This is a genomic window from Actinoallomurus sp. NPDC050550, from assembly GCF_040655075.1.
GTDB lineage: Bacteria > Actinomycetota > Actinomycetes > Streptosporangiales > Streptosporangiaceae > Actinoallomurus.
The window spans coordinates 112,709-170,379 of the sequence record NZ_JBFAJC010000011.1 but is presented as its reverse complement, the minus strand read 5'-3'; the positions used below and the strand labels follow the sequence as shown (position 1 = coordinate 170,379).

Genomic DNA, 57,671 nt, shown 5'->3' with positions numbered 1-57,671 from the left:
TCCGCCGCAGCGCAGCCTCCTCGATGATGGCCCAAACATGTAGCGGCCGCGTCGACGTTGTGATGCGCCTTTGCCTGGCCAGACGCGCTTCCACGCCGCGCTCGATGTCGTCTTCACCGGAGAACCATGTACGGAAGATGGCGCGCGCATAGTCCTCTGTCTGGAATAGACCGGGAACGAGCTGGGCCTCGTAGCCTCGGTAGGTGGTCGCCTCGGCCTCGAAGGCCAGATAGTCGATGAACCCCTTTTTGACGTAGTCGCCGTACTCCTGCCACCAGCCCTTCTTTCGAGCCTCTCGGGCGAGCTTGATGAGTTCAGCGCGCTTCTCGCCAGCAATGCCGTACGCCTCGCATAGCTCCATCACCTCGCCGGAGGTGATCCGCATCTTCGCGTTCTCCATCCGGCTGACCTTCGACTGCTCCCAGTCCAGGGTCCGGGCCGCCTGCTCGCCAGTCATCTTGGCCTGCTCCCGCAGGTGACGAAGCTCCCGAGCCAGCTGACGGCCACCGATCGTCGGCGTGTACGGCATCTCGTCCTCACATATTGTTCCGAAGCACTTGCGCTCAGTCATGATCTGAGCGACTGTAACCATACGACTACGGAGCGCTGCATGTGCCGGTTTCGAGGGACGGCCAGGAACATACGCGCTCCCGGTCGTGACCGTGCGGCTGTGCGCTTGAACCGGCGTGGCCGCACCGGCGAAGTGGACACCCAGGACCGCTCCGCCAAGCCGCGGCCCTGGTTCGCGTGGGGCGAGGGACACCCAGGGCCGCGGCTCCATTCACCACGAGCATGGAGGCTTCGTCATGGACGTCTACCCCGTCGGTTGCGAACTGGTCTGGCGACGAGCCTTCCCAGGCATCGCCGAACACGCTCACTCGGCCCGCGAATTCGTCGCCTTCCTCCTCGCCGATATGCCGGTCCTAGACGACGCTGTACTGGTGACCGGCGAGTTCGTGGCCAACGCCCTCCGTCACACGGCATCCGCCCGGCCTGACGGCCGATTCATCGTAGAAGTGCGCCGCCGCCCGGACAGCGCCACGATCGCCTTAACGGATCAGGGCGGCCCGAAGGAGCCGACGATCCCGAACGTCGATGACATGTCCGAATGCGGCCGCGGCCTCTACATGGTCCGGGCGCTCGCAAGCGAGCTGACCTGGTCGGGCAGCCATGCCGGCCGGACATTCACTGCCACCCTCAAGGATGGATCACGGTAATTTACACCAAGTGCATCAAAGGCAGAGCGAGAACGCCGAACTCCATATCACCCTTCGGGGCTGCCGTCAGCGACATCGCCATCCAGCCGCCTCGACACCGCATTAACCAGGACAAACAAGGATTAGACGCATTGGATTTCACCGACGGTCGTGTCGCCAGGATTCTCTGACTTCGAGATTTCTTCTGATCGCCACGTATCGAGACTCTGCAAACGTTGCTCAGTGGGAGGATCCCATCCGAATGCAGCAGAGATCACGTGCATGGCCAAACGAGGCGGTACGGCATTTCCGATCTGTTGACCCACATCACGTCCCGTCCATGGATAGTCGGCAGGAAACGTTTGAAGGAGGCCCGCTTCCTTAGAGGAGAAGCGACCAATTTCGTTACCGTCCTCAGCGAGGATGCGGTTACGGAAAATCTTCCCTGTCACGGTTGCTGACGGCTCCTGGCAGTTGCGATAGCCGCGAGCTTTGGGATTTCCACCAGTACCATAATTCGACATCACAATAAATGGATACGATCTATCAAGCGCATCCGCCATGGTCCGCCATGGTAGAAGTTCATCGTCTCCGGTACCCCGACCGACGCCCTTTCGGTACGCCTGATGTGTGGGTTGAGGAAGGATAACTCTTCCACCGCCCATACGTGCGATCAAAACAGCCCTCCTACGGGTCTGCGGAACGCCGTATTGCTCGGTGCGCAAAATACCGCAAGCCACTGAATAACCTTCATTTTCGAGAGCTTCTCGGTAGACTTTCCACACCGGGAGCACTGCCGGGACCTGCTCAAGAATGATCGCCTGATAAGGGCAGCGGCTGTCGATCGCTTCAAGAGCCCAGCGTAGGGGCTCCAATACCAGCCGCGTCCGCTCCTCGTCCATCTCGGAGAGATCCTGAGCGATCTCCTTGCGATCTTCTCGGGCGACCATACGTTTGGCGAATCTCAGTACCTCATCGAGCGCCCTGCGGCCAGCCCCATTACCGGCAACCGTGAAAGTCTGACATGGTGGGCCCCCTGCCAGCACATCCGCTTCGGAGAAGTCGGACGGTCCAAGCTCGCGGACATCACCTTTAACGGTGGACAGTCCGGCGGCAGAACGTGTTGCGCAGGCTCCGTCGTCCCATTCCACACCGACCGTCTTGACGTCGAGTTTCTCGGCTGCCACGTCAAGTCCGCCAGGACCGGCGAACAAGTCAACGATCTGGACCGGTTGCACTCGATCTCCAGGTGTGTCGTCTGGTCACATGCTGCCGCGAGCTGCTGCACTCGGTATCCCATGGGCAACAGACTGCTCTGAAGTCACAAAGCGTACCGTGAGCTACCGACTCATCTTTGGCGAGCCGCCCATTACAGCGTGCCGTCCCCCTAACCTGCGGCTCCTGGTCAATTTCAGCGGCTTCCGGAGTCCGTTGCAGCGAAGCTTGTCGTCTGTCTTCGATCAGGCCTGACGACGAACGTCGAGGCGCCGCCCACGGGGAGTGGCGCCGAGGTGGGTTAGGCATGGATTCGCACAACCCCACCGACGCGATAACTCACTAGCCGAGCGCTTCCGCGATCCGTCGACCGACGGCCTCCGCGACCGATGGCGGCAGGGTCTGGGCCACCTGCCGGTAGCGCGCCGTCTTGCCTCCGCTGAACACCCAGTCGCCGTGAAAGCCCTGAAGGAGGGCGACCTGATCGACGGTCAGTCTTGGAAGTCCCTCCCGACCGTGCTTACCGACTCCGTACCGCAACTCGAAGTCCGCGGCCGGAGGTTCGTTGGCCAGGCTGGTGCCGTTGATGCCGAGCTTCTCCCACGCCCTCTTGGCCCCGGAGGGCCCCAAGTCGGCGCCACCGTGGCTCTTCGAACCGCCGATGATGGTCGGTGCGATGGTGTTCGCCGCCGCAGCCCATGCGCCAGTGCCTTTCCATCCTCTGCTCGCCATCGAGTCGTGCAGTGCCTCCCCCACCGTCGGTGGATCCCCTACAGGCTCGGGCCACCGGAACCGTTCGAAGGCACCCGGTCGAAGGGCCACGAGCACACTGTGCGGTCGCCGCTGCGGCACGCCGAACTGCTCCGCGTGGAGAACCCTCCAGTGGAGCCGGTAACCGAGGTGCGTCAGTTCTTCGCGGACGAAGGTACGGGACGCCGAGAACTTCGGAGCGGTGAGGAGGGCCGCAACGTTCTCGATCAATATGGCGCGAGGACTGACTTCACTGGCGAGCCAGATGGCGACCTTGAGGAGGTCTCGCTCGTCGTCGGCACCGTGTTGTCTTCCCGCAACTGAGTACGGGCTGCAGGGAACGCCTCCAGACAGCAAATCGACGTCCAAGACCTCCGAGTGATCCGCTCCGGTGAAGGGACGCAGATCCTCCTGGCACACGTTCCAGTGGGGGCGGTTGGCCCTGAGCGTGGCGCACGTGTGAGCGTCATTGTCGATCAGCATGACGGGATCGAATCCCGCCCGCTCCAGGCCGAGCGCCTGGCCACCCGCACCGGCGCAGATCTCAAGGCTTGTGAGCCCGCCCTTACTCATTTCCACCTCTCAGCCGTTGATCCCGCCGATGGGCCTTGCCGTATCTTCGATCGGCCGGGACCCGTCACATCGACCGCGTCGGATTCTCTACGGTTGGACACGTGGGAGCCGCGAGACCGACCCGAGCGTCCAGTGCCGGCGTACGTAAGAGCATGCAGTCCAACAAAGGACGTGACACCAGGCCCGAACTCGCTCTTCGAAGGGCCGCCCACGCACTCGGCCTGCGGTACAGAGTTTCCGTCCGCCCGCTTCCTTCGGTCCGCCGTACCGCTGACCTGGTGTTCACCAGGGCAAAGATCGCGGTCTTCCTCGACGGCTGCTTCTGGCATGGCTGCCCCGAGCACCACACCGTGTCGAAGACGAACGCCGATTACTGGGCTGAGAAGGTCGTCCGTAACCGGGAACGCGACCTTGAGACTGATCGCCTGCTCGCCGAGGCTGGCTGGCGTGTGCTCCGTGTATGGGAGCATGAGGACCCGGCCGAGGCCGCCGTTCGTGTCGCGGAGTTGGTCCGGAGGCGGTCTCCTTCCTAAGCACCGCTTCATTCGCCGGCACCGCCGTCCTTGCCACGTATCGGCGCCTCGGCGAAGAGTCGCTCGAACAGGGAGACGAGGGTGCTCACCGCGCCGAGTGGAGCGCGGCCGTCATCCGGCCCGTCGGCAAGGGAGTCCAGCGGTATGAGGGCTCCCTCGATCTGCTCCATCCAGTCACGGTAGGCGTACGTGTCGGGCGGCGCGTCCTGGGCGATGACCTCGAACGCCAACGTGGTGGCGGCCGCGTTCACCGCCTGGGCGAGGGCGTTGACGTCTCGGCCCGTACGGACCGATCCGTCGGTCAGCATCCGAAGCATCGCCTGCGCGGTGGGGCGGTGGAGGATGATCTCCAGGCGCAGCGCGGTGTTCAACATGTCCTGGTTCCGGCAGGCCACAACGGCAGGCTGATAGTCGTACCCGTCCCGGAACAGCTCGGCTGCCCACCAGAGCCGGGAGAAGGCCTGGGAGTGGAAGGGCCCTGAAAAGCGATTCCGGTTCACCGTCGGGATCGGCTGCTTCTCCGTCGGCTTGCTTAGATGGCGCCAGAAAACGTAGTCCGGAGCCACCCGGAGAGCCAGGAAGTTCCACAGCCTACTGTCGGCCGCCTCACGCCTAGAGAGACGCAGTGTCGCATGCAGGACCGGAGCCAGCCACGCGTCGGCTTGAGTCCGGGAATCCTCGAAGCGCTTCATGGCCTCATCGAACAACTCGCGGACGGGCTCGGCCCCCCAACGCCTTTCGTCTCGGAGCGGCTCGGAGGCCCGGTCGATGGCCGCCTCTGGCAACGGTTCGCGTTCTTGGAGCATGGCGGTGGTCAGGTATCCAGCCGCGACCTCGTCCGGAAGCAGCGCGAGACGCTCAGGAATGCCGTTCACTCGTCCTCCTGCACCGTCTTGCGAACCGTACGGATGAAGCCACCGAGGTTCCGGGAGAGCTGTGCCTGTTTGGCCGCCGCGTGGAGTACACGTGGCTGGAGCTCCCCGCCACCATCTCCGGTCCGACGACGCGCCGCGATCTCCAGAATCGCATCGTCCGGCGAACGGTCGGAGAACACGTCCGGCAGCATCCGCCTGAGCGTGGTCTCCCGCCAGCCACCAGGCCACTCCGGACGGTCGCCGTCCACCTCGATCGCGTACGCCGCCGCGTTGAACAGCGCCGTCCACACATCGGTGGCGATCTGCGCCGCGATGGCGGCTCGCGCCGGCCGATCCGTCAGACGAGTGCCCTGGAGCAGAGCCTCGAGTCCTTCGAACCCGAGGTTGAGATACAGCACCGGTTCGTCACCGACCACTTCGACGGTCCAGGGATCCGTCCGGAAGGAATGCAGATGGGGGTTGCCCTGGTCTCCGAAGTCCGCCCAGACCGTCGTGATGCTCTTGTGCCTGACCGGGCTCCGCGCCTGCAGGTCGACAGTCCAGGAGTCTGGGGTCGAGCCGATCAGCCGACCTGTGACGCCGTCTACCGAGCCGACCACCTGAGCGGATAGCTCGGCCCGAGCCACATGCAGATCCCGATGAACGATGATCTCTCCCGCCCAGGTCCCGGGCTCCTCCTCGCGAAGAGGCGTTGAGGTCCGGACGTTGGTCCGCCGTTCGGAGAGCATGGCTATGCAGGAGACATCCGACCATGGGCCCGCATCGAGTTCATGTCGGGGTGTGGTCAAGCGTACGGACAACCGTGCCGTCTCCCAGTCGCTGCGTTCGACCTCATGCAGGGCGACCACTCGTTGCGCTCCGGAGATCATCGAGTACGGCAGGGAGACGTCGTCCAATCGCGCCTCACGGACCTCAAGTGCGACCTCCCCGACCAAGACCGGGTAGGGGACTATCCGCCTCATCGGGTCTTCTCCTTCACCCGGACCAGATCCACCTCGGCCACTGCCATATCCGCAGCGACCGGATGGCTGGCGACGGCGCTGACCCCCGTGAAGGACGCGACGCGGAAACCGGCGGGGAACCGTAGATGCCGTTCTTCGGTGACCTCGCAGTTGGTCTCGGCGGTGAGCTCCGCCCATTCCGCCTGCGGGCGCGGCCCCGACCTCGTCGCGAAGCGCAGCACCGGGGACATCACCCAGGGGTCCTCTCGTTCGGGGAGTCGTACTTCGACGCGGATCCTCCATGCGCCATCCGATCCGACTTCACCGGACGCGCTCCTGATGGTGGGGAAGCCCGGACTACGTACGGACGGCGGTGGATCCATGCGGAGCAGATCCTTCAACACCGTCGGCGTCTCATCGTTCTTGATCTCCGGCGGCCGGACGACGGCGCGTACCTGATCCTGCATCGCCCTTCGAAACTCTCGAAGCCGGGAGGCGGCACCCCGCGCGTATGTGGCGGTCAGGTCGTCCGTCTGCTTCCAATCGTTGTGATCGGGGGGTTCGGCGGCTCTGAGAAACTCTTCGGCGCGTACGGCGTCCTCCGTATCAGCGCCGGTGGCCCGGCCGGCGAGCAGGACCGCCTGGAAGGGTGGAGAACCGAGCGGAACGTCGCTCACCGCCCTCTCCACGATCACCATCCGACTGCTGCGCATACAAACCAATCGGTTCGGCCTTTCATCATCCGCCGCAGTCGGTGTGACGAGAAGGACCGCTTCATGGGCCGTGGGGGCCGCTCGGCCGGCGTCTTTCCGCGGTGGGACGGTGAGCGTCACGGTCGTACGTACGACGTCCTCCGGCGAGGTCAGCGCGTCGGCGGTATCGCCGTCCAGGAAGGCGCGCATCGCCCGGGACCGAGCGGGTTCATAGCGGTGAGGGTCGATTCGTTCCTCAGCGACCACTACCTTGCCGTCTCGCAGCGCCTCGACCGACGCTTCGAGCATGGGAACGGAATCCATTCCGGCGACCATGGACGCCCAGAAGCCGGCGGCCAGGCTTCGTACCATAACGGCGTGCATGCTCTCCAGGTCATGAGCCTCTACGACGGCGTCATGCGCACCCACGATAAGGAATGACGTCCCGGGGTCGTTGCTTCCGCGGGTGAGGTAGAGCTCGTCGACGGTGCGCTCGCCTGCCCACCAGGACCGCGTGGCCCCATCTCGTTGCGGGTCCGGCTCGCCCAACCAGGCCGGACCGGCATATTGGACGCCGTCGACCTCGCGCCACGGCAGATCGAGCCGACCGATCAGGCGCCGCTCCCGACGACCCTCGTGAGGTTCCGACAGCGTGCTGTGCATCATGACCAGACCGAACTGGCTGGCGGCCCAGAGGGTAGCCTTGCCGAGCCCGAACGATCCGCCGGCGCTGCCGCCCTTGTGGCTGTCGAGTTGGCGTCGGACGACCGCGGCGAACTTACCGTCGTCGTAGTCGGACCCGGTGAGTCCCGAGGCGTTGTAGTCGTCCACTCTCAACAGCAGGAGGCTCCCACGCTCGCGGAGCTCCCGGAGGCCGTTGGCCAACACCCGGCCGACCTTCTGTCTCTGATCCGCCGCCGCCTCGAAGTGCTTCTGGAGGTCGTTCCACCGGAGGGCGTCAAGGAAGCGGTGGAGCCGCTCGCCCGAGATCTCGTGAAGGATGTACCGCACCCGCACTGGTCGGTCGTTGTCGAGGCGCTCGTCGAGGCTGTTCTGCGTCGCCTCCCGGGCGAGAATCCGCAGATCCGACTCGAATGCGAAGGCTGCGGCGTTGCCGAACTCCCGGCCCCCGTCGGTGTGGGCGGGCCGGTGGTACCACTGGATGTTCCCGGACGAATCCGGGGCTTCGCTGCGCGTGACCGATGAGCCGGTCGCCAGACCGAGGATCTCTTCGATCGCCTGAATCTTGTCCATACGCGGCTCGGCTCGACCCGTGATCCAGGCCGAGACGGCTGCGCGTGTGACGTCGAGTCGAGCGGCGAGTTCCGCCTGGCTCATCTCCTTCCGACGTAGCTGCCGGCTCAGCCAAACCCCGAAGGCCTCGGGTTCCTCCACGTCGACCACCAGTCTCCATGATCGTCCACGCCCTCCAGGAGCGCCTTTGACAGTCGAGGATACGTATAACGAGCTTTGACAGCACCCGGAGGGGCTTCTCCCTATATATCGCTGTTGGCCTGCCCTGGCCAGTTTCCAGCCGCCTCCTGCCCCACCCCGGGACGCCGGGGAACCCAACGAGCGGCTTTTGCGTCTTACTTGTCCCGGTATGACACCGAGCGTCCGATTAGGCCAAGAAAAGTCTCGCGACCCCCTTGCGGAGTTCAGTGGGATCTGTGTAAATTCTCCCCACACCTCCAACCGAGGCGAAAGGGTTAAATCCCCTGAAACCGAGGGGAGAAGTGTATCCTTTCGCGCCTAGATGCCAGAAAGGGCGACAGCTCTCGACGTTTGCACTTGTTGTCTAATCCGCTCACAGGTGAAGTCCCTTACTGAGCCGTCAGGCTTTCTTTGCGCTTCTCACCGTGAACGACCTAGACGGTTTTATTCGTCATACCCATCGACACCCCGTGGCCACGTTCAGATCTGCGCCCGCTCAGGAGCTGGACGGACCCTTGATCCCCGACTAAGGAGTTGAGGAGTACGTGACCATCACCGGCGATGATCCACTCCCCAAGGAAGATCAGCCGTCCGTCCTCGATCTCGTCCTCGAACAATCCCGCCGTGTTCTGGACACCTACCGCATCGATCCGGGCCTCATCCAGGAGCACGCCAACGGCGAACGCCGCATCCACCAAGGCGGCTACGGAGATCGTCAGATCTACGAGCTCGTACAGAACGGCGCGGACGAACTGCGCGACGACCCCGGTGGCGAGATCGCCGTCATCCTTACCGACGCATACCTGTACTGCGCCAATCAGGGCATGGCGATCACACCGCAGGGCGTCGACACCATCCTCCGCATGGGCGTCTCTCGCAAGCGCGGTGGCCAGATCGGACGCTTCGGGGTGGGCGTTAAGTCCGTTCTCAGCGTCACGGACTCGCCACAGTTCTTCAGCAGAGAGGACGGCAAGAGCTTCGGGTTCGACCGGGAGTGGTCGGAGCAGCAGATCCGAGCGGCCCATCCCGGCTCCGAGGAGGTACCGGTTCTGCGGATGGCTCAGCCGATCGATCGCGACAAGACGATGGTGGCGGATCCGATACTCGCCGAACTCCTGAAGTGGGCGACCACCGTCGTCCGACTCCCTCTCAAACCCACCCACGTCGATCGACTCGGCCGGGATCTGCGGAACTTCCCCGCCCAGTTCTCCCTCTTCTCTCCCCACGTCGGAACGGTGACCCTCGAGGACCGCAGAAGTGGGCAGATCCTCAAGCGGCAGGTCTTCCAGAATCCGAACGGAGACCGGCGCAGCCTTCAGGTCGACACGGCTCCGGGCGCGACCAACACGGAGCACTGGCGGGTCTTCACGAGGACCTTCAGTCCCTCTCCGAAGGCCCTTCTCGAGGCCGGCGAACTGCACGACAGGCCGAAGATCGACGTCTCGTGGGCGGTGCCTGACAGATCCGGAAGGGACAACAGGCGCCTCGGCGAGTTCTGGGCGTACTTCCCGACCAAGTACAAGACCACTCTCCGCGGCATCATCAATGCTCCGTGGAAGACCAGCGAAGACAGGCAGAATCTCTACGACGCGAACACCTTCAACGAAGAGTTGATCCAGGTGGCCGCCGGGTTGGTGGTCGACTCGTTCGAGGAGCTCTCTCGTCCCGACGATCGCTGTGCCCACCTGGACGCGGCACCAGCCCGTGGGCGGGAAGAACCGCAATGGGCCGCGGCTGATCTCGTCCAGTCGATTTGGAAGATCGCAGCGACGAAGCCCACCCTTCCGGACCAGGACGGCCGGTTCGGCACTGCGGCACAGGTCCGCCTCCACCCTGCCGGTCTAGAGGAGGCATGGCGGGAGTTGTGGGCTGGATACGAGAACAGGCCGAAGAGCTGGTGCCACCACTCGGTCGAGCGAGAGGCGCCCCACCGGCGGCAGAGTGCCGAACGAATCCTCCGCGAGGCGGGTGTTCCGGTCGCCACCGTCCGCGAGTGGCTGGAGGCTCTGGTCGCGGATGAATCCCCGGAGGCCTCGGCTCGGGCGATCCTGATCCTCGCCGACATGAAGCGGAAGGATCCCAAGCTCGCCGAGGAGGCGCTGAAGTCCAAGATCGTGCTCACCGAGTCGACCGGACTCGTCGCGCCCTCGCCCAACGTCTTCCGTCGGAGCTCGAACGATCGTCTGGCCGACAGGATGATCTACGTGGACGAACGCGTCTTCGTCGAGGACGCTGTCCGGCGTGCGCTCGACGAGCTCGGGGTTCACGAGGCCGACGCGGCCGGCCGTTTCACGTCCATCGTGGAACAAGGATTCCACGGATACTCGGACGGTGACTGGGATGCGTTCTGGGAGCTCTCACGGCAGGCCGGTCCGGCCGATACTCTCAAGGCGCTGCGCGACGGCGTGACCAACACGGCCAAGCAACTCAAGGTGCGCACGGTGTCCGCGGAATTCCGTCGAATCACGGACTGCCTGCTCCCCGGCCGGATCGTGCCGGCGGACGGCTCCCGCGACGCACGGATCGCCGTCGACATGGGTTTCCACGATCCGGACCGGCCCATCCTGCGCGACCTCGGGCTCCGTGACGGGCCGGGTATCAACGTCGACCCGCGCGACGAGCCATGGTTCAAGGACTACACAGAGTACCTCTGGAAGGCGTACTGCAAAAAGCTTCCCGCATCCGAGTCCCGGCCGCAGTTGACGACGATGCAGTTCGATGGCGCGAGTCCCGCCGGACCACTGCACTTCCTCACTGAGCTGTCGCCCGAGGGCATCGCGGCCTTCGTCCGCGAACTCCCGAGCCTCGGGCTGGTCACGTCATGGACCATGCAGGTCGGCCGCCTGGCGAAGACCCGCCAGCCGGTGATGTCCCCACTCCTGTGGATGGCTCGTAAGTACGGCCGGTTGGCCACCTCTCGCGGCATCAAGCCCGTCGCTCGTTGCGTCGGCCCCATGCTCCGGCAGTACGCCGACGTGCTTCCCGTCGCCTCGGTTCCGACCGGTGTGGCGGAGGCTCTCAAGCTGCCCGGAACGCTGAGCGCCATCGGCAGCCGTACGTGGACGGCACTCGTCCAGGAGGCGTCGGCCAGCGAGGAGGACGCCTTCCCGGGCAAGGTCTACGCGCTCTTCTTCGAGGCCGGCGCGGAATGGCCGGGGGATGCCGCTACCCGCTGCCGTGTCGGAGACGGGTGGACCTGCGACCGTCCCGACGGCGAGATCGCGGTGACCGCGAATCGCGCGGAGTACGACGAGCTCATCCGCGAGCGCGTGCCGGCGCTGCTCGCGCCCACCGATGAGGCCGCAGAGCAGATGCGGGAGACCTGGGGAATGCTCTCGCCCGAAGCAGTGATCGAAAAGGACGTCCGCGCTGTCCCCCAGGCCGAGCCGGTGTCCCTCACGGACGAATTCCCCTACCTGAAGCTCGTCCGTCGCCAGCAGGTCGAAGGCTGGTCCCTCGTACGATGCAGTGAACTCCAGAGAATCACTCGTACTCCGAGCGGCGAGCGGGCGACTTCGATCGACGCGGTGGCACAGCCGAAGGATCACGTGGTCTACGTCCTCGACCCCGAGGATGACGTGGCCGCTCTGACCGCCGTCGACAAGGTGCTCAAGCTCGGCTTGGGGCCCAACGGCTGCCGTGGTGTCGTCGAGAAGCGCGAGGAACAGCGGAAGAACCAGCAGCTCCAACGTGCCCGCCAGGCAACCGATACGGCCGACAAGATGCTGCATATCGTCAAGGCCGAAGAACTGAAGAAACGGCTGCCGCCGGGACTCCTCGAAAGTGATGAGGAGGAGACGGGGAAGAAGGCCGATGACCGCCGGGTTGCGGAGCTGGCGGTCGACGCGTACGGAACGGGCATCCTGCGCACCTACAGGAAGGAGATCGAAGCGGCCCTACCCGAGGCGGCGGCGAGCTTCCGTGGCGATAGCAAATCCCTCCGGCTGGTCAATGACCTCGGCCTCTCCGAGGCGTACGCCGGGACGAGAGAGCAGACGTTGCCTCCCACCGAGATCGTGTCCGGGCCAACCGCGTTCCCCCGACTGCACGACTACCAAGAGAAGCTGGCGAGCAACATGTTCGACCTGCTCACCCGGTACAGGACCCCGAGGGCGATGCTGTCTCTGCCTACCGGTGCCGGCAAGACGCGCGTGGCGGCGGAGGCCGTGATCAGGGTGATCAAGGAGCGTGGTCTCGGCGGGCGCCCCGTGCTCTGGATCGCGCAGTCCGAAGAACTGTGCGAGCAGGCCGTGCAGAGCTGGGCCTTCGTGTGGTCCAAGGTCGGGCCGGAGGAGCGACTCACGATCAACCGGTTGTGGAGTAACCGGGAGGCGGCACCTGCCAAGGACACGGCGCACCTCATCGTCGCGACAGACGCGAAGCTCGAGAATTGCCTGGAGAAAGACGAGTACGTCTGGCTCCGAGACGCCGCTCTCGTCATCGTGGACGAGGCTCACACTTCGATCACGCCCCGATACACCCGGCTGTTGTCCTTGCTCGGGATAACGCATCGTGCGGCTGCACGTCCGCTCATCGGCCTTACGGCGACCCCGTACCGCGGCTTCAACGAGGAGGAGACCCGCCGGTTGGTCGAACGTTACGGCAGGCAGCGTCTGGACGAGGGGATCTTCGAGTCCGATCCCTACACCGAGCTGCAGGAACTCGGAGTTCTGGCCAAGGTCGAGCATCGACAGCTCGTGGGCGCGACCATTCAGCTGACACCGAGCGAGTTGGCGAACATCGACTTCCAGGGACGCCTGCCGGCAGCGGCGGAAGAGCGGCTGGGCATGGATTCCCAGCGGAATCGGATGCTCGTCGAGGAGATCGAGAAGCTGCCCGACAACAACAAGATCCTCTTGTTCGCCACCTCCGTGGGTCACGCCAAGTTGATGGCCGCCAAGCTCAACGGCCGGCGGATCAAGGCCGCGTCCATCGACGGCACCACCCCGGACACGGAGCGGCGAACGCTGATCGAGAACTTCCGGACCGGCAGGATCCGCGTCCTTACCAACTACGGCGTCCTCGTCCAGGGCTTCGACGCTCCCGCGACCCAGACCGTGATCGTGGCACGGCCGACCTACAGCCCGAACGTCTACCAACAGATGATCGGACGCGGTCTGCGCGGCCCCAAGAACGGCGGAAAGGAGACCTGCCTAATCCTCGACGTCGCCGACAACATCACCAACTACGACAAGAAACTCGCGTTCACCCAGTTCGAGCACCTCTGGAGCCGCAAGTGACCGATGTGTACGCCGACACCCCTCCGCTGACCCCCGCGCAGCGGGCCGTCGTGGAGCTTCCCGCGGACGCGTACACCCTGGTCACGGCGGGTGCCGGCGCCGGCAAGACTCACACATTGGTCCGCCGCCTAGACTTCCTGGTCGCGGAGGAGGAGTTGAGCGCCGGCGAGATCCTGGTGCTCACCTTCTCTCGCGCCGCTGTTCGCGAACTGCGGTCCCGCCTGGCCCGGCACGGAGATGCGGCCCGGCACGTACGGACGCAGACGTTCGACTCCTGGGCGCTCGACCTGGTGATGCAGGTGGACGCCGAGGGTGACTGGCAGCACAGGTCGTTCGACGCGCGCATCGACGGAGCCCGTCAGGCGATCGATGACGGGCTCGCCGAAGAGCTGTACGGCGAGGACCTCCGTCACGTCATCATCGACGAGGTCCAGGATCTCGTCGGAAAGCGCCGCGAACTGGTGGAGGCGCTCCTCGACGAGTTCGGCTGCGGCTTCACGGTCGTCGGCGATCCCGCCCAGTCCATCTACGGCTTCACCGTCAAGGACCCGGAGCAGCGGCCGAAGGAGACGAATTACTTCTTCGACTGGCTGCGTACGTACTTCGCGGATGACCTGGTCGAGCTCACGCTCGACGAGAATTTCCGCGCCCGTACCGACGATGCCAGGACCGCCTTGCCCTTCGGACCGCGGCTGAGGCGCGTCGCCGAAGGATCGCGCCGGAGCAGCGAAGAACTGCACGACGAACTCCGGTCCGCGCTGATGCATCCCGAAAGGGGATTGGGAGACCTCGACGCGCTGGCATGCACTGCCCTCGCCGACTACGAGGGTACGACCGCCGTACTCTGTCGAAATAACGGCGAGGCACTCGTGGTGTCCGAGATCCTGCACGGCGCCGGGGTCCCGCACCGGCTTCAACGGTCGGCGCGTGACCGCGTCGCACCGGCCTGGCTCGAAGCACTGTTCCGGGCGGTGGACGGATCGGTCATAACCCGGGTGCGTTTCGACGAACTGGTGCCAACGCTTTCGATTCCAGCGGGCCTCTCCCCCGAGGAGACCTGGAGACTGCTACGACGCACCGGGCGCGGCCAAGGGAACGACCGCAGCCTGGATCTCGGCAGGCTGCGAACGGCGCTGGCGGCGGGACGCCTGCCGGACGAACTCACCGGGCAGCCGCCCGCCCGACTGGTCATCTCCTCTTTCCACCGGGCGAAGGGATTGGAGTTCGACCGCGTCGTGGTGGTCGATCCGGGACCGCTGCGAAACGCCGTCCCACAGAGACCGAAGAACGACAAGGGACGGTCCAAGAAACCGAGGGAGATCGACGTCGCGGAAGAGGCTCGGCTCCTGTACGTGGCCATGACCAGGCCGCGAGAGGAACTGCTCTGGCTCAACACGCTGGACATGCAATCCATCCGCGTCGACCGGGAACTCGACCGATTGGCCCGCTATTCCTTCCAGTACTGGGCGCGGCGGGGCTTCGAACTGATCGGCGGGGACGTCTTCACCGACCAGCCGGCCGGAATGCGTGACTTCGAGGGCGACGTCGTCGAACTACAGGAATACCTGGCGACGAAGGTGTCACCGGGAGACGAGGTCGTGGTGGAACGGCTGTCCCCGGATGCGATCGCGTCGGGCCAGAGTCCGCCGTATCTCATCACTCACGGAGGGCGCCCGATCGGTGCCGTCTCCGATCAGTTCCGCGAGCACCTGTACCGACATCTAAAGGTCAATAGCGGATTCGAACCGTGGAACTGGCCGCTCCGATTGACCGGAGTCCGAGTCGACGCGATCGAGACGGTCGCCGGGAGCGAGGCGGCCGGAGCCCGATCTGGTCTCGGGCCGTACGGGGTCTGGCTCGCGCCCCGGCTCATGGGACTCAGCACTTTCGACTGGGACAAGAACACCAAGGAGGCGGACTCCGATGTCACGGTATGAGGAGCACTACCGGTTCAGAGACGAACTGGTGAAACGCCTGCAGCGCGACCTGCTCGGCCCGACCGGCGGCGACGCGGAGATCCTCTCCACCGACGCGCCCGTCACGACGTACGTCAGCGGGATCCTCTTCCCTCGGCGCATGGATGATGAGAGGGCCTCCGAGGCGGCGGCCGAGCGGGATGACGAACCCGGCGACGCGAGGCCGGATCCCGACGAGACGACGTCCGACACCGGTGTCTCGCTGGCCAACGTGCAGATGCCGTCGTCCATGGGCATCACCTTCGCCGTCGCGCCCGACGTGGCCCCGGCCGTGACCGTGACGGTGGCAGCCGCCATGTACGACCCGATCGACCTGGCCGGCAACCCGGTCAAGGCCCAGCGGGCAGAGCGGCGGACGACCCACGAACAGGAACTTCGGTGGCAGCGCCGGGCGTTGCAGATCGCGCCTGAGGTCGTCGACGTGACGACTCCCGGCCAGTTCCGTCGTGAGCTTGCACCCGGTCTGGAGCTCCGCCTGCGGATCCGGCCCGCCGACCGGGGAGCGGTCGCCGTGACGGCGACGCTGGTCAACGTCTATGAGATCGGTGCGTACGACTTCCAGGACGCGCACTGCTTCTTCCAGCCGTCCATCATGGTGGCCGACCCCGAGGGCAGCGCCGCACTGGTCGAGCGACGGGTGCCGGTCGGTGCCGACGAAGACGAGATCGCCATCAACCGACTGCTGTACCGCCATGCACCGACATTCGCTGTCGGCCACGGCTGCGCCGCAGATTGGCACTGGCAGCCGCCGCTCCCCAGAGACGAACGGTTGTTGAAGAGCCGACCGGCCGCTGTGTCGGCGGTGTGGACCGCCTTCGTCCCGACGTCGGAGGTGCTGCTCACCGACTCGAACCCGGACATCGACAGCAGCGATCTGGGGATGCTGCACCTCGCCGAGGCCTCAGACTCGGACGTCGTAGCGGCGCTCCGCCGTCTGGTGAAGGGTTACCGAGAGTGGATCGCCGAGCGCGCCGAGGAGGCCCGACTGCTCCAGGCCACGGAGTACGGCAAGGCCGCCGAGGACCAGATCGACCAGTGCACGGTCGCGTGCGATCGGATGGCGTCCGGGATCGAACTGCTGAAGAAGCGGCCCGAGGTGATGACGGCGTTCCGGCGCGCCAACCGGGCCATGGCGCTCCAGCGCGGACACACCGCCTGGATCAAGTCGGGGCGTGAGGGCGACGTGCGGCTGGACGGCAGATGGCGACCGTTCCAGATCGCGTTCATGCTGCTCTGCCTGGACGGCATCGTCGATCCCGATCACCCTGACCGTCGAGACGCGGACCTGCTCTGGTTCCCGACCGGTGGCGGCAAGACCGAGGCATATCTCGGTCTCATCGCCTTCACCGTCTTCCTGCGCCGGAAGCGCAAAGGCGCCGACGGCGGCGGCGTCACCGCTCTCATGCGGTACACACTTCGACTGCTCACCCTGCAGCAGTTCGAACGCGCGGCCACCCTCATCTGCGCAATGGAGATGATGCGCCAGGAGGATCCCGCGGAATTGGGCGACGAACCGATCTCGCTCGGCATGTGGGTCGGTAGGGCCGCCACACCGAACTGGCTGAAGGACGCCGCGGCGAGCCTGAAGCGACTACGGAACGGTGAGGAACTCCAGGAGGAGAACCCGGTCCAACTGCGGGCCTGTCCCTGGTGCGGCACCGCCATGGACGTCCATAACTATGAGGTCGACGCCACGATCTCGCACATGCGGATCTTCTGTCCGTCGGAGTCCTGCGACTTCCACCACGCGCTGCCGGTCCAGGTCGTGGATGAGATGATCTATCGGACCCGCCCCACACTGATCATCGCGACGGTCGACAAGTTCGCGCAGATCGCGTGGAAGGCCGAGGTCGCCTCGCTCTTCAACAGGAACGAGGGAAGCACGACCCCACCGCCCGAGCTGATCATCCAGGATGAGCTGCACCTGATCTCCGGACCGCTCGGCAGCCTCACCGGTCTGTACGAGACCGCGATCGACATCGCCGCCGAGCAACCGAAGATCATCGCTTCTACAGCAACGATCCGGCGGGCCAGGAATCAGGTTCGCGCACTGTTCGACCGAGAGGTACGGCAGTTCCCGCCGGCAGGCCTGGACGCACGCGACTCCTGGTTCGCCGTCGAGACCCCTGCAGAGGACAAGGCCTCGCGGCGGTACGTCGGTCTACTCACCCCCAACACCAGTCAGGCGAGCCTGTTGGTCCGCGCCTATGCGGCGCTCCTCCATCACGCAAATGACATCGAGGCAGAGATCTCCGTCCAAGACGCCTACTGGACCCTCGTCGGATACTTCAACAGCCTCCGGCTGCTCGCGGCCGCCGAGCTCCAGGTCCACGACGACGTCCAGGATCGGCTCGAGCATCTGGCGGAACGGCAGGGCGTCGATCCACGACCCGCCGAACTCCTCGCCGAGCTCACCAGCCGGGTGAAGTCCAGCGACATCCCGCAGAGACTCAAGGATCTGGAACGCGCGCTGCCGGACGAAGGCACGTTCGACACCGTGCTGGCGACCAACATGATCTCCGTCGGCGTCGACGTGGACCGCCTGGGCCTGATGGCGATCATGGGTCAGCCACAGACGACGGCCGAGTACATCCAGTCCAGCAGCAGGGTCGGCCGACAGCATCCCGGCCTGGTCGTCATCATGTACAACGCCGCCCGGTCCCGTGACCGTTCGCACTACGAAAATTTCACGTCGTACCACTCGGCTCTGTATCGGCAGGTCGAGTCGACGAGCGTCACGCCCTTCTCCTCTCGCGCCCGCGACCGCGGTCTCCATGCGGTGCTCATCGGGATGGCTCGCCTGCTTTATCCGGAGGCGCGGCCGAACACCGCCGCGAGTCAGGTCAAGTCCTTCAAGCATCGCCTCGAAGAGCTGACGGACCTGACCCTCACACGGGTCAAGGCCATTACCAATGACGAGCGCGAGCGGCGGTCCACCGCCGAGGACCTCGACTACATCGTCGAGAAGTGGCTGAGCCTCGCCGATCAGAACCCCAATCTGGTGTATCAGGCGAAGCCCGTGTTCAAACGCGGTGAATCCCGGACGGCCGACGAGGCCTTGCTGCGACATCACTCCGACGAGGACCTCGATGACGCCTTTCCCACCCTGACGAGCCTGCGGGACGTCGACGTCGAATCCGACCTCTACCTGGAGCGATGACTCATGGTGATGCGTAACGGAAGAAGCCGCCGCACCGGGCGGCGCGGCAACGCGAGCCGTGAGGTGTCGCGTACGCCGTTGGGCGCCGTTCGACGCGCTCAGATGGTCAGCACGTATGGAGTCGGAGCGATGGTGGCGATCGGCGACCAGTCGTACATCGTCAGCGGGCTGGACACCTGGAAGGTCCAGGACGACACCGCTATCTACGAGCCCCGGCTCGAGCGCTGGCTCGGTGTGGACCGTTTTCACCTGCCGCCGGCGTACTCGCCACCGGCTGGCGACGGAGTCAAGGTACGGCGATTCCCCGAGATCTACTCCTGCCCCGAGTGCAAGGAGCTCAAGGAGTTCCGGAAGTTCGGCTCGCCACGCGGCAAGAGCCAGTGCGGGGTGTGCGAGAAGCCGTTGACGCCCTCCCGATTCGTCGTCGCGTGCGAGAACGGGCACATCGACGACTTCCCCTACTTCGACTGGGTGCACAAGAAGACCTCGCCGACCGATGCCTCATCGGGAAGACCGCACGCGCTGAGCCTGCACTCCACCGGCCGTACGGCATCCCTGCGCTCGGTCGTCGTGAAGTGCTCATGCGGCAAAGACGCGTCGCTCGAAGGCGCTTTCGGGCGGATGGCCATGAAGTCCCTCGGGATCTCCTGCAGCGGTCGACGACCGTGGCTCGGCTCAGGCACCGAGCAGTCCGGCTGCACTGCCGTCCCTCGAACCCTGCAACGAGGCTCCTCAGCGGCGTGGTTCTCCGTCACCCGTTCGGCACTGTCCATTCCGCCGTGGTCGGAGACCTTGCAGAAGCAGATCAACAAGCATTACGGAATGCTCAGTCCATTGATCAGGGACGGTGTGAGTGGAAGCACCTTGGCCAAGGTCATCGAGGGCAGCGGCATCCTGAACGACACTCGCTTCACGATCGACGACGTCATCGACGCGGTGAAGCGCCGGATGGAGTTGGCGGACAGTGAAGCCCCCGACTCCGATGAGCATTCCGGGTTCGAGCCAGCCGGTGAGTTGCGTCGCCAAGAGCACGAAAAGATGCTCTTCGGAACGGCGAAGGTGGACCGCGACGAGGACTTCGAATGCACGGCGCCGCATGCCGACCCGGCGAATCCTCTTCCCTTCGGGGTGAACCAGGTCATGCTGGTCAAGCGTCTCCGCGAGGTACGCGCTCTGCAGTCCTTCACCCGAGTGCAGACACCGGACGCTCTGAACGATCCCGGCCGGTTCGCCGCCATGACGAAGGAGGACATCGACTGGCTACCAGCCATCGAGGTCAGCGGTGAGGGGGTCTTCATGACCCTCGACCAGGACCTTCTACAGGAGTGGGAGGCCAGGAGCGGTCCGCTATCCCGGGCCAGCCGGATCCGGGACAACCACACCGTCCTCCTGCGCAACCGCGCGAAGCTGGCCCAGAGCACCAGACCGATCGAGGACATCCGTTCGCCGATCACTCCCCGGTACGTCCTGCTGCACACGCTGGCGCACGCGTTGATCAACGGGTGGAGTCTGGAAGCCGGCTATCCGGCCGCGGCGCTTCGGGAACGCCTGTACGTGGCCGACGACATGGCGGGCGTACTCATCTATACGGCCACCAGCGACTCCGCCGGAAGCCTCGGAGGAGTCGTGGCCCAGGGCGAGTACGCGCGTATCCGGACCACCTTGGAATCGGCGCTCAGCCGTGTGTCGTGGTGCTCCCAGGACCCGCCCTGCATGGAGACCGAGGCCGGCGGTACCGACAGCTTGAACCTGGCCGCCTGCTACGCGTGCGTCCTGCTCCCGGAGACCAGCTGCGAGACCAACAACACCTTCCTCGACCGGGCCATGCTCATCGGCTCCCCGGACGACCCGTCGATCGGATTCTTCACTCCCTGAGAGTGACTTCGCTACCGGCGAGGTCCGGCACGGCCCGGACCTCGCCGGTAGCGAGATGCCGGTGATTCGCGATCCCCCGTCAGAGGACGGACGGGGACACATTCCGAGAAGGGTAGGGAGTGAGCGACGGTGGCAAAGCTGGGGATTCACCAGAACTTCCTTCAGGACCTGGTCCGACTCGATCGCCCGGTCCAGGAGAAGGTCGCCCATGCCATCGCCAAATTCGGGCAGGCGACTCATGCGGGCATCCATCTGGAAAAGATCGCGAACGCCCGTGACGATCGGCTCAAGAGCATTCGGATCGACAGGTTCTGGCGTGGCGTCGTCCTGGTGCCCGAAGCCGGTGACCAGTTCACCCTGCTCAAGGTGCTTCCGCACGACGATGCCTACGATTGGGCCGGTCGCCACCAGGCATCGGTGAACACGGCCACGGGGCAGATCGAGATCCGTGACGTGGTGGCCATCGAGACGACCACCGACGAACTCGTCCGAACAGCCGACCATGGAGCCGAGCCGCTCTTTGCCCATGTCTCGGATGCGGATTTCATCCGATTGGGCCTCGACGAACAGATGCGGGCCTTCGCACGACTGCTCACTTCCCTGGAGCCCCTCGACGCGATCAGTAACTACGTCCCCCGCTCTCAGTACGACGTCCTGTACGGCCTCGCCGCGGGTTACTCCCCTGAACAGGTCTGGGACATGGTCAGTGCCGACGACCAACGTTCCTTCGACCCGGAGGACATCACCGGAGCCGTCGAACGGACGCCGTCAAAGGTCGTACTGGTCGATGGCCCCGAAGAACTCATGGCCCTCCTGCGGAAGCCTTTCGCTCACTGGCGGATCTATCTGCATCCGACCCAGCGAAAGGCCGCTTACGGCACCTACTCGGGGCCGGCTCAGGTCACGGGCGGCCCAGGAACGGGCAAGACGGTGGTGGCCCTGCATCGCGCCCGCCTTCTGGCCTCACGGGGAGGAAGAGTGCTCCTCACCACGTTCACCGGGACTCTCGCGGAATCCCTGCTCGACAACCTGAGGCTGCTGGAGAACGACGAGGAGATCCTCTCTCGCATCGACGTCCGCACGGTGGACCAGGTCGCGAGCAGGATCGTGCGGGAACATCACGGCCGGTACGCGATCGTCGACGATGCGGAAGAGCGTGATCTGTGGCGAAGGACAATCCGGCATCGCGCCGTCCCGTACAGCGAGACCTTCATCGCCGAGGAATGGCGACAGGTCGTCCTCGCCCAGAATCTGACGACCCTCGACGAGTATCTCGCCGCCCGCCGGACCGGCCGGGGTAGGCGACTCGGCTCACTGCAACGGACCCAGGTATGGCGCGTGATCTCCGAGTTCGAACAGGAACTGGCCGAGCACAAATGGCGGACGTACGAGACCGTCTGCGTCGAGGCGACCAGGATCCTCTCGGAGCAGAACGTCCAGCCGTACGATCACGTCGTCGTTGACGAGGCACAGGATCTGCATCCCGTCCGCTGGCGCCTTCTGCGCGCGGCGGTACCGTCCGGGCCCGACGACATCTTCGTCGCGGGAGACACCCATCAGAGGATCTACGACAACCGTGTGTCGCTCCGATCTGTCGGCGTTCCCGTGTCCGGACGATCGACCAACCTGACCATCAACTACCGGACCACGGCCGAGATCCTCTCGTGGAGTCACGGCGTCCTGACCGGTGAGCAGATGGACGACCTCGACGAGGGCACCATCTCCCTGACCGGTTTCCGCTCAGAGATGCACGGTGCGGAGCCCGGCCTCTCCGGAGCCACGGCGAAGAAGGAGGAACTCGACCGGCTCGCGGGGAAGGTGCGAGCGTGGCTCGCCGCCGGTGTGAAGCCCGAGGAGATCGGCGTCGCCGCCCGCTCGAGCACGCTGGCTCGAGAGGCGGCCGGCGCCTTGTCGAGGGACGGCGTAGCGGTCCGCTACCTCACACGAGATCACGGTGGCGTGGACGGCCAGGTCCATGTGATGACGATGCATCGGATGAAGGGTTTGGAATACCGCTGCGTCGCCGTCATCGGAGTGAGCGAACACCAGGTGCCCGCGCCCGGATCCGTGCGCAAGGTCGAGGACGACGAAGTCGCGCACCTCCACGATCTGCAACGTGAGCGGTGCCTGCTCTTCGTCGCGTGTACCCGGGCGCGTGAGGACCTCTACGTCTCCTGGCACGGCACGCCGAGCGGCTTCCTGCCTTGATCCTTTTCAGCGCTGCCGCATCCAATGGTCGACCACCGCCGCGGTCTCCTCGTCAGAGACCTGGGCGCACTGCACTCGGCGCGAACGGTGCTCGCCCTTCGCCAGGAAGAGTGCGTCGCCCTCGCCGAGCAGACACTCCGCGCCCGGTTCGTCCAACATCAGTTCGCTGCCCGCCGTGTCGGACATCCGGAGCGCCAGTCGCGAAGGGATGTCCGCTCTGATGCGGTCGGTCAACACACGATCGGTCGTCTGCCCCGTAGCCGCGATGAGGTGAATGTCGACCGCGCGGGCAAGCCGAGCCAAGCGTCCGAGATGTGCCTCCGTCTCCTTCCGAACTGCGGCTGTGAGGTCCGCCAGCTCGCCGATGACGACGACGAGACTTGGATGCGGAAGGCTGGGACCGCCCAACCTTTCGATGGGCACGGGCAGCCGCCCCTGACCAACGGCTTCGTTGTAGTCCCCGACGGTTCGGCAGTCCGACGCCTGCAGATCGTCGTACCGGCGGTCCATCTCTTTCTCTGCCCATTCCAACATCGCGACGCCCCGTATCGGATCGGTGATGACCGACGAGACCAGGTGTGGGAGCCCTTCATAGGCCGAAAGCTCGGCCTTCGCCGAATCGATCATCACCATTCGCAGGTGATCGGGAGTGGCCCGCATCAGCAGGGATGTCACGACCGTCCGAAGGACGGTCGATCTCTCCTCGTGGGTCCCTCCAGCGGACAGCAGGTGCGGCAGGCTCCCCAGGTCGATGAGGACCGGTCCCTCATAGCCGCGCCCCAGTCCGACCCTCGCGTGATTTCCACCGGATTCGTCGGCCTCGGAACGCAGCACATCACCGAGGCTGACCGTGTCGCGATAGGCATTGGGGATCTCGAAGGCGACGGCGGCAGTGCCGGGAAGCGGCGAACTCGACCGTACGGAAGGGATAGCCCGAACGTCGACACCGCCCAGAGCCTCGGAGATCGGCCCGGCGAGGCTCAACACCGAGCCGGGATCGGTCATGGGTTCGAGCCGCACCTCATAGAGACCGGCCACCGGCCCCCTTGTGACACCACCGACTCTTGCCGCCGTTCCAGACCGACCGAGCACTCCCCGAATTGCTTCCCGTACATTTTCATTGGCTCTCGTCCAGTTCCGTACCGGTGAGCCTGAACCGAGGACGGCCAGCGACGGTAGTTCATAGCGCTTCGCCGCCCTGTTCTCCTGATGCTCGACGTCAATGTCCGACCTGTGAGGCGGGGACACGGCGGCCACGATCACCTGTGCCGCCGGCTGTTCGAGTCTGCGCTGGAGTGTGCGCAGAAGCTCCGACACCTGACTCGCCGCCTGCGGACGGTCGTCCTTCCCCTTCTCGAGGAGATGCAGCACCAGATCGTTGAGCTCCGCCGGCAGGTCCGTTCTAATCGAGTCGGGCGCCACAGGTGTTTTTTCGCAATGCTTGAACATCAGTTCGACATTCGAACCGGTAAAGGGCCGCTCTCCCGTGCAGGTCTCGTAGAGGACACACCCGAGCGAGTAGAGATCCGACCGCTCGTCCACTCGGCCTTCGAACTGCTCTGGAGCCATATAGGCGGCCGTACCCACACCGGCCGTACCCGTCTCCGCACCACCTGGCTCGATCACTCGAGCGATACCGAAATCGCAGATCTTCGCGCGCCCACTCGGCAGCACCATGATGTTCTCCGGCTTGATATCCCGGTGAACGATCCCCTGTTCATGAGCGGCCGCCAAGGCGTCGGACAACTGGACACCAAGCGTCACCACGTCGTCGACGGGGAGCCCCGCACGCTTTCGTCGAAGGAGAGCGTTCAAGTCCTCCCCGGCGAGATACTCCATGATGAAGAACAGCAGGTCATCGTGCTCACCGGCGTCGTACACGGCCGCGATCCCCGGGTGTTGCAACGACGCCGATATTTTCATCTCGTGACGGAAACGCGCCTCGCGAGACGCGTCGGATCGGAACCCGACCGGCAGAAGCTTCACGGCGACCGAACGTGACAGGCTGAGATCCCGGGCACGCCAGACCTCTCCCATCCCTCCTCGGCCGATGAGCTCCTTGAGCTGGTACCGCCCCTGAAGCCGAGTCCCACTCTTCACCACGCTGCCCACCACCCGGCACCCACCGATCGCGCCTTCCTGAGCGGTCACCATCAGCGTCCGACCAACGCGCAACGCGGATGCCGGGGGTCCCAGTTGCATACCCACCGGCCACTGCGTCGGCAGCCACCCCGAATCGCTACAAAAATACCAATCGTAACCGCATAACCGTTCTGCGTCATGCTCAGGGATCGATCTATGGGGTGGGCGATCGGCTCACGCTGCCGCACTCTCTCTCGACATGCCCTTCGCCATCATTAGACGCCTTCAATGGCATCGTTCGGCCTCGCCAAGGTCCCGTGCACGCACCTAAGCGTCTTGGTCTACAGCCTGGCTTACACTGTGAGCCCTGCATCCAACGACTACATCGGATGAAGGAGTCCTCCATCGGACGGGGGCCACCGTTCGATGGAGGCGCGCTCGGGAGTCCTAACCGTGCAGCAGGTGTCCGTGGATCTGGTTCGCGATCTGGACGGCCGCGTAAAGGATCTGGGCTCCAAGCAGGGCGGCCTGCAGGCGCTCGCGCCAGCGCCTCAAGCGCCTCAGGCCGTCACCCTCATTCTCACCCCTGTTATCGTCAACCATGATGCTTCCTTTCGTAGCTGGTAAGTCGCGCCTATTCCGCGGACCGAAGGAGCGCTCCGGTAAGACCGAGATAGTCAGTTGAGCCTTGGCCTTTGGCGGTAGATCGAGCCCTTAAATGCGGCTCCGATCCTGCACGCAGCTAATTTATGGGGGAGCACGTATCGCCGACCAGAATAGGATAGTTTTCTCCGTCACGTCAGACCATCTTTGGCGTCAGATTGGCAGACGAGACGACTCTTTTAGGGTCACGCATTTACTCCTTCGGCAGGGATTTCCAAAGTTTCGGAGGATGTCGCTTCCGTGATCAAAGATGCGGCTACCCAAAAAGCGGAGGGCGTGACGAACAGAACCACCCATCGCACTCACGATGGACAAGGTATGAGAACCTGTAGCCACGCCTCCGACTTGGTTGGGCGAGCCAGATCAAAAGAGCGTTTTATGCATCTAGCTATGAATGGGCACAGCACTCCTGGGTCACGGGAGTCGATTCCCGGCCGCCTCCATGAAGGCACACAGGGAAATATTGCCCGAGTCAGGCCAAGTACACAAGATGGTCAAGTGGGTTTCTTTCAGGACTCAGGCATATCATCACAGAAAGCCCGAGAGTGACACTAATTATCCTTTTGGGGGCCATGGAGGCTTCGAATTGCAATCCCCAGACCCAAACTCATCAGAAGCACCCAGATGGGAATATATAGGGAGAAACTTCTCCCCGCTCCGTCAAGTGTTATTTGACGCCTCACGGACTGTCAAATCAGCCACGACCAAGGCGCTGCGCCCCCTCCGGCGCATGCAAGGGATGGCGTCCGCGACGGCCGCGAGCCGAGCCACCCACCAGCGGCATCCCAAGGCTCACTCGGCACGGCGTCATCGAGCGGAGGAAATCGCCGCCGCTCAATGGCAATTCGATCATTGAGCGTGTCATCGCCTGGACATCGATCACCCACTTCACATCCGGCGCTCCTCAGCGTATCTCGGGACTCCTGTTTCGCAGCGACTCCGTCACTGAAAGAAATATCGGAAATACCGACCCAAGCAGCAATGACGGTTCAGGAACTTCAAACTGATGCACGATAAACGAAGATGAGGACCGAACGCCCCTAATCAAAAGTCAGCGACGACTCGCCCACATAAACCGGTCCTATGACCCACCAACGTCACGTAGACGAGCAGCCGATGGGTATAGCCATCATCAATGTGTCAGAGCGTCCTGCCGACGTCGTCTACTGCACCAAGTCACGACAGGCTAACGCCACGGTGGCCGGTCATCGGCGAGACCGTAGTCTCTCACTGGATGTTCAGCCTGATCGAGTGAGAAGGGTCCGTCGGGCAGGTGAAGATGCGGAGTTCGCCGAAGCGGCCGACGACGATGTCCGGGCCATCGTCGTTGCTCTCCATGGTCAGAAACAAAGCATGCGCGCGTACGCGGGATGGGTGCTACTCCTCTTCGGTGGCGGCTTCGAGTTCGCCGGCGTGGGCGGCGAGGGCGGCTCGGCGTTTGCGCATTGTGGCTACGCGTTCGTTGACCGACAGGGTCTTGTGTGGCTCGGCATCCACGACGGGGATGCCGCGCTCAGCGGCGGTGAGCGCGAGGGCCTCGCCTACCTGGGGCATGGAGCACAGGGCGAGGCTGGAGAACAGGCCGGCGGCGGCGGTCTTCTCCTTGCGGATCCGGCCTCGGTAGACGATCTCGCAGGCCACCCGGTCCGGCAGCTCACCCTCCGGATCGTCCTCGATCCGGTCCTCCAGGTCCACGGACATGGCCATCACGATCTGCAGGACCTTGGTGACGGCCCACTTGCGGCCGGGGACCGGTGGGAGTCGGTTGCGCAGGTCGTCGATTGCGAAGTCCCAGATGGCACCGCAGGCGAGTTCGGTCACTGTGCGGGTGCGGACCTCCAGGACGCGTTCCCACTCGACCTCGTCGCCGTCGAATCCGATCTCCTTCGGTCCCACCGCGATCGCGCCGAAGCTGTCCAGCGGGGACAGCAGCTTGCCGATCAGGGCGGGTGCCTTCGGGTGCCGGGTGATGAGCGCGCCGATCGACAGGCGCCACTCCTCTGTCAGGGGAAGGACCGGCGGCGGGACGGAGGCGAGCTGTTCCATCACCCAGTCGTTGCCGTCCCGGGCTGCCGCGGCGGCGGTGCCGCCGACCTCGGCCGCGCCGCGTCCAGTGGCTCGGACCGCGTTCGTCCCGGTGTCGAGCGCCGCCGACGCCGTACGCCTGACGTCGCCTACGCGGTCCCTCAGACCCATCGAGATCCTCCTCGTACCCGTCAGCGCGGAAAGCTTACCGAGGCGGGTCGGGGATTCGGGGCGGCCGTAAGCCTCTTTCCGGAGTGGGCCCTACAGGTCGCTTCGCAGGTCGGCTGCGGCGCGGAGGACGGTGGACCATTCGGTCGGGGTCGGGTCGACCGGGGTGTGAGCGGTGAACAGAGGGTGCAACTCGACGTCGGGAGCCTCGCCGGTGTCGGGGTCGAGGCGGTGCGCCAGCGCGAGCATGTCGGGCACCGGGTTCTTGCCGAAGCGCTTGGCGATGGCCGCGAGGCGTTCGTCGAGGGCGGCGGGGAGGTCGAGGGGCGGGAAGGTGACCGCGTCGCCGCAGCGGCGGGCCTGTTCCTCGTACCGGTCCTCCCAGAAGTCCATCTGCCAGCCGGGCCACAGATCCGTCAGCGCGGGCAGCAGGCCGGGGACGGGCTCGATCGACCACGCGCCGGCGGTGCGGGAACGGACGTCGACGTGCAGTCCGCCGTCCGGGATGACGGGCAGGTGCACCTGGGTGAGGCCGCCTGCGGGGAGCCGGTCCAGCAGGCCGGGGCCCTGCCAGGCGCCGTGGTCGTCCGCCCAGTCGAACGGGTACACGAGGAGCCGGCCCGCCTCGTCCCGTACGGTCACCAGGTGCGGCGGCCAGTCCTTCGACGGGTTTGGCTGCAGGTCGCCCGGCATCTCCGGGTCACTGGCGGCGCGGACGATGGCGCGGTCGAGGCCGACGTGGGCGGCGAAGTCGCCCAGGCCGTCGTACGCCCAGCGGACGTCCCAGCCCGGCCAGGTGAGCGACAGCAGGCGCGTGAAGACGCGCTTGGCCGGCAGGTCCAGCATCAGTTCGTCGCCGTAGAAGATGAGCCGACGGGTGCGATGGTCGACCATGGCGCCGCCTTCGGCCCAGATGTCGTCGAGCCATTCGTTCCGCGCGCACTGGTGCTGGGCGGTGATGAACCGGGTGGCCGCCTCGGGTCCGGCGATCAGGACGGAGCAGATTCGGTTGGCGGCCCAGTGGTCGTAGTACAGCCGCCAGCCGGTGTCGTCGACCAGGACGAAGTTCGCGCGTTGCCCCATGGCGTTTCATCCTGGCGCGTATCCAGGCCCCGCCGCCACGGGATTACGTGGCCGCGGCCGTCCCGGGTGCCGAGCTGACCGTCCGGTGGGTTCGTCGCCTCACCGTTCCGTCCTCCACAGGGCCGCGGTCTGGCTGGTCGACTTGATCGTGATGGGCTCGCCCTGCGGGGCGGGCCACACCTGGATCAGGTACTCCTCTACCGGGTCGCCGTCCCCACGGGGGTCGCCGTCGTCGCGGTTGCGGCCGTGGACGCGCAGCCGGTAGTCGCCGGGGCCGGGCAGTTCGAGGCGTTTGGCCGGGTCGTCGCCGCTGCCCGTCGTCTCGAAGTCCAGGAACGCGGACTGCCAGGCGACCGAGACCTCGGCGACGTCCTGCCAGTCATCGGCGGCCGGCGGCGGAGCGTCGTTCCAGAGTTCGGCGGTGACGGCGATGTCGCCGATCTCCTGTCCGCAGATGACACGGGCGCCGTCGCCGTCGGGGTCGGCGTCGACCAGGCCCGTCGTGGTCCAGTCCGGTTCGAACTCCGTCACCAGGTCCTCGCCGGCCAGGTCGACCGTGGACGCGTCCACCCACACCTCGGCGGACGTCCGGCGGATCAGAGTCGGCATGGCACCGGATCCCTTCCTCGTACGAGAGTGGCCGCCGGACTCCGGGGCGACCGTTACTGAATGTTCAGCCTGATCGGGTGGGCGGCGTCCACGGGGCAGGTGAAGATGCGGAGTTCGCCGAAGCGGCCGACGACGATGTCGGGGCCGTCGTTGCTGCTCTCCATGGTCAGGAACAGCCGCATGCGCGCGCCGCAGGAGCAGTCGATGGGGATGAGGTCGGTGAGGTGCCAGCTGGGCCAGCCGCCGACCTTCCAGCCGGGGCGGCAGGCCAGGCCGCGGTGGTACTCGATGCCGCGTGCGTCCGCCCAGTGGCAGCCCTCGTCGTAGAGGGCTTCGGGGAGTTCGTCCACGGCCGGCAGATCGACGATCTCCTCCGGGGCGACGGCACAAGGTTCAGGGAGGTAGCCCTCGTCGGCTTGTTCCGGTCGGGGAGGGTTCAACACGGTCTCGACCGCGGATGACGACCGGTACCGCAGTTCGATCGTGGGTCCGAAGTAGTTGGGCTGGTCCGGGGGTTCGCTGTGGTCGTTCGGGCACCACAGCACCTCCAGGAGATCCATCCCGGTCGGCCAGTGGTCTCCCGGCACGTCCCGTGCGTAGAGCTGGATGACGGGAACCATCGGGACGCTGGGGCCGGAGGTGTCCTGCACCCCGCGGATTCTCTCCCAATTCGTCATGTCGAGCGCCGACGCGCCCGCCATGATCTCCGTCTGGATCCGGGCCTCCTCGTTCGTGAGCTCGTACGCCCGGCTCGGATTCTGGCGGCGCCGTTCCTTCATGTCGCGGTCGATCCGCTGCCAGGTTTCGCGCTCCTCGTCCGTGAGCTTCTCGCGAACCTCCATCAGATGGGGCGCACGGCATACCGGCCACGGCTCGTCTTCCGGCCACAGCAGTGGCCCGCCGACGGAGCTGTCCCGGACACCGGGCGTACCCGCCACCGGCCTCAGCAGGGTCGCCGGGCGGGCGTACGGCGCGAACGCGGGAATGTCGGCGATCAGAGACTCGGCGGATGCCGACAAGATCTCAACCCTCTCGATGGACTCCAGGCGGGCCCTGATCATGGCAGATGACACAAGGGCCAGGAGGTCCCCACGGCACCCCCGCGGTCAGGCCGGTCGAGTGACCTGGTTGAGCAGCGGCTCTCCGGTGGCGAACCTTCGGAGTTGCTCGGCGATCAGGCGTTCGGCGCGGGGATAGAACGTCGCGGAGCCGCCGCCCACATGCGGCGTGATCAGGACGTTCGGCACGGACCACAGGGGGTGTCCGGCCGGGGGTGGCTCGGGGTCCATGACGTCCAAAGCGGCGCGCAATCGTCCTGACCTCGTCTCGGCCAGCAGGGCGGCGGTATCGATGGTGCCGCCGCGGCCGACGTTCACGATGAGCGCGTCGTCGGGCAGGGTGGCGAGCAGGCGGGCGTCGAGGAGGCCGGTGGTCTCGGCGGTCAGGGGCAGGGTGGACACGACGATGTCCGCGTGCGGGAGTAGGTCCGGCAGCTCGTCGACTCCGTGCACCGACTCGGCCGGGCGGGCGCGGCGGGCGACTCGGCGTACTTCCGTCTCGAAGGGCAGTAGGCGGGCCTCGATGGCGGCGGCGATCGAGCCGTAGCCCAGGAGGAGCACTCGGGAGCCGGCGAGCGAGCGGGTGAAGTGCGGCTGCCAGCGTTCCTCGCCCTGGTCGCGGACCCAGCGGGGCAGTTCGCGTTGCGCGGCGAGGATCAGGCCGAGGACGTGTTCGGCGACGCTCGCGTCGTGCAGGCCCCGGCCGTTGCACAAGGTGACGTTCGGTGGCACGTGCGGGAGCAGGTTGTCGACGCCGGCGCTGAGGCTCTGCACGGCCTCCAGTTTCGGCATCCGGCCCAGCGGTTCGAACGTCTCGGGCCCTTTCGCGTACGGCAGCACGTAGAACCGCACCTCGGACACGTCCGCCGGGGCCGGGCCCGTACCGTCGTAGATCGCGACGGTCAGGGAGTCCGGCCAGCCGCCCATCAGGTCGGCGACGTGCGGCCAGGGTACGAGCGTGTCGGGTGGGACGCTCACTCGGTCACCTCCCAGGCGGGCGTGGCGCGAACCAAATAAATCAGTGCTGCGGCGGCGTGCGACACGGTCATCACCAGGAATTCCGCCCTCCTTACCCGCCGGTGGCTTCGTTCAGCAGCCTACGACGTGGGTCCCGGCGTACCCGCTCTGGGCGGCCGAACTAGTTGATCAGCGCACTGTCCCACGGCTTGCTGACGGGTGGCTGCGGCTCGTCTTCCGCGCAAGGTCAGGCGCTTGCGGTTACGATCCAGTGTCGTGGCGTTCATCGTCACGACACCTTTTGTTTCACTTGCTTTGGGAGCCGTCATGCCGTTGGCCGAGGTTCAGGCGTCATCTGCTGATGTCGCCGACGCGGGGCTGGGGCTCGGTGTCGCGATTCTGACGATGGGCGACCGGCCCGCGGAGCTGTCCGCGTTGCTGGAGTCGGTTCTGGCGCAGCATGGGGACGTCCCGCGGATCGTGGTAGTGGGCAACGGTGTGCCGTTGCCGCCGCTTCCATCCGGAGTGCAGGGCGTCGAGGTCGAGAAGAACCTCGGGATCTCCGGTGGCCGGAACGTCGCGCTGACGGCGCTGCGAGAGCAAGGTGACGTCGATGTGGTGATGTACCTCGATGACGATGGGCTGCTGCCCGAGCCGGCAACGTTCCAGCGGGTTCGGCAGGCGTTCGCCGACGATCCCGAGCTGGGCATCGTGAGCTTCCGGATCGCCGATGAGTCCGGTGCCACGCAGCGCCGTCACGTGCCTCGGCTGGGTGCGCGGGACCCGCTTCGCGGCGGTCCGGTCACCACGTTCTTGGGCGGCGGGAACGCCATCCGGATGGCCGTCGTCGAGCAGACCGGTGATTGGCCGGAGGCGTTCTTTTACGCGCACGAGGAGACCGACGTCGCCTGGCGCGCTCTGGATGCGGGCTGGCGGATCGACTACCGCCCTGACCTGCTGTTGCAGCACCCCCGCACCAGCCCGACGCGGCACGCGATGTACTACCGGATGATCGCCCGTAACCGGGTCTGGCTGGCCCGCCGCCACCTGCCCGCCGTACTGGTCCCGGTCTATCTGGGCATGTGGACACTCGTGACGGTGCTGCGCCGGCCACCGCTGGCCGGCCTGCGTGCCTGGGCCGGCGGTTTCACCGAAGGTGTCCGTACGCCGTGCGGGCCGCGGCGGCCGATGTCGTGGCGTACCGTCTGGCGGATGACCTCGCTTGGCCGGCCGCCCGTCATCTGAACACGCCCTCGATGAGCCAGTACTTCCAGGTTGGTAGTGGCGTCGAGCGCTGGGCGGCCCTTGTCGCTCAGCACGCTGAGGCGATACCACGCTGACGTCGCCGGCGACGGGACCAGCACAGAGGGCGTTCGTCCTGGTTCGGCGGGGTTCGGGTGGGGCATGGCCCGGTGAGGGTGTGGTCGGTCGCTGGGGCGGGTTCTCGGGGGAGGAATCGTGCTCGAGGTGATCGGGGCCGGGTTCGGGCGGACCGGCACGCTGTCGTTGAAGTTGGCGCTGGAGCGGCTCGGGTTCGGGCCGTGCCACCACATGATCGAGCTCATCGACAATCCGGAGCAGTTGGACCGGTGGTCCCGGGCGGTCGAGAACGGCGACGCGGACTGGGATGAGGTTTACCGCGGCTATCGGGCCACGGTCGACTGGCCGGGGGCGGCGTTCTGGCGGCGGCTCGTCGACTACTACCCCGGCGCCAAGGTGATCCTCACCGTCCGCAGCCCGAAGAGCTGGTACGAGAGCGCCCGCGAGAGCATCTACCGGGCCACGTCACAGTGGCCGGCGGATCCGCTCGGCGTGCGGCGGCGGCAGTTCGTGCAGCGGGTGGTGTGGGACGGGGACTTCGGCGGGCGGTTCGAGGATGCCGCGTACGCGAAGGCCGTCTTCATCGAGCATAACGACGCGGTACGGCGGGAGGTCCCGGGCGAGCGGCTGCTGGAGTTCCGCGTGCGTCAGGGCTGGGGGCCGTTGTGCGACTTCCTCGGCGTGCCCGTTCCCGATGAGCCGTTTCCCCGTACCAACGACCGGCAGGAGTTCGCCGAACGGGTCGCCCAGAGGCAGGGACGGTGAGGACCCCTTCGCGGTGACCTGGACCGCTTGACGCAAGATCGTTTGCTGCGCTTGGCTGCCTCGTCCCCCAGTGGAGTGAGGTAGCAGTGAAGAAGAAGACGCAGTTCGTTCTCAGCACCGCCGGCCTGCTGGCTCTAACGGCATGCGGCTCAGCCCCGGCGGCGGGCAAGGCCGCGCAGGCTGCTCCGGTCGCGCGGACGGTCCAGGTGACGGCCGACACGTACCGGAATTATGCCGACCTCGCCCGGCACGAGAAGGAGGGCCGGGACTACAAGCGGGTGCAGCGGACGGTGCGCGGCGCGAAGGTGGTGCAGATCGCGATCCACGGTGGGCTGATCGAGCCGCCGACCACGCAGCTCGCCGACTACGCCGCGAGTTCCGGCCGCGACGACTACTACTCGTTCGTGGGGATGAAGAAGTCGGGCAACCAGAAGCTGCACATCACCTCGACCCACTTCGACGAGCCGCGGGCGCTGAAGCTCGTGAAGGCTTCCAAGTACACCGTCTCCTGGCACGCCGCCAAGGGCGACCGAGCGGTGACGTACGTGGGCGGGCGGGACACCGCGCTGGTCAAGAAGATCATCAAGGCGCTGAACGCGAAGGGGTTCAAGACGGCGGTGCCGGCGTCGAAGATCGAGGGCCAGGATCCGAAGAACATCTGCAACCGGAACCAGCGTGGGAAGGGCGTGCAGCTGGAGATCAGCGCGGCGCAGCGGAAGGCGTTCTTCAAGAGCGGGCGGCTGGACGGCGACTGGATCGCGAATCCGGCGCACCGGACGCAGGCGTTCTACGCCTACGCGAAGGCGGTCGACAGCGTCCTGGCAGGTCTCTGAGCCACGCGCGCCTGGCGGGGTGTCCGGAACCGGCCGACGAATGAGACACCTCGGGAAGATCACCGAAGCGGCGCATCCGGTTAGCATCGGGAGAAGAACGTTCGTTTTACATGTCGCCCCCTTACTGCCACGAAAGGGGGCGGCTCCGCACACGAGAGGATGCGCTCGTGCTTCAGGTGATCGGGGCAGGGTTCGGACGGACCGGCACACTGTCGATGAAACTCGCACTGGAACGGCTCGGGTTCGGGCCGTGCCACCACATGATCGAACTGATCGACGATCAGGAGCAGCTGGATCTGTGGTCGCGGGTGGCGGAGGACGGCACCGCGGACTGGGACATGGTCTACCGGGACTTCCGGGCGACGGTCGACTGGCCGGGGGTGACGTTCTGGCGGCAGCTCGTCGCCCACTATCCGGAGGCGAAGGTGATCCTCACCGTCCGCGATCCGCGGAGCTGGTACGAGAGCGCCTACGAGAGCATCTACCGGGCCCGGTCGTACCTGGCGGACGATCCGCTGAGCCGGGAGCGGCGGGAGCTCGTGGGACGGCTGCTGTGGGACGGGGCGTTCGGCGGCCGGTTCGAGGACGCCGAGCACGCGATGGCGGTCTTCGCCGCGCACAACGACGAGGTACGGCGGGAGGTGCCGGCCGAGCGGCTGCTGGAGTTCCAGGTGAAGCAGGGCTGGGGCCCGCTGTGCGATTTCCTCGGCGTGCCGGTGCCCGACGAGCCGTTCCCCCGCAGCAACGACCGGCAGGAGTTCGCCGCCCGGATCGCCGACCGGCTGCGCAAGGCGGAGTAGGTCAGCGGCCGCTGCGGGCGGAGCGCCAGCGGCTGGGGGACAGGCCCTCCTGACGCTGGAAGAACGTACTAAAGTTCGCGGCGTCGTCGAAGCCGAGGCGTTCGGCGCAGCGCGCGACGGGCAGGTCGGTGTGGGCTAGGAGGCGTTTGGCCTCCAGCAGGATCCGCTGGTCAAGGAACTGCTTGGCGCCCACACCGGCGGTTTCGCGGGTCGCGCGGGTCAGGGTCCGTACGCCGTAGCCGAGCGCGCGGGCGTAGTCGGCGACGTGGTGCCATCGGGTGAAGTACTTCTCCACGGCGGCGCGGTAGCGGCGGAAGACCGTGTCGTCCTCGGCCGCGGCGGAGATACCCGGTTGGGCGGGGAGCACCCGCAGGGCGAGCGCCGCGAGCAGGTGGGCGAGCACGGGGGACGATGCCAGGCGCGGGTCGGCCACGGCCGCCGCGTGCTCGTACGTCAGGTGGTCCGCCGCTCGTACGCTCAGGTCCCAGGCGCTCTCGTCCAACTGCCAGCACGTCGGCGCGAAGACGTCCGCCGCCGCCCGGGCCGCGGGGCCGGCGGGCAGGAAGCCCTGCTCGAACAGCACCAGCGGGCCGTCGAGGTCGTCGATGTCGGTCCAGCGGTGAACGACGCCGGGCCGGATCCACACGACGCTCCGCTCCTGCAGGGCGTGGTCGACGAAGTCGGCGGTGTGATGTCCCGTGCCCGACCGTACGAGTGCCAGGACGTGGAAGTCCGGGCGCTGCGGCCGACTCCGCCGACGGCCCGCGTCCATCTGGCGCAGGCGTTCGAAGCCGAGCACCTCGACGCCGAAGCCCGCTCCCGGGGCCGGGGAGTAGCGGAGCTGCCGCACTCCGGGGAGCTGACCGGTTTCCACAGCAGTCACGCGCCTTTCGACCGTGTTTCCCTCCCACGACGACCGTAGCGTCGACCTTGCGATCTTGCAGTAAGACCCCTGGCCGGGACAGCCCGGCTCGGGAGTGTGAGGAGAACACGGTGATGACGGAAACCACAATCGCGGTGGCGGGCGGGGCGGTCGGCGTGCGCAGGCGAGAAGGAGGCGGGCCGGCGCTGGTCCTCGTGCACTACTGGGGCGGGTCCGCCCGTACGTGGGACGCGGTGGTGGAGCGGCTGCCGGCCGATCGCGATGTCGTCCGCTTCGACCAGCGCGGCTGGAGCTCGTCCCGGGAACTGCCCGGCCCGTACGGCCTCGATCGGCTCGCCGGCGACGTCATCGACATCGCCCAGGGGCTCGGCCTCGACCGGTACGTGCTGGTCGGGCACTCGATGGGAGGCAAGGTGAGCCAGCTCGCCGCCGCCCGGCGTCCGTCCGGACTGGCCGGGGTGGTGCTGGTGGCGCCTGCGCCGCCGCGTCCACCGGCGACGGTGACCGCCGAGTATCAGGGGTTCCTCGCGCAGGCGTACGACTCGCCGCAGGCCGTCGAGCAGTCGCTCGGCCAGGCGCTGACCGCCGCCCCGCTGGATCCGGCCGTACGGGAGGCCGTCGTCCGCGACAGCATGGCGGCCGACGCCGCCGCGTATCAGGAGTGGCCGCTGCACGGAATCGCGGCGGACGTCACGGACGCCGCCGGAGCGATCGACGTGCCCGTCCTCGTCCTGGCGGGCGAGCACGACCAGGTCGAGCCGCCTCAGATCCTGCGCGATCATCTGCTGCCCTGGATCCCCCACGCGCGGTTCGACGTGATCCCCGGTGTCGGGCACCTGCTGCCGCTGGAGGCGCCGGAGGCCGTCGCCGCGGCGCTGGAGGGCTTCGCCGCCGACCTCGCGCGGTGAGACAGCCGGTCGGTGTGTCACGGCCACCGACCGACCTCATCCGGCCCGATGCCCGGTCAGGCCCCGATGACGCTGTTGATCCAGTCGCGGTAGTAACCGATGCCGGTGTAGATGTCCGGGGCTCCGCCGCAGGTGTCGCTCACCCCGCGGCTGTCGACGCCCTGGAGGACCCAGCGCTGGTCGATCAGCGACAGCAGCGGGGAGCCGGAGTCGCCGCCGCACGGGCCGCGGACACCCTCCGGGTTGTCGGCGCAGGTGTCACCGACGGCGATGCCGTACGCGTCGCTTCCGTTCTCGTCGACGTGGCACTTCGTGGTGTCGTCCGGAATGATCTTGGTGTCCAGCTGCTGGAGGATGGTCGGGAGCTTGCTCGGGTCGCCGATGTCGCTGTTGGAGGTGTACCCCCAGCCGATCTCCCGGACCTTGGTCCCCGGCGATGGGAGGACGGTGGCCATCGGCACCGTCTTCTCGCTGACCGGCGCGGTCAGGTGCAGGAGCGCGACGTCCTTACCGGTGACCTTGTCCGGGTAGAAGATCCAGCCGGGGTGCAGGACGATCTTGTCGAGCTTCGCGATCGTGCCGCCCGTGGTCCGGTCCTTCGAGCCGATCCGGACGTGGAAGATGGTCGGGTCCATGGGCTGGGACGGGGTCGTGTCCGAGCCCTCCGTGGACACGCAGTGCGCCGCGAGGACGACCCACTGCGGCTTGATCAGCGCGCCGCCGCACCGGTGGGAGTCCGGGTTGCCGTTGCGCAGGTACTCCAGCGAGACCATGAACGAGTACGTCTGGTCGGCCGGGCTCCCACCGACGATCTTGGGTGAGGGGTCACCGCTCGTGGAGGCCGCCTGCGCGGCGCCGGCGGTGGTCAGCGCACCGGCGAGGACCGCCGCCGTCGCCACCACGCGGGCGAACAGCCGTCGTCGGCCACTGGAGGAGGCGTTCGAAGCCGAGGTCATGGGGGATTGACTCCTGTCCTTTTCGTCCGTTGACATAGAGGTCATCGCCGGACGGTACCGGTTTCGGACAGGTAGTTGATCTTGGAACCGGTGTGATCATCCTCTCAGCGCGAGCGGGCTGCGACGGCGCGGCGGCGCTGCGTACGCGCCGAGACCTCGGCCGCCGTCAGCGCACGGTCGCGCGCAGGTGGCTCAGCTCGCGGAAGTTCACGGGAGTTCGCGGGAGGGCGGCCGTCGCGATCTTCTCTGGGCACGACGCGGATGATCGTCACATTGCCTCGTAACCCAACATTTTGTAACTGGGGTTAACTATGGTTCTTCCGAGATAGAAGTTTCTTATCCCCCGTTAGGAGCATTCAGGGTGAAGAAGGCGCCCACCGCCCTCTTGGTCGCTGGAGGCGTCCTCACCGCCTCCGCCGTCGCCCTGGCCGTCGGAGTCGGCGGGCCGACGTCCCACGTCGAGCGCACCAGCGCCCAGACGCCCGTCCGCACGGTGACCCAGGGAACCGCCGCCACGACAGCGGTCGCGCCCAACGCCTACACCGTGAAGATCGTCGGGCAGTACCAGAGCAAGAACTCCTGGTGCGTGCCGACCGCCAGTTCGATCAGCCTCCGCAGCTTCGGCATCACGGTTAGCCAGACCACCCTCGCCAAGAAGATGGGGACCACCAGCAAGGGCACCTGGGCCAAGACCGCCGTCCCGGTGCTCAACTCCTACGTCAGGTCGAAGACGAGCACGTACCGCACCGGCGACGACATCAGCAGCGGGGCGAAGCTGATGAACCTGGTCGCAGGCGACGTGGGAGTGCTGCACCGGGCCACCGTCCTGGGCGTCTGGATCGACGACCTGCCCTGGAGCGGCAAGGGCTGGAAGAACAACACCGGGCACGCGATCGTCATCTACGGCTACAACAAGTCGAAGGGCACCATCACCGTCTGGGATCCGTGGAAGATGACCAACGGCAAGAAGACCGGCGGCACCCACGTGATCAGCGCCAAGAAGCTCGCCGCCGTCTCCCAGAAGGGCGGCATGTACTACATCATCCACCGGATCCTCTGACGTCCGTAGGTCCCGTGGGGAACTCCTCGACGCCGAGCACCCGCAGCAGCTCCAGCCGCTCGCGGGTCTCGGCGTCCGCCGGGGTGAGCACCAGCAGCTGCTGACGCTGGTAGGGAGTGACCAGGGTCTCGCAGTCCAGCAGCAGGCGACCCACCCGTAGGTGCAGCACGGTCTTGCGGTCGGCGCCGACGACCTCGCCGAAATCGAGAAGGCGGTGCCGCCGGGTTCGGCGCGCGGCGACCGGTACCCGTCCGCGTTCATGTCCGGCCTCGGCGTGGGGAACTGAGTCCGCGCAAAAGCTGACAAACAATGTGCGAAGTAGATTTAACCGGCTTTATGGACGTATAGGGCGCGACTGCGGCACGGCACGGGTGTGGTGACTGTCACCCAAGACACAGACCGGGGTGTTCACCGGCACGGCTAATCTATATAACGATCAGGTCACGGGCCGGTCCGCTGTCAGAACGGACCACCCGGCCGTACCCAGAGTCCTCACAGCCACCGTCCAGGATGCGGAGAGTTTCGGGAGTTATCCCTAAGGAAAGAACGCGGCAAGGGGGGTGCGATGCGCAGAATGTTGTGTTCGGTGAGTGCGATCGTCCTACTGGCGGGCTGCGGCGCGGCACACGGGACGACACCCAAAGTCCCGGCCGATCGCCCGGCCGCACATCCGTACCACCCGACCACCAGCGCAGCACCCACTCCCTCACCGGCCGCCGGCGCACCGACTCCCCCGCCGAACGGCACGCCGACCGCCCAAGCCGCGGTGTACGGCCGCCGGGTCGGCGCGCTGTTCTCCCACGACACCTCCGGAACCCACTTCTGCACCGCGAGCACGGTCGACAGCCCCAACCGCAACCTGATCATCACCGCCGCGCACTGCCTGCACGGCGGCAAGGACAGTGACTACACCAGCGACCTGGTGTTCGTCCCCGGCTACCGCGACGGCAAGGCCCCGTACGGAATCTGGAAGGTCCGCACGCAGCTCGTCGACACCCGCTGGGCGAACAGCTCGGATGAGGACCTCGACGTCGGCTTCGCCGTGCTCGAGCCCCTGAACGGCAAGAACATCGCCGACGTCGTCGGCGCCAACACGCTCGCCATCGACGCCGGCTTCAGCAACGTCGTACGGGTCACCGGCTACCCGATGCAGTCCGACAGGCCGATCACCTGTGTGAACTCCACGTCCAAAGAGGACACCTACCAGCTGCGGTTCGACTGCAACGGGTACTTCCCCGGCACCAGCGGCAGCCCCTGGCTCACCGGCTACGACCCGAACACCCGCGTGGGAAAGGTCGTCGGCGTGATCGGCGGTCGCGACGAAGGCGGCGAGGAGGACGACGTCTCCTACAGCTCCTACTTCGACGAGGACGTCAAGCACCTCTACGACGAGGCCGTACGGGAGAGCGTCCCCAAGTAGGCAAAGATGGGGCCATGGACGTCGACGTCATCGTCATCGGGCTCGGCCCGGGCGGAGAAGAGGCAGCGGGCAGCCTGGCCGAGGCCGGGCTCGCGGTGGTGGGCATCGAAGACCGTCTCGTCGGCGGCGAGTGCCCCTACTGGGGATGCATCCCCAGCAAGATGATGATCCGCGCGGCCGACCTGCTGGCCGAGGGCCGCCGCATCCCGGGCATGGCCGGGGACGCGGAGGTCCGGCCGTCCTGGGCGCCGGTGGCGCGCCGGGTGCGGGAGGCCACCGACAACTGGGACGACAAGGTCGCGGCCGACCGGTTCACCGGGAAGGGCGGCACGCTCGTACGCGGGAAGGGCCGGATCACCGGCCCGAACGAGGTCACCGTCGGCGACCAGGTCTTCCGCGCCCGCAAGGGCATCGTCATCGCCAACGGCACCGCGCCGTCGATCCCGCCGATCGACGGCCTGCGCGACACGCCGTACTGGACCAACCGGGAGGCGATCGAGACCACCGAGGTCCCCGAGTCGCTGCTCGTGCTGGGCGGCGGGGCGATCGGCGTGGAGCTGGCCCAGGTGTTCGCCCGATTCGGCAGCCGGGTGACCGTGGTCGAGGCCCTGCCCCGGCTGCTCGCCCTGGAGGAGCCCGAGTCCAGCGAGCTGCTGCAGAAGGTCTTCGAGAACGAGGGCATCGAGGTCCGTACGGGCGCGAAGGTCGAGCACGTCCGCCACGACGGCGACGCGTTCGTCCTGAACGGCGACCTGCGCGCCCAGCGGCTGCTCGTCGCCACCGGGCGCCGTACGGACCTGAAGGCCCTGGGCGTCGCCGCCGTCGGCCTGGACGAGAACGCCCGGTTCGTCGACACGGACGAGCGGATGCGCGCCGCCGACGGCGTGTGGGCCCTCGGCGACGTCACCGGCAAGGGCGCGTTCACGCACATGTCGGTGTACCAGGCACGGATCGTCGTACGGGACATCCTCGGCCAGGACGGCCCGCCCGCCGACTACCGTGCCGTGCCGCGCGTGACATTCACCGACCCGGAGATCGGCGCGGTCGGCCTGACCGAGCAGCAGGCCCGTGAGCAGGGGATGGACGTGCGCGTCCACCACACCGACATCTCCGTGTCCGCCCGCGGCTGGATCCACAAGGCCGAGGGCTTCCTCAAGCTCATCGAGCACGACGGGGTCCTGGTCGGCGCGACGTCGGCCGGGCCGGTCGGCGGCGAGGTGCTCAGCGCACTCGCGGTGGCGGTCCACGGCGAGGTCCCCGTCGAGCGCCTCCGGAACATGATCTACGCCTACCCGACCTTCCACCGCGCCATCGAGGCCGCCCTGCTCTGAGCCGTCCGTTACGGGTCGAGCTGGGTGGCCACGACCCTGACCTGCTGGGCGAGGAACGGGTCGGTGTCGTCGAGGATCTCGATCGCCTTCCGGAAACTCTGTCTGGCCTCGGCCTCGCGGTCCTGGACCAGGTAGAGATTCGCCATGGTGTGATGGGCAAGGGCCTCGTTATGCCGGTCGCCCAGCCGGCGGAAGATGATCAGGGCCTTTTCGCAGCACTCGCGCCCGGCCTTGTACTCGCCGAACCCCATGTGGATCTGTGCCAGGCTCGACAGTGCGAGCGCCTCGTCACGGCGCTCCCGTAGCCGGCGGAACAGCCGGAGCGCCTTCCGCTCGAACCGCAACGCCTCGCCGAGACGGCCGAGCATCCTGTGGGTCTGCGCGAGGTTGCCGTACGCACGCGCGAGTGCGGCCTGGTCACGGGTTCGCGTCGCGATGCGCTCCGCCTCCTGGAAGCACTCGATCGCCGCGTCGAGGTCGCCCCGCAGGCGATAGGCGAGACCGAGATCGTTCTGGATGCCCTGCTCCGCGGTCTCGTCGCGCGCGGTGCGGGCGACGGCCAGTGCCCGCTCGAAACCCTCGACCGCGAGATTCGGGCTCCACGTGTCGTGGTAGGCGGCCGCGATCGCGCGGACCGCAGTGAGCACCAGGCGTGGGTTCCCGGCTTTGTCGGCGCTGTCGGCCACCTGCTTGAAAAGCTCGAGGATGTCGGTGAAACGGCGCGTCACGGACAACGGCATCTCGATGGCCTGGGCGATGTCCCAGAGGGTCGCGGGATCGTCCGTCGCGGCGAGCAGAGCCACACGGACGAGATTCATCCGCTCCTCGTCGAACACGGACAGGGCCTCCGCGGCCGCCGCGGCGGTGTCCTCCGAACCCGTCCTGGCCGCCTCCCAGCGGTCGTAGATGGAGAAGGCGACGTCACGGTAGTAGGCGAAGAGTCGCCTCGTCGCCGCGTCGCGGGATTCGGCGCTCTCGTCCTGCTCCGCCTGCTCGCGGGCGAAGAGCCGCAGCAGGTCGTGCATGCGGAACCGGCCGGGCGTCTCCTCACGGAGCAGGTGCGCCCGGGCCAGAGCGTCGAGCGTTCGGGCCGCGGAACGCTCATCGACATCCGTCAGGGCGGCTGCGGCCGACGCCGTGACATCGGGACCCGGATGCAGGCCCAGCAGCCGGAACATCCGGGTCGGTGCTTCCGCCCCCTTCGCATAGGAGATGGCGAACGCGGCACGGACCGCCCGGTCGCCGACTTCGAGTTCATCGAGCCGATGGCGTTCGTCGCGCAGCCGTTCGGCCAGTCGCTCGAGCGGCCATGCCGGATGGGTGGCGAGGACCCGGCCCGCGATGCTCAGGGCCAGCGGAAGCAGGTCACACAACCGCACGATCTCGCTTGCCGCAGCGGGCTCCTTCGCCGTGCGATCGCGCCCGGCGATCACGGCCAGCATCTCGACGGCCTGGTCTTCGTCGAGGACGTCCAGGGTGATCCGCGTGTCCGCACCGATCTCCAGCCCGGCCAGCGAATTACGGCTGGTGATGATCACCAGCGACGATCCCGATCCTGGCAGGAGAGGCCGGACCTGCTCCTCGCTCGCCGCGTTGTCCAAGAGCACGATCATTCGGCGCTTGGCGAGCGCGGACCGGAAGAGCTTCGTGCGATCCGCCGACCGCGACGAGATCTTCTCCGAGGCGAACCCGAGGTCGCGGAGAAACCCGTCCAGCACGTCGGCCGGATCGGCGGGGCCGGCGCCCTCGGAGTGGCCGCCCAGGTCGACGTAGAGGCGACCGTCGGGAAAGTCCGCATGACAGCGGTGGGCGGCGTGCACCGCCAAGGCCGTCTTGCCGACACCGGCGGTACCGTCGATCGCGGTGACGACGACGGAACCACCGGTGGCGGCCAGTTCGGCCAGCCGGGAGAGCTCCCGCTCCCGTCCGGTGAAGGCCGGAACGTCTAACGGAAGCTGATCCGGCGGCGGCCGCGACTCGCCCTCGTCGGACAACCGCACATTGAGGTTCAGGTCTCGGCCGGCGGTGTAGGCGTCTCGTCCGGGATTGATCTGGAAACGATGGTCGTCGGTCATCAGACCTGCCTCTCCATCGGCGCTACCCGGTTCGGCCGGTGAGTCGGCGGAAGAGGTTCTTGGCGGACTGCTCGTCGAAGCTTCCGTTGATCTCGACGCTGCCGCCGGTGATGGCCTGCATGACCATCGGCGCGGAGACCACCTTGTCCCCGACCACCATGGCGATCTTGTTGCCGGGCTGCGGCGACCCCGCCGCGGTGGAGCTCAGCGTCGCGAATGCCTGGGCGTCCGCGCGCTCCAAATCCAGGCGGAGCCCCCATGACGTGCTGCCGTGCGCAGGGTCCGGGGCCTGCACCATGATGACCTTCACCCGGCTCACCGACATGCCGCGCTCGTCGGCGAGCCGGTAACACGTCCGCCCGTCCGCGTCCGGAACACCGCCGCCCGAGCACGGGCTCGGCGACTCCGCGGTCACCTGCCGGAACCGGATCGGCGTCTTCAGCGCGCCCGAGGCCCGGGTCGACTCCTTGTTCCCGGTAAGGAGCACGATCGCCGTCGCCGCACCGGCCAGCAGCACCACCGCCGCGACGGCCACGACCGCGATGAGCGGACCACGGCCGCGCCGGGGCGGGCCCGGCGCGAAGCCCTGACCCGGGCCGAGTCCGTACGGCGGCGGAGCGTAGGACTGCGGACCCGGAGACGCGGGCGGCCCGTACGGCTGCGGGCCCGGCGGTCCGTACGGTTCCGGACCTGTAGGCCCCGGTGAACCGGACGGCTGCGGGCCCGGAGGCCCCGGCGGTCCGTACGGTTCCGGACCTAGAGACCCCGGCGGCCCGTACGGCCCGGCGCCCGGGTGCTCGACAGGACCGTACGGTGGTGGTCCGGGCTGCTCGGTCAATGTCTCCTCCGGACGCGATGCGATCTCGCCCTTGTCCTACACCACGGAACGCCACGGGTCGAGGCCGGTGTCCTGACCGGAACCCCGGCGGGCGGGCCCGCGTCTGATGTGATCATGGTGGACGGCACGCCGGACGACGAGCAGGAACTCATCAACGGGCGGTACCGCCTGGTCGAGGCCATCGGCCAGGGCGGCATGGGGACCGTGTGGCGCGGCCAGGACGAGATGCTCGACCGCGAGGTCGCCATCAAACGGGTGCTGTTCCCGCCGGACGTGGACGACGACGAACGCGCCGAACTGACCGCTCTGGCACTGCGCGAGGCCCGCGCCACCGCACGGCTGAACCACCCAGGCGTCGTGACCATCTACGACGTCATCGACGACGGCTCCCCCGTCATCGTCATGGAGCTGATCGAAGGCCGCTCACTCGCCGACATCCTCCGGGAAGAGGTACGCCTGCCCTACCTGCGGGTCGCCGAAATCGGCGCCGCGGTCCTGGACGCCCTACGGGAGGCCCACACCGCCGGGATCATCCACCGGGATCTCAAACCGGCGAATGTTCTCATCACCGATCGCCGGGTCGTCATCACCGACTTCGGCGTCGCACAGCGAGCCGGTGAAAGCGCCGAAGACACCGAGGAAGTCCTGGGCACCCCGGCGTTCATGGCACCCGAGCAGGTCGAGGGTGCCGCCGCCAGCCCCGCCGCCGACCTATGGTCACTCGGCGCCACGCTCTTCAACGCCGTCGAGGGCAAACCACCCTTCCAAGGCCCCGACCAGCCCACCGTCCTGCTGAGCCTGCTCACCCTGCAGGCACCGGCCCCGGCGAACGCCGGACCACTCGCCCCGCTCATCACCGCCCTGCTGCACAAGAACCCCGAACACCGCCCCACCGCCGAAGACATCGCGCAGCGTCTCGACACGATCCTGCGGCACAAAGACAGCGCTTCAACGGCCGGAACACCCGCCATCACGCCTTCCGGGAAACCGCCCACCACGCCTCCTGACGCCGGAAGTCCGGCGGCTGCGTCATCGCCCTCGGTGCCATCGGTCTCCGGGAAGCCTCACGGCGCGAAACCCGACGGCGGCACCTCGACCGCGCCGTCGTCGACCGGCGGCACGCCGGCCTCGAAGCCCGCCGTAAGCCCCGGAGCCGCTCCGCGGCGACCGCACTACGTGCGCCCCGACCCCGTGCGTCCCCACCATGTCCCCGCCCGCCCCCCGGCCTCATGGCCCACCCGGCGTCCGGCCTCAGCCGCTCTGCAGTTGGGCCGCGCCGTCGGCGGGATATTCCTCTTCTGCATCGTGTTGTACGCCTGCGCCACCGGCCTGTCTTCGAACCATTTCTCCCCGACCGGGATCGACCCGAGCCCGTCCGACCCGTTCGGCGGCGTGCCCAGCATCCCGCCGTACCCGCCGAGCAGCACTCCGAGCAGCCCTCCGGGCGCCTCGCCTACGCCCGGACCAGCCGCATACTTCGAAAAAACGGCGATCAGCCCTGACGGGAAACTTGTCGCGTTCGGCGGAGAGTCCGGGATGATCCGGGTGTACGACACTGCGTCCCACAAGCTGCGGTGGCGCTTCCGCCCGTCTTCGGAGCAGTACCTGGACACCTATGCACTGGCGTTCAGCCCCGACGGCCAGACCCTCGCCGTCGCCATTGACAAGGTCACCCTCTGGGACATCCCCGGACACAAGCACCGCCAGCTCGATGACTTCGGCGATGCGGTCGGCACGTTGCAGTTCAGCGCGGATGGCCGCACCCTCACCGCCCTCGGCATGGGCGGCAAATTCGGTACCTGGAACGTCGGGACCGGAACTTATACCCCCGCCGGCGCCATCGCGCTGCCCAACGACGGTGACGTCTGCGACACCGCGCTGAGCGCCAACGGACGCTACGCGGCTTGCGGGTACTCGAACTTCGGGGGGAACGACGACGACGGCATCGTCGTCTGGGATATCGAGAACAATCAGCAGATGGCCGCATGGCCGAACTCCCCCTGGGAGTACGGCTTGACCCTCAGCCCGGACGGCAAGAAGGTCCTCTTCTCCGACGAAGACAAGCCCGTACAGGTCTGGGACGTCGCTTCACATCGCCAGACCGGCAGCCTGGCCGTCGAAGTCTCCTCGTCGAAGAACGCGCTGGCGTTCAGCCCGGACGGGAGCAGGCTCGCCGTTCCCGACCCGGACACCGATGGTGTCATCCAAATTTGGGACGTCTCCCGGAAGAAGAAGGTGGCGACGCTCAGGGGCGGCGACGGCGGCGCGAGCGCCATGGCGTTCAGCGCGGACGGGGACAGGCTGGTCGTGGCGGAATACCAGAATGGTGTGTTGTGGAACGCGCGTTCGGGCAGGAAACTCGCGTCCTGGACCGGATGACCCCGCCCAGATGGGTACCGGAAGCGTTCGTCGCCCGGAAGGCGGAGAGCGAGGTGGTTCACTCCCGAAGCACCCGTCGCGCCGGGAACCCCGCCGAGCGGGCCCGCGTCTGAGTGATCGTGGTGGATGGCACGCCGGACGGCGAGCAGGAGCTCATCAGCGGGCGGTACCGCCTGGTCGAGGTCATCGCCCATGGCGGCATGGGGACCGTATGGCGCGGCCATGACGAGATGCTCGACCGCGAGGTCGCCATCAAACGGGTGCTGTTCCCGCCCGACGTGGACGACGACGAACGCGCCGAACTGACCGCTCTGGCACTGCGCGAGGCCCGCGCCACCGCGCGGCTGAACCACTCGAGCGTCGTGACCATCTACGACGTCATCGACGACGGCTCCCCCGTCATCGTCATGGAGCTGATCGAAGGCCGCTCACTCGCCGACATCCTCCGGGAAGAGGTGCGCCTGCCCTACCGGCGGGTCGCCGAGATCGGCGCCGCGGTCCTGGACGCGCTACGGGAGGCCCACGCCGCCGGGATCGTGCACCGGGACCTCAAGCCCGCCAACATCCTCATCACGGACCGGCGGATCGTGCTCACCGACTTCGGCGTCGCCCAGCGCGTCGGCGAACGCGCCCAGGACTTCGACGACGTCCTGGGCACTCCGGCGTTCATGGCACCCGAACAGGCCGAGAACGCCGCCGCCAGCCCCGCCGCCGACCTGTGGTCGCTCGGCGCCGTGATGTTCAACGCCGTCGAGGGCAGGCCACCCTTCCAGGGCCCCGACCACGCCACCGTCCTGCTCACCCTCCTCACCCAGGAAGTGCCCGCTCTGGTCAATGGCGGGCCGCTCAAACCGCTGATCGCCGCGCTGCTGATCAAGGATCCGGACCGCCGCCCGACCGCCGAGGAGACGGCGGCGCGGCTGAAGGCGGTCCTGCGCCAGGACGACGGCACGCCGTCGGCACCCGCCCGACCGGCTCTCTCGTCGCCGGACTCCGGAAAGGACGCCGGGACGCCGTCCCCAGGGAAACCGGCCGCTCCTCCGGCCTCGGGGACCACCACTCCCGCGAGCCCGGCCGCCCCACCGACGACCGCAGCCACGGGCAGCGGCGCTGCCGGAGCCGGCGGGCCGTCACCGACTCCGAAACCCACCGCGCAGCCCGGGGCACTTCCCCGCCGTCCCCACTACGTACGCCACGGAAGCCCCCCGCCCCGCCATCTGCCCGCCCAAGCGCCTTCGTCGGCGCCTCGGCGATTCTGGCGGGGACCGGTCGTCGCCGGGCTCCTCTTCCTTGGCCTGTACCTTTTCGCGCACATTCCTTCGAGCGGCTCGTCCTCGAGCGGCGTCAATCCAAGCTCCAGTCCGTTCGACGGCTTCCCGCCCTACACGCCGCCGGCGGCCACACCGAGTACGCCGACGACGCCCGAGACGCCACGAGGCTTCGAGGCGACGGCGATCAGCCCGGACGGGGACACCGTCGCGTTCGCCGGCAACTCCGGAGTGATCCGGCTGTACGGGACCACGTCGCACAAGCAGCTGCGCTCGTTCAAGACGCCCGACGCCGGAGAGGGCGTCAAGGCACTGACGTTCAGCCCGGACGGCCAGACCATCGCCGCCGGGCTCGGATTCAACGACGTCGAGGTCTGGGACATCGCTAAACGCAAGGAACGCACCTTCTCCGGATTCGACGACGAGCTGAAGGCGCTACGCTTCAGCACGGATGGCCAGACGCTCATCGCCGCCGGCGGGCACACTGCGGGCACATGGAACGTGCCCACCGCCGCTTACCGATCCGGCTCCATTCCGATCCCCAAGGGTGGCGGCGCCTGCCTCAGCATGACGGTGAGCCCGAGCGGATACGTCGCCTGCGGGTACGACGATACGAGCAGCGGCCTCATCGTGTGGGACGCGGAAAAGGGCACGCAGGTCAGCTCCTGGCCCGGAGCCCAGGTCGAGAGCGGCGTGGCGCTCAGCCCGGATGGCCGTACCCTCGCCTTCAACGACCAGAGGTCCAACGGCAGCATTCAGGTGTGGGACATCGCCACGCATCGTGAGAAGCACGTGTTGCCCACCCAGGTGCTCGCGGTCGGAAATTCGCTGGTGTTCGGCACGGACGGGGACACGCTCGCCGTCCCGACCTTCGACGCAAGCCGCACGCCGGGCAGCCACGTCATCCAGATCTGGGACGTCTCGGCCGAGAGGAAGCTCGCGACGATCGAGGGCAGCCAGGACCTGTACGACGTGGCGTTCAGCCCCGACGGCGTCATGCTGGCCGCCGCCGACTTCTTCCACGGCGGCGTGCTCTGGAACCTGCGCTCCGGCAAGAAGCTCGCGTCCTGGACCGAATGACCCACCACAGCGGCTTCAGTGTGCCTGTCGGGCACCACCCTCTCCGGCGGTGGGCTGCACCGCCGCGCCCTGACCGTCGCCCGAAGTGATCGCCAGGTGCTCCTCCCGGCCGTCGTCCGTGCGGATCCGCGCGGTGTGCGGTAGGTCGACGACGTCGCGGTAGACGTGGTTGAGCTTGACCTTGACGCGGGCGGTCGGGCGGCGGCCCTGCTTGGACAGCACGCCGTGCTCGTCGGGTTGCATTTCGAGCAGCGGCCGGGCGGGCGGCACGCGGCGGGCCATGACCACCGCGGCCTCCTCCTCGTCGACCGGGCGCTCGACCTCGACGTACTCGCCGTTGGGCAGTCGTTTGATGACGCCGGTCTCGACGCCGTGTTCGAGCATGTGGCGGTCGCGGTGCTGCAGGCCGAGGGCGATCCGCCGGGAGATGACGAACGCGAGAATCGGCCCGACGATCACGGCGATCCGGAAGATCCACGTGGTGGTGAACAGCGGGATCTCGAACGTCTTGGCGATGATGTCGTTGCCGCCGGCCAGCCACAGGACCGCGTAGAAGACGACGCCGGCCATGCCGATGCCGACGCGCGCCGGGACGTCGCGCGGCCGGTCGAGGAGATGGTGGATCTCGTAGTCGTGGGTGACCCAGCGTTCGAGGAACGGGTAGATGGCCAGGCCGGTGAACAGCACCCCCGGCACGACGAGCGCCGGGACGATGACGTTCATCGGCAGCGTGTGCCCGAACGCGTTGATCTCCCACGCCGGCATGATCCGCAGTGAGCCCTCGAGGAATCCCATGTACCAGTCGGGCTGCGAACCGGCGCTGATGCTGCCCGGCTCGTACGGGCCGAACAGCCAGATCGGGTTGATCTGGAAGAACGTCGCCAGCAACGCGACGAACCCGAACACCCACATGAAGAACGCCGACGTCTTGACGATGAAGACGGGCCAGAACGGCTTGCCCTGAACGGTCCGGTTCGTGCGGCCCTTGGCGGGGAACTGCGTGTGGGTCTGCCGCCAGGTGAGGACCACCGCGTGCAGCGGGAGCAGCGCCAGCAGGATGCCCGGGATCAGCAGGACGTGGATCGTGAACAGCCTGGGGATGATCTCGTTGCCCGGGAACTCCCCGCCGAACAGGAAGAACGACAGGTACGAGCCGACGAGCGGCAGGGACAGCAGGACGCCTTCGAGGATGCGGATGCCGGTGCCGGACAGCAGGTCGTCCGGGAGGGAGTAGCCGAACAGGCCGTTCAGGAGGACGAGGATGAACAGCGTCACGCCGATCAGCCAGTTGACCTCGCGCGGCTTACGGAAAGCGCCGGTGAAGAAGTTGCGCAGCATGTGCGCGACGATCGACGCCAGGAACACGATCGTCGCCCAGTGGTGGATCTGCCGCATGAGTAGTCCGCCGCGCACGTCGAAGCTGATGCGGAGCGTCGATTCGTACGCCTCGCTCATCGTGATGCCGCGCAACGGCATGTAGTGGCCGTTGTAGACGACGTCGTGCGAGCTCGGCTTGAAGAAGAAGGTCAGGAAGATGCCGCTCGCGATGATGATGAAGAAGCAGTACATCGCGATCTCGCCGAGCAGGAAGGTCCAGTGATCGGGAAAGACCTTCCGCATCGCCTTCGACATAAAACGAGCGCCGCCGAAGCGTTCGTCTACCGCTCGGCCCGCGTTGGACAGTGGTCTGGGCGCAGTCGCCATCGCCGCACTCCGCTCTGGCGGCCCCCCCGACCGCCTCGGCTATCGGTCCTCTACCACTTGTAGTACTTCCCCGTTCATTACGCAACGGAGTTGACTTGGCCACTTTTGGCACAATTGGTGCATTTCGTCACTTGCAACGGTAACTTTCGATCTCAGCCATGGGCTGGGGGGAGGGTTGCGTGTGACGAATGAGGGGCGGCCGTGGGCATCCATCCCACCCCGACTCGCCGCCGAGGTCAGACGAGGGCTGGCCGATGAGATGACCGAGGAGATCCACCGCCGGATCCCCGAATACGCCCGCCGCTGGGATGACGCCTTCGCCGCGGTCATCCGCTCGGCCGTCGACCGGGTCATCGATGAGGTGTTAAGACGCGTCACCGACGATGAGGCGTCCACCGAGCAGGTCGCCGAGTTCTTCCGGGGAATCGGCCACAGCGTGGCGCGCGAAGGGCGCGCCCTCGACACGCTCCAGATGGCCATCCGCGTCGCCGGGCTGACCGTCTGGCGCCGGATCTCCGCCGACCTCGATTCCCTCCGGCTGTCCCCGCAATCGCTGTGCGCACTCGGCGAGACGGTCATGCTCATCCAGGACGAGGTCGCCGCCGCAGCCGCGGAGGGCTACGCCCAGGCGGAGGCCGCCGTCGCAGGAGAGCTCACCCGCCGCCGCAGCCGCCTCGTCAACCTGCTCCTCGCCCGGCCGCCCGCCTCCGCCGAGGACATCATCGAGCTCGCCCGCGTCGCCCGCTGGCCCGTGCCCCGCACGGTCGCCGCCGTCGCCCTCTACGAACGCCGGCAGGGCGTCGGCCGGCCCGTGCTGCCGCCCGACATCCTGGCCGACCTCAGCCGCTCGAAGCCCTCCCTGATCGTCCCCGACCCCGACGGGCCGGGCCGCGCCCGCCAGCTCGACGCCGCCCTGACCGACTGGGTCGCCGTCGTCGGCCCGACCGTACGGCTGTCGGAGGTGTCCCGGTCGATGCGCTGGGCCCGGCAGGGCCTCGACCTCGTACGCCGGGGCGTCGTCGCCGACGACAACGTCGTACGGTGCGCCGAGCACATGTCCACGCTCATCCTCTTCCAGGACGAGGGGCTGCTCGCGGCCCTGTCCGGGCGACAGCTCGCCCCGCTGGCCCACCTGCGGCAGAGCCAGCAGGACCGGCTCGCGGAGACGCTGCTGGCGTGGCTGCAGGCGGGGCGCAACGCCAACGAGGTCGCGGTCCGGCTGCACGTCCATCCGCAGACGGTGCGCTACCGGCTACGCCAGCTCGACGACCTGTTCGGCGAGCGGCTCCAGGACCCGGATCTGCGATTCGAGCTGGAGATCGTCCTGCGCGCCCGTGCCCTGCTGTCCGGCACCGGCCGGGCGAGCGAGACCCCCGAAGGCCAGGTGATCAGCCTCCGCCGCTGACGCGAGGCCCGGTCAGAGGCCAGATCATCGTGCCCGGCCATCTCGGCTGGGGCCCTCGCCGTACCCACGACCTGTGGCCGGAGCCGAACACGACATCACGCCTGAACGCCGCCGGCGGAGAGGGCCGCTTGGTTCTGCGGCTTACGCTCAGACGGCAAAATTCCCGCGTGGCGGGAAGCCGCAGCACGAGGGCAGCTCCCCCGACCCGAAAGAGTCCGTTATCCGCCCGGTGCGGCCCGACGGCTTACTCGCCCTCAACGGGGATGACGTACAGCAGTTCATAGCGATCGACGGGTACGACGATGTCCGCCGTCTCCACCGGCCGCTCCTCCGTCCAGTATGTCCGCTGGATCACCATCACGATCGTGCCCGCGCTGGTCTTCAAGGCGGCCGCCTCGTTCTGCATGACGGGGCGAGCCGTCACCACCTCGGTGGCCGTCACGATCCGCTGGCCGATCGCCGACATCCGATCCCGTACGCCGCGACCGGCGTGCGGGCCGCGTTCGGGCAGCATCACCGGCGTGTCACGCGTCAGCTCCAGCGGCTCGTAGGAGGTACTCGTCATCACGGGCTCGCCGTCGGAGGTGAACACGTAGTCCGTGTGCATCACCGGGTCGCCCGCCGCAATCCGTAGCCGCTCGGCGATGGCCGGCGGCGCTGTCGCGGTTTTCGACCTGCACGTCCAATCCGCCTCGTGACCCTGGGCCTCGATGTCGGCGCGGAATGGCGATCCGCCACGCTGCTCTCGGTACCAGGAGCGAGTGAGGCGGCGCAACTGCGGGCGCATGCGGACGGTGGGGCGCGCGCCGGTGCGGGTCTCGATGTAACTGCGTCCGGCATTCCACGGCGGCCGACGGCGGGGACATCCACCTGCGCGTGACGGTAAGTCGGGAAAAGGTCCGCCTTGAGGTGCGCGACCGAGGGCCCCGCCAGACGGCGCCCGATGTCTGGAAGCCCGAGGAGGCCGCCGATTTCGGCCCGGGCTGAGACACCGCAGCCGGGTCGGTGAGAGACGGGCCCGGTGACCCCGGGCATCGCAGATCCTCAGCCTTTCGCTGCTGATCCGTCACGAGTGGCGGGGCAGGGTGCGGAGGGCCAGGATGGTGCACAGGACGGCCAGGGGGATCTCCAGGCCGGCGGCCATCGCCACCGCCGTGACCCGGTCCGCGCCGGGGGTGGCGGTGGACACGTCGAACCACGCGTCCGCGGTCAGCAGGGTCGCGGTGACCATCGCGGTCAGGCATCCCCGGGGGTCGCGCCTCGTGAGGAGCACGCCCGTCGTGATCAGGGCGAGTGCCTCCAGTGTGTCCAGGCCCACCCAGGCGATCGGCCAGTGTGCGGCGGTCGCGGTGGCGGGCAGGCTGGAGGCCAGCACGAACAGCCAGGGCACCAGCGCCAGGCCGGCGCCGATGAACAGGAGACCCAGCCGGACCGGCCATCGCGGGCGGGTACGGGTCGGGGAGGCCGAGGCGCGTTTCGGCGTGGGGAGAGGATGCTTCGCCGGGACGACGGCCGGGCTGATCGTGCTGGTGACCATGGTCAAAATCTTGGCGATCAGCGGCGTCACCGTCAGTCACGCCGCTTTCCGACTTGGGGGTGGTACTGGGTTCACCCCCGAACGGAAGTCTGCTGCATGGCGTGCTGGAAACAGCCCCAAATAAGGTCTTCTCATGACACAAGCGGTCTCCCAGCGCCGCGCCTCCCCTCGATGGACCGACTACCTTCCGTTGTCGCGTGGCGCGTGGCGGAACACGGCCTTCGTGACGGCCGGCGTTCCCGTCCACCTCGTCGTGCTGTCGGCGTTCGCGGTGCCGTGGACAACGGTCCCGGCGGCGGACGGGCCGGGGTGGTGGCTCGCCCTCGTGATCTCCGTCCTCCTGCCGCTCGCTCTGCTGAGGCCGCTGACCGCCGTGCAGAGGAGCCGGTTCTGGAGTGTGCTCGGCATCGATGTCCCCCCGCCGACCCGCGTTGGGCGCGACATCCGGGCCTTCCTCCGTTCCCCGGCGACGTGGCGGCAACTGGCGTACCACACGCTGGCGGGGCCCGTCCTCGCGCTGGGCGGCCTGCTCGTCATCGTGATGTGGGCCGCCGGGTTCGGAATGGCGCTGCTCTACGCGTACGGATGGGCCCTGCCGCTGTACAGCCCGATCGCGATGCCCGGGCATTACAGGCTGTACACCAACCTGACCCTGTGCGGTGTCCTGATCCTGCTCGTCACGCCCGCCGTGGCCGTGCTGGTCGCGCGGCTGGACGCCCGCGCCGCACGGGCCCTGCTCGGCCCGAGCCGCGCCGAAGTGCTCGAGCGCCAGGTCGAAGACCTCGCCGAGAAGCGGGCCGGCGTCGTCGACGCCGCGGACGCCGAACGCCGCCGCATCGAGCGCGACCTGCACGACGGCGTACAGCAGCGGCTCGTCTCGCTCGCGATGAACCTCGGGCTGGCCAAGGAGACGCTCACCGGCGTGCCCGACGACGCGATGCAGGTGATCGCCGAGGCGCACACGGAGGCCAAGGAGGCCCTCACCGACCTGCGGAACGTCGTCCGCGGCCTGCACCCGGCCGTCCTCGACGACCGGGGCCTGGACGCCGCGCTGTCGGGCATCGCCGCCCGTACGCCGCTCCCCGTGAAACTGCGGGTCGACGTGCCCGAACGTCCCGCGCCGACCGTGGAGGCGGTCGCGTACTTCGTGGCCTCCGAGGCCCTCACCAACGTCACCAAGCACGCCCGTGCCTCCCACGTGGACATGGCGCTGGCCCGCCAGGGCGACGTCCTGCGGATGACCATCACCGACGACGGGATCGGCGGCGCCGACCCGTCGGGCGGCACGGGCATCAACGGGCTGCGGCAGCGCGTCGGGTCAGTCGACGGTACGTTCCGGATCACCAGTCCGGTCGGTGGGCCGACCGTCATCACCGTGGAGTTGCCGTGCGCATTGTGATCGCTGAGGATTCCGTCCTGCTCCGGGCCGGATTGATCAAGCTGCTCGAGACGTCGGGGTTCGAGGTGGCCGACGCCTCGGGGGACGCCGACGGTCTGCTCGCCGCGGTCGAGAAACACCGGCCCGACGCGGTGATCACAGACGTGCGGATGCCTCCCGGCTACTCCGACGAAGGCGTACGGGCGGCGCTGGTCATCCGCCGGCAGTGGCCGGACGTCGCCGTCCTGTTGCTGTCGCAGTACGTCGAGGAGCGGTACGCCGCGGACCTCCTCGCCACCAACACCAGCGGCATCGGCTACCTGCTCAAGGACCGGGTCGCCGACGTCTCCTCCTTCCTGGACGCGCTGCGCCGCGTCGCCGCCGGCGGCACCGCCCTCGACCCGGAGGTCGTCGCCCAGCTGCTCGTCCGGCGGCAGAACGACCCGCTCGAGAGCCTGACCCCGCGCGAGCGGGAGGTGCTGGCGCTGATGGCCGAGGGGCGCTCGAACAGCGGCATCGCAGAGGCTCTGGTGGTCAGCGAGAGCGCCGTCGCCAAGCACATCAACAACATCTTCGCCAAGCTCGACCTGGTGGGCGGCGCGAACGCCGACCACCGCCGGGTCCTCGCCGTACTCCGGTTCCTGGAGGGTGGGTCATGAGCGCGTCACCCGGTCTCGCGGAGACCCCGACCCGGAGATCCGCCGCCGAGGCGCTCCCGCAGCGCCCGCGCCGCAAGGGCCTCTGGCTGGCCGTCGCGGTGCTGACGGCGTTCGTGGTGGTCGTGCCGAACGGAGTGCAGATCTGGGGGCGGCTGATCCGCCAGACGTACCGCAGCCAGATCATGTCCAGTGCCCATCCGATCACGGCGCTGGTGGTGGAGGTGGGCGCCGGCGACGTCGAGGTCACCGCCGGGCCCGCCGGGCAGGTGACCGTGAAGCAGACGCTGAAGTGGGCGCTGAACAAACCGCACGTCGAGCAGCGCTGGGACGGCACCACCCTCCGGCTCAGGGCCGCGTGTGGGTCAGGAAGCCCCCTGTTCAGCAGCCTGGAGTGCGGTGTCGGGCTCGACGTTCAGGTCCCGGCCGGGGTCGCGTTGCAGGCGACGTCCTCGTCCGGAACGGTCGGTGCCCATGGGCTCACGGGAGCCGTACGACTGCAGACCACCTCCGGTGTCGTGTCGATGGAGCGGCTGGCAGGACCCGTGTGGGTGCGTGCCAGTTCGGGAGCGATCAAATCCACCGATCTCAGGTCGTCCCAGGTGGACGCCCAGCTCTCGTCCGGAGCCATGACACTGGCGTTCCAGGAGGCCCCTCGGGACGTCAGGGCGCGGGCGAGCTCCGGCTCCATCACGATCATGGTGCCGCGGGGGCAGCGCTACCGGGTGACCGGAGGGTCTTCATTCACCGGGGTGGGCGTCTCCCCCGGTCTGCGTGACGACGCTTCCGACCATCACATCGACGTGCACGCCTCCTCCGGAAGCACCGTGGTGGGGTACTCGGAACCCTGACGGTTCATGGCCACGGTGGTCCGGCTCCGCCGCCATAAATGATCGTGGTCAGCACCTGCGCTTCGTCGCGCTGCTGCTGGCCTCGGCGCTGCTCGCAACGACCGCGATGGCGATCCTGCGGCACCGCCGGGCTCTGGGCGACGCTGCCGTCGGTGGCCGCCGTGGCCAGCCGCCGGCTCGGGTCCCGCATCGCGCGACTGGGCCGCCGGGCCGGCGGCCCGGGGCTGGTCATCGCGGGCCGCTGGACCTCTGCACGCCCCGGCGTGGTGGTCCGGATCGCCATCACCGCTGTCGTCGGGATCGGCCTCATCACGCAGCTTCAGGTCATGGCGAGTGTTCAGACCGACGAGGCCGTGGCGGCCCGGGCGACGCAGGCGCGCATCGGGTGACACGGTCGTGCTCGTCAACTCGCCGAGCCTCACCAGCGACCGGATCGACACGTTCCGCCGCAGGCTGCCCGTCGGGTTCCAGGTCCTGGCACTGCGCAGCGAAGAGGGCCGGTCCGCGACGCTGCGGGGCCCATGCACGGCGCTCCGGACCCTCCGGCTGGGATGTCCGGCCACTCCCGCGGCGGTGCCCAGCGACTCCGGGACACCTCAAGTTCAAGAGCTGGCGCGCTGGTCCGGCAACGTGGAGGAGCAGGGCGTCCGGTTCCAGGCCGGACCCTACCTTCGGGGCGAGCGGACGGCCACCGCACTCGCCGTGATCGCTGATCGCACCGGACGAGCCGACGTGGTCAAGCAAGCGGCGTATGCCACGCTTCCGACGCCGACCAGCGACCCATTGGGCTATGACTGGCTCGTCGGTGGCGTCTCCCAGGCTCGCAACGGCCAGTGGCTCGTGCTGTTCGGCAGCATCGGCCTCGCGATCCTCCTGCTGGCGACCGTGGTCAGCTCCCTCGCCGAGTTCCT

The 57,671-nt window shown here is 67.4% G+C and carries 45 protein-coding genes (2 of these 45 running past the window's edge); 23 read left to right on the top strand and 22 right to left on the bottom strand.

All coding sequences use genetic code 11. From position 1 onward, the window contains the following. A protein-coding gene (locus tag AB0I04_RS17945; RefSeq protein WP_360885645.1) for a helix-turn-helix transcriptional regulator crosses the window boundary here: on the bottom strand, positions 1-571 show its 5' portion. It extends 314 nt beyond the left edge of the window; the window shows 571 of its 885 coding nt (coding positions 1-571); its start codon is at positions 569-571; the stop codon falls past the left edge of the window. Between the two features lie 235 nt (positions 572-806). Between AB0I04_RS17945 and AB0I04_RS17940 the strand changes: the two genes are divergently transcribed. After that, positions 807-1,217, top strand: a complete 411-nt coding sequence (locus tag AB0I04_RS17940) for an ATP-binding protein (protein WP_360885643.1) — start codon at positions 807-809, stop codon at positions 1,215-1,217. Between the two features lie 122 nt (positions 1,218-1,339). Here AB0I04_RS17940 and AB0I04_RS17935 read toward each other — a convergent pair whose 3' ends face one another. Together AB0I04_RS17935 and dcm are read right to left on the bottom strand one after the other, a co-directional pair. Then, positions 1,340-2,434, bottom strand: a complete 1,095-nt coding sequence (locus tag AB0I04_RS17935) for a DNA cytosine methyltransferase (RefSeq protein WP_360885641.1) — start codon at positions 2,432-2,434, stop codon at positions 1,340-1,342. A gap of 319 nt (positions 2,435-2,753) precedes the next feature. Then, positions 2,754-3,734 carry a DNA (cytosine-5-)-methyltransferase gene (gene dcm / locus AB0I04_RS17930; protein ID WP_360885639.1) on the bottom strand — a complete coding sequence of 327 codons (981 nt, stop codon included), beginning with the start codon at positions 3,732-3,734 and terminating at the stop codon, positions 2,754-2,756. A 101-nt stretch (positions 3,735-3,835) separates the two neighbouring features. On the opposite strand from dcm, the gene AB0I04_RS17925 reads away from it, so the two are divergent. Beyond that, the gene (locus AB0I04_RS17925; RefSeq protein ID WP_360885638.1) at positions 3,836-4,267 is read left to right on the top strand and encodes a very short patch repair endonuclease; all 432 of its coding nucleotides are present in this window, start codon (positions 3,836-3,838) and stop codon (positions 4,265-4,267) included. A gap of 8 nt (positions 4,268-4,275) precedes the next feature. Here the strand turns inward: AB0I04_RS17925 and AB0I04_RS17920 are convergent, their stop codons facing one another. Genes AB0I04_RS17920 through AB0I04_RS17910 form a run of 3 tightly spaced genes read right to left on the bottom strand, consistent with a single transcriptional unit; the run spans position 4,276 to position 8,347 of the window. Next, entirely contained in the window at positions 4,276-5,142 is an 867-nt protein-coding gene (locus AB0I04_RS17920) for a DUF6339 family protein (protein WP_360885636.1), read from the bottom strand. Further along, complete coding sequence (locus tag AB0I04_RS17915) at positions 5,139-6,104, bottom strand: hypothetical protein (RefSeq protein ID WP_360885634.1); 966 nt, start codon at positions 6,102-6,104, stop codon at positions 5,139-5,141. The genes AB0I04_RS17920 and AB0I04_RS17915 overlap by 4 nt, the downstream gene beginning before the upstream one ends. Continuing rightward, complete coding sequence (locus tag AB0I04_RS17910) at positions 6,101-8,347, bottom strand: helix-turn-helix transcriptional regulator (protein ID WP_360885632.1); 2,247 nt, start codon at positions 8,345-8,347, stop codon at positions 6,101-6,103. The genes AB0I04_RS17915 and AB0I04_RS17910 overlap by 4 nt, the downstream gene beginning before the upstream one ends. Before the next feature lie 407 nt (positions 8,348-8,754). Here AB0I04_RS17910 and AB0I04_RS17905 point away from each other — a divergent pair, with 407 nt between their 5' ends. The 5 genes from AB0I04_RS17905 (at position 8,755) to AB0I04_RS17885 (ending at position 22,668) form a co-directional block, all read left to right on the top strand. Then, positions 8,755-13,449 carry a DEAD/DEAH box helicase gene (locus tag AB0I04_RS17905; protein WP_360885630.1) on the top strand — a complete coding sequence of 1,565 codons (4,695 nt, stop codon included), beginning with the start codon at positions 8,755-8,757 and terminating at the stop codon, positions 13,447-13,449. Further along, the gene (locus AB0I04_RS17900; protein WP_360885628.1) at positions 13,446-15,386 is read left to right on the top strand and encodes an ATP-dependent helicase; all 1,941 of its coding nucleotides are present in this window, start codon (positions 13,446-13,448) and stop codon (positions 15,384-15,386) included. Before AB0I04_RS17905 ends, AB0I04_RS17900 begins: the two co-directional genes overlap by 4 nt. Next, a complete protein-coding gene (locus tag AB0I04_RS17895; protein WP_360885626.1) occupies positions 15,373-18,585 on the top strand; it encodes a helicase-related protein in 3,213 nt (1,070 codons plus the stop codon). The genes AB0I04_RS17900 and AB0I04_RS17895 overlap by 14 nt, the downstream gene beginning before the upstream one ends. 3 nt (positions 18,586-18,588) lie before the next feature. Then, the gene (locus tag AB0I04_RS17890; protein WP_360885624.1) at positions 18,589-20,460 is read left to right on the top strand and encodes a DUF1998 domain-containing protein; all 1,872 of its coding nucleotides are present in this window, start codon (positions 18,589-18,591) and stop codon (positions 20,458-20,460) included. 129 nt (positions 20,461-20,589) lie between these two features. Next, complete coding sequence (locus AB0I04_RS17885) at positions 20,590-22,668, top strand: UvrD-helicase domain-containing protein (protein WP_360885623.1); 2,079 nt, start codon at positions 20,590-20,592, stop codon at positions 22,666-22,668. Positions 22,669-22,674: 6 nt separating this feature from the next. Here the strand turns inward: AB0I04_RS17885 and AB0I04_RS17880 are convergent, their stop codons facing one another. From AB0I04_RS17880 to AB0I04_RS17845, 8 genes are all read right to left on the bottom strand, one after another. Then, a complete protein-coding gene (locus tag AB0I04_RS17880) occupies positions 22,675-24,822 on the bottom strand; it encodes a DNA translocase FtsK (protein ID WP_360885621.1) in 2,148 nt (715 codons plus the stop codon). Between the two features lie 375 nt (positions 24,823-25,197). Then, positions 25,198-25,353 carry a hypothetical protein gene (locus AB0I04_RS17875; RefSeq protein ID WP_360885619.1) on the bottom strand — a complete coding sequence of 52 codons (156 nt, stop codon included), beginning with the start codon at positions 25,351-25,353 and terminating at the stop codon, positions 25,198-25,200. A gap of 754 nt (positions 25,354-26,107) precedes the next feature. Next, entirely contained in the window at positions 26,108-26,305 is a 198-nt protein-coding gene (locus AB0I04_RS17870) for a hypothetical protein (protein WP_360885617.1), read from the bottom strand. A 485-nt stretch (positions 26,306-26,790) separates the two neighbouring features. Continuing rightward, positions 26,791-27,609 (bottom strand): hypothetical protein, encoded by an 819-nt coding sequence (locus AB0I04_RS17865; RefSeq protein WP_360885615.1) that lies wholly within the window; start codon positions 27,607-27,609, stop codon positions 26,791-26,793. Between the two features lie 90 nt (positions 27,610-27,699). Beyond that, the gene (locus tag AB0I04_RS17860) at positions 27,700-28,689 is read right to left on the bottom strand and encodes a hypothetical protein (protein WP_360885614.1); all 990 of its coding nucleotides are present in this window, start codon (positions 28,687-28,689) and stop codon (positions 27,700-27,702) included. 99 nt (positions 28,690-28,788) lie between these two features. Then, positions 28,789-29,298 (bottom strand): hypothetical protein, encoded by a 510-nt coding sequence (locus AB0I04_RS17855; RefSeq protein WP_360885612.1) that lies wholly within the window; start codon positions 29,296-29,298, stop codon positions 28,789-28,791. A gap of 53 nt (positions 29,299-29,351) precedes the next feature. Beyond that, on the bottom strand, positions 29,352-30,317 hold the full coding sequence (locus tag AB0I04_RS17850; protein WP_360885610.1) for a hypothetical protein: 966 nt from the start codon (positions 30,315-30,317) through the stop codon (positions 29,352-29,354). A gap of 87 nt (positions 30,318-30,404) precedes the next feature. Then, positions 30,405-31,283, bottom strand: a complete 879-nt coding sequence (locus tag AB0I04_RS17845) for a 2-hydroxyacid dehydrogenase (RefSeq protein WP_360885770.1) — start codon at positions 31,281-31,283, stop codon at positions 30,405-30,407. A gap of 357 nt (positions 31,284-31,640) precedes the next feature. On the opposite strand from AB0I04_RS17845, the gene AB0I04_RS17840 reads away from it, so the two are divergent. From AB0I04_RS17840 to AB0I04_RS17825, 4 genes are all read left to right on the top strand, one after another. Beyond that, on the top strand, positions 31,641-32,558 hold the full coding sequence (locus tag AB0I04_RS17840) for a glycosyltransferase (protein ID WP_360885609.1): 918 nt from the start codon (positions 31,641-31,643) through the stop codon (positions 32,556-32,558). A 213-nt stretch (positions 32,559-32,771) separates the two neighbouring features. Further along, on the top strand, positions 32,772-33,398 hold the full coding sequence (locus AB0I04_RS17835; protein WP_360885608.1) for a sulfotransferase family protein: 627 nt from the start codon (positions 32,772-32,774) through the stop codon (positions 33,396-33,398). 86 nt (positions 33,399-33,484) lie between these two features. After that, the gene (locus AB0I04_RS17830) at positions 33,485-34,231 is read left to right on the top strand and encodes a poly-gamma-glutamate hydrolase family protein (RefSeq protein ID WP_360885606.1); all 747 of its coding nucleotides are present in this window, start codon (positions 33,485-33,487) and stop codon (positions 34,229-34,231) included. 167 nt (positions 34,232-34,398) lie between these two features. After that, complete coding sequence (locus AB0I04_RS17825; protein WP_360885604.1) at positions 34,399-35,031, top strand: sulfotransferase family protein; 633 nt, start codon at positions 34,399-34,401, stop codon at positions 35,029-35,031. 1 nt (position 35,032) lies between these two features. On the opposite strand, the gene AB0I04_RS17820 is transcribed toward AB0I04_RS17825, so the two are convergent. Beyond that, positions 35,033-35,914 (bottom strand): helix-turn-helix domain-containing protein, encoded by an 882-nt coding sequence (locus AB0I04_RS17820; RefSeq protein ID WP_360885602.1) that lies wholly within the window; start codon positions 35,912-35,914, stop codon positions 35,033-35,035. Between the two features lie 113 nt (positions 35,915-36,027). On the opposite strand from AB0I04_RS17820, the gene AB0I04_RS17815 reads away from it, so the two are divergent. Continuing rightward, positions 36,028-36,822: an alpha/beta hydrolase gene (locus AB0I04_RS17815; RefSeq protein WP_360885600.1), complete on the top strand. Its 795-nt coding sequence runs from the start codon at positions 36,028-36,030 to the stop codon at positions 36,820-36,822. A 56-nt stretch (positions 36,823-36,878) separates the two neighbouring features. On the opposite strand, the gene AB0I04_RS17810 is transcribed toward AB0I04_RS17815, so the two are convergent. Then, positions 36,879-37,778, bottom strand: coding sequence for a serine protease (locus tag AB0I04_RS17810; protein WP_360885598.1), 900 nt, complete (start codon positions 37,776-37,778; stop codon positions 36,879-36,881). A 361-nt stretch (positions 37,779-38,139) separates the two neighbouring features. Here AB0I04_RS17810 and AB0I04_RS17805 point away from each other — a divergent pair, with 361 nt between their 5' ends. Then, positions 38,140-38,838 (top strand): C39 family peptidase, encoded by a 699-nt coding sequence (locus AB0I04_RS17805; RefSeq protein WP_360885596.1) that lies wholly within the window; start codon positions 38,140-38,142, stop codon positions 38,836-38,838. On the opposite strand, the gene AB0I04_RS17800 is transcribed toward AB0I04_RS17805, so the two are convergent. Next, the gene (locus AB0I04_RS17800) at positions 38,819-39,148 is read right to left on the bottom strand and encodes a hypothetical protein (protein ID WP_360885594.1); all 330 of its coding nucleotides are present in this window, start codon (positions 39,146-39,148) and stop codon (positions 38,819-38,821) included. The genes AB0I04_RS17805 and AB0I04_RS17800 overlap by 20 nt on opposite strands. 276 nt (positions 39,149-39,424) lie before the next feature. On the opposite strand from AB0I04_RS17800, the gene AB0I04_RS17795 reads away from it, so the two are divergent. Next, the gene (locus AB0I04_RS17795; RefSeq protein ID WP_360885592.1) at positions 39,425-40,258 is read left to right on the top strand and encodes a serine protease; all 834 of its coding nucleotides are present in this window, start codon (positions 39,425-39,427) and stop codon (positions 40,256-40,258) included. A gap of 14 nt (positions 40,259-40,272) precedes the next feature. Next, entirely contained in the window at positions 40,273-41,589 is a 1,317-nt protein-coding gene (locus AB0I04_RS17790; protein WP_360885590.1) for an NAD(P)/FAD-dependent oxidoreductase, read from the top strand. Between the two features lie 8 nt (positions 41,590-41,597). Here the strand turns inward: AB0I04_RS17790 and AB0I04_RS17785 are convergent, their stop codons facing one another. Further along, positions 41,598-43,664, bottom strand: a complete 2,067-nt coding sequence (locus tag AB0I04_RS17785) for a tetratricopeptide repeat protein (RefSeq protein ID WP_360885588.1) — start codon at positions 43,662-43,664, stop codon at positions 41,598-41,600. Between the two features lie 22 nt (positions 43,665-43,686). Continuing rightward, entirely contained in the window at positions 43,687-44,199 is a 513-nt protein-coding gene (locus tag AB0I04_RS17780) for a hypothetical protein (protein WP_360885586.1), read from the bottom strand. Positions 44,200-44,616: 417 nt separating this feature from the next. Between AB0I04_RS17780 and AB0I04_RS17775 the strand changes: the two genes are divergently transcribed. Both AB0I04_RS17775 and AB0I04_RS17770 read left to right on the top strand, forming a co-directional pair. After that, on the top strand, positions 44,617-46,881 hold the full coding sequence (locus AB0I04_RS17775) for a protein kinase (RefSeq protein ID WP_360885584.1): 2,265 nt from the start codon (positions 44,617-44,619) through the stop codon (positions 46,879-46,881). Between the two features lie 119 nt (positions 46,882-47,000). After that, the gene (locus AB0I04_RS17770) at positions 47,001-49,229 is read left to right on the top strand and encodes a protein kinase (protein ID WP_360885581.1); all 2,229 of its coding nucleotides are present in this window, start codon (positions 47,001-47,003) and stop codon (positions 49,227-49,229) included. A gap of 15 nt (positions 49,230-49,244) precedes the next feature. Here the strand turns inward: AB0I04_RS17770 and AB0I04_RS17765 are convergent, their stop codons facing one another. Beyond that, positions 49,245-50,849 (bottom strand): ubiquinol-cytochrome c reductase cytochrome b subunit, encoded by a 1,605-nt coding sequence (locus AB0I04_RS17765; protein WP_360885579.1) that lies wholly within the window; start codon positions 50,847-50,849, stop codon positions 49,245-49,247. A 265-nt stretch (positions 50,850-51,114) separates the two neighbouring features. On the opposite strand from AB0I04_RS17765, the gene AB0I04_RS17760 reads away from it, so the two are divergent. Further along, a complete protein-coding gene (locus tag AB0I04_RS17760) occupies positions 51,115-52,338 on the top strand; it encodes a helix-turn-helix domain-containing protein (RefSeq protein WP_360885577.1) in 1,224 nt (407 codons plus the stop codon). A 244-nt stretch (positions 52,339-52,582) separates the two neighbouring features. Here the strand turns inward: AB0I04_RS17760 and AB0I04_RS17755 are convergent, their stop codons facing one another. Both AB0I04_RS17755 and AB0I04_RS17750 read right to left on the bottom strand, forming a co-directional pair. Next, entirely contained in the window at positions 52,583-53,125 is a 543-nt protein-coding gene (locus AB0I04_RS17755) for a UTRA domain-containing protein (RefSeq protein ID WP_360885575.1), read from the bottom strand. 279 nt (positions 53,126-53,404) lie between these two features. Then, on the bottom strand, positions 53,405-53,875 hold the full coding sequence (locus AB0I04_RS17750) for a hypothetical protein (RefSeq protein WP_360885573.1): 471 nt from the start codon (positions 53,873-53,875) through the stop codon (positions 53,405-53,407). 133 nt (positions 53,876-54,008) lie between these two features. On the opposite strand from AB0I04_RS17750, the gene AB0I04_RS17745 reads away from it, so the two are divergent. The 5 genes from AB0I04_RS17745 to AB0I04_RS17725 all read left to right on the top strand — a co-directional run. Beyond that, complete coding sequence (locus AB0I04_RS17745; protein WP_360885571.1) at positions 54,009-55,274, top strand: sensor histidine kinase; 1,266 nt, start codon at positions 54,009-54,011, stop codon at positions 55,272-55,274. Then, positions 55,262-55,912: a response regulator transcription factor gene (locus AB0I04_RS17740; protein WP_360885569.1), complete on the top strand. Its 651-nt coding sequence runs from the start codon at positions 55,262-55,264 to the stop codon at positions 55,910-55,912. Before AB0I04_RS17745 ends, AB0I04_RS17740 begins: the two co-directional genes overlap by 13 nt. Next, entirely contained in the window at positions 55,909-56,760 is an 852-nt protein-coding gene (locus AB0I04_RS17735; protein ID WP_360885567.1) for a DUF4097 family beta strand repeat-containing protein, read from the top strand. The genes AB0I04_RS17740 and AB0I04_RS17735 overlap by 4 nt, the downstream gene beginning before the upstream one ends. 152 nt (positions 56,761-56,912) lie before the next feature. Next, positions 56,913-57,149, top strand: coding sequence for a hypothetical protein (locus AB0I04_RS17730; RefSeq protein WP_360885565.1), 237 nt, complete (start codon positions 56,913-56,915; stop codon positions 57,147-57,149). A 7-nt stretch (positions 57,150-57,156) separates the two neighbouring features. After that, positions 57,157-57,671: the 5' portion of a hypothetical protein gene (locus AB0I04_RS17725; protein ID WP_360885563.1), read on the top strand. The gene runs 295 nt beyond the window's last position; the window shows 515 of its 810 coding nt (coding positions 1-515); it begins with the start codon at positions 57,157-57,159; its stop codon lies beyond the right edge, outside the window.

Coding starts and splice junctions, on each gene's coding strand:
- AB0I04_RS17890 (WP_360885624.1), top strand. CDS start 18,589: ATGGTGATGCGTAACGGAAGAAGCCGCCGCACCGGGCGGCGCGGCAAC.
- AB0I04_RS17775 (WP_360885584.1), top strand. CDS start 44,617: ATGGTGGACGGCACGCCGGACGACGAGCAGGAACTCATCAACGGGCGG.
- AB0I04_RS17765 (WP_360885579.1), bottom strand. CDS start 50,849: ATGCGGAAGGTCTTTCCCGATCACTGGACCTTCCTGCTCGGCGAGATC.
- AB0I04_RS17880 (WP_360885621.1), bottom strand. CDS start 24,822: ATGGTGACCGCTCAGGAAGGCGCGATCGGTGGGTGCCGGGTGGTGGGC.
- AB0I04_RS17790 (WP_360885590.1), top strand. CDS start 40,273: ATGGACGTCGACGTCATCGTCATCGGGCTCGGCCCGGGCGGAGAAGAG.
- AB0I04_RS17735 (WP_360885567.1), top strand. CDS start 55,909: ATGAGCGCGTCACCCGGTCTCGCGGAGACCCCGACCCGGAGATCCGCC.
- AB0I04_RS17895 (WP_360885626.1), top strand. CDS start 15,373: ATGTCACGGTATGAGGAGCACTACCGGTTCAGAGACGAACTGGTGAAA.
- AB0I04_RS17860 (WP_360885614.1), bottom strand. CDS start 28,689: ATGGGGCAACGCGCGAACTTCGTCCTGGTCGACGACACCGGCTGGCGG.
- AB0I04_RS17875 (WP_360885619.1), bottom strand. CDS start 25,353: ATGGTTGACGATAACAGGGGTGAGAATGAGGGTGACGGCCTGAGGCGC.
- AB0I04_RS17915 (WP_360885634.1), bottom strand. CDS start 6,104: ATGAGGCGGATAGTCCCCTACCCGGTCTTGGTCGGGGAGGTCGCACTT.
- AB0I04_RS17865 (WP_360885615.1), bottom strand. CDS start 27,609: ATGGGTCTGAGGGACCGCGTAGGCGACGTCAGGCGTACGGCGTCGGCG.
- dcm (WP_360885639.1), bottom strand. CDS start 3,734: ATGAGTAAGGGCGGGCTCACAAGCCTTGAGATCTGCGCCGGTGCGGGT.
- AB0I04_RS17815 (WP_360885600.1), top strand. CDS start 36,028: ATGACGGAAACCACAATCGCGGTGGCGGGCGGGGCGGTCGGCGTGCGC.
- AB0I04_RS17845 (WP_360885770.1), bottom strand. CDS start 31,283: ATGGGCGGCTGGCCGGACTCCCTGACCGTCGCGATCTACGACGGTACG.
- AB0I04_RS17940 (WP_360885643.1), top strand. CDS start 807: ATGGACGTCTACCCCGTCGGTTGCGAACTGGTCTGGCGACGAGCCTTC.
- AB0I04_RS17810 (WP_360885598.1), bottom strand. CDS start 37,778: ATGACCTCGGCTTCGAACGCCTCCTCCAGTGGCCGACGACGGCTGTTC.
- AB0I04_RS17750 (WP_360885573.1), bottom strand. CDS start 53,875: ATGGTCACCAGCACGATCAGCCCGGCCGTCGTCCCGGCGAAGCATCCT.
- AB0I04_RS17840 (WP_360885609.1), top strand. CDS start 31,641: ATGCCGTTGGCCGAGGTTCAGGCGTCATCTGCTGATGTCGCCGACGCG.
- AB0I04_RS17785 (WP_360885588.1), bottom strand. CDS start 43,664: ATGACCGACGACCATCGTTTCCAGATCAATCCCGGACGAGACGCCTAC.
- AB0I04_RS17855 (WP_360885612.1), bottom strand. CDS start 29,298: ATGCCGACTCTGATCCGCCGGACGTCCGCCGAGGTGTGGGTGGACGCG.
- AB0I04_RS17755 (WP_360885575.1), bottom strand. CDS start 53,125: ATGCGCCCGCAGTTGCGCCGCCTCACTCGCTCCTGGTACCGAGAGCAG.
- AB0I04_RS17745 (WP_360885571.1), top strand. CDS start 54,009: ATGACACAAGCGGTCTCCCAGCGCCGCGCCTCCCCTCGATGGACCGAC.